Annotated in this window: 51 protein-coding genes, 1 rRNA gene, 1 other RNA gene and 1 pseudogene (1 of these 54 running past the window's edge); 35 read left to right on the forward strand and 19 right to left on the reverse strand. The window is 55.7% G+C overall.

Features of this window, described 5'->3' with window-relative positions; all coding sequences use genetic code 11:
• The 5 genes from parE to G482_RS20505 form a co-directional block, all read right to left on the reverse strand.
• Positions 1-460, reverse strand: the start of a protein-coding gene (gene parE, locus G482_RS0114495) for a DNA topoisomerase IV subunit B (protein ID WP_028450638.1). It extends 1,514 nt beyond the left edge of the window; only the first 460 of its 1,974 coding nucleotides appear in the window; the start codon lies at positions 458-460; its stop codon lies beyond the left edge, outside the window.
• Between the two features lie 90 nt (positions 461-550).
• Positions 551-1,891 (reverse strand): sensor histidine kinase, encoded by a 1,341-nt coding sequence (locus G482_RS0114500; RefSeq protein ID WP_028450639.1) that lies wholly within the window; start codon positions 1,889-1,891, stop codon positions 551-553.
• Positions 1,888-2,568 (reverse strand): response regulator transcription factor, encoded by a 681-nt coding sequence (locus G482_RS0114505; protein WP_028450640.1) that lies wholly within the window; start codon positions 2,566-2,568, stop codon positions 1,888-1,890. Before G482_RS0114505 ends, G482_RS0114500 begins: the two co-directional genes overlap by 4 nt.
• A 24-nt stretch (positions 2,569-2,592) precedes the next feature.
• Complete coding sequence (locus G482_RS0114510) at positions 2,593-2,967, reverse strand: hypothetical protein (protein ID WP_028450641.1); 375 nt, start codon at positions 2,965-2,967, stop codon at positions 2,593-2,595.
• A gap of 292 nt (positions 2,968-3,259) precedes the next feature.
• Complete coding sequence (locus G482_RS20505; protein WP_211227635.1) at positions 3,260-3,631, reverse strand: hypothetical protein; 372 nt, start codon at positions 3,629-3,631, stop codon at positions 3,260-3,262.
• A 227-nt stretch (positions 3,632-3,858) separates the two neighbouring features.
• Between G482_RS20505 and G482_RS0114520 the strand changes: the two genes are divergently transcribed.
• Positions 3,859-4,248 (forward strand): hypothetical protein, encoded by a 390-nt coding sequence (locus G482_RS0114520; RefSeq protein WP_156905413.1) that lies wholly within the window; start codon positions 3,859-3,861, stop codon positions 4,246-4,248.
• Here G482_RS0114520 and G482_RS0114525 read toward each other — a convergent pair.
• The 4 genes from G482_RS0114525 to G482_RS0114540 are packed head-to-tail and all read right to left on the reverse strand — an operon-like array spanning position 4,223 to position 6,320.
• Positions 4,223-4,708 (reverse strand): DUF3291 domain-containing protein, encoded by a 486-nt coding sequence (locus tag G482_RS0114525; protein WP_028450643.1) that lies wholly within the window; start codon positions 4,706-4,708, stop codon positions 4,223-4,225. The two genes, G482_RS0114520 and G482_RS0114525, sit on opposite strands and share 26 nt — an antisense overlap.
• A 1-nt stretch (position 4,709) precedes the next feature.
• Positions 4,710-5,351, reverse strand: coding sequence for a glutathione transferase (gene yfcF, locus G482_RS0114530; protein ID WP_028450644.1), 642 nt, complete (start codon positions 5,349-5,351; stop codon positions 4,710-4,712).
• Positions 5,352-5,377: 26 nt separating this feature from the next.
• A complete protein-coding gene (locus G482_RS0114535; protein ID WP_028450645.1) occupies positions 5,378-6,055 on the reverse strand; it encodes a glutathione S-transferase family protein in 678 nt (225 codons plus the stop codon).
• Positions 6,056-6,065: 10 nt separating this feature from the next.
• Positions 6,066-6,320: a DUF2917 domain-containing protein gene (locus G482_RS0114540; protein ID WP_028450646.1), complete on the reverse strand. Its 255-nt coding sequence runs from the start codon at positions 6,318-6,320 to the stop codon at positions 6,066-6,068.
• A gap of 95 nt (positions 6,321-6,415) precedes the next feature.
• Between G482_RS0114540 and G482_RS0114545 the strand changes: the two genes are divergently transcribed.
• The 4 genes from G482_RS0114545 to G482_RS0114560 all read left to right on the forward strand — a co-directional run bounded on the left by G482_RS0114545 (position 6,416) and on the right by G482_RS0114560 (position 9,894).
• A complete protein-coding gene (locus G482_RS0114545) occupies positions 6,416-7,330 on the forward strand; it encodes a LysR substrate-binding domain-containing protein (protein WP_028450647.1) in 915 nt (304 codons plus the stop codon).
• Positions 7,331-7,469: 139 nt separating this feature from the next.
• Positions 7,470-8,390: an HDOD domain-containing protein gene (locus G482_RS19820; RefSeq protein WP_051259063.1), complete on the forward strand. Its 921-nt coding sequence runs from the start codon at positions 7,470-7,472 to the stop codon at positions 8,388-8,390.
• A 76-nt stretch (positions 8,391-8,466) separates the two neighbouring features.
• Positions 8,467-8,883 (forward strand): NfeD family protein, encoded by a 417-nt coding sequence (locus G482_RS0114555; RefSeq protein ID WP_034619762.1) that lies wholly within the window; start codon positions 8,467-8,469, stop codon positions 8,881-8,883.
• Between the two features lie 72 nt (positions 8,884-8,955).
• A complete protein-coding gene (locus G482_RS0114560) occupies positions 8,956-9,894 on the forward strand; it encodes an SPFH domain-containing protein (protein ID WP_028450649.1) in 939 nt (312 codons plus the stop codon).
• 60 nt (positions 9,895-9,954) lie between these two features.
• On the opposite strand, the gene G482_RS20945 is transcribed toward G482_RS0114560, so the two are convergent.
• Together G482_RS20945 and G482_RS20950 are read right to left on the reverse strand one after the other, a co-directional pair.
• Complete coding sequence (locus G482_RS20945; RefSeq protein WP_373277575.1) at positions 9,955-10,377, reverse strand: CZB domain-containing protein; 423 nt, start codon at positions 10,375-10,377, stop codon at positions 9,955-9,957.
• Positions 10,369-10,644: pseudogene (locus G482_RS20950) on the reverse strand (methyl-accepting chemotaxis protein); the annotation flags it as partial. The pseudogene G482_RS20950 and the gene G482_RS20945, both read right to left, overlap by 9 nt.
• 478 nt (positions 10,645-11,122) lie before the next feature.
• Between G482_RS20950 and G482_RS20510 the strand changes: the two are divergent.
• The 10 genes from G482_RS20510 to pncB all read left to right on the forward strand — a co-directional run bounded on the left by G482_RS20510 (position 11,123) and on the right by pncB (position 21,434).
• Positions 11,123-11,431: a nucleoside 2-deoxyribosyltransferase gene (locus G482_RS20510; protein WP_211227637.1), complete on the forward strand. Its 309-nt coding sequence runs from the start codon at positions 11,123-11,125 to the stop codon at positions 11,429-11,431.
• A 27-nt stretch (positions 11,432-11,458) separates the two neighbouring features.
• Positions 11,459-11,626: a hypothetical protein gene (locus G482_RS20515; protein ID WP_211227638.1), complete on the forward strand. Its 168-nt coding sequence runs from the start codon at positions 11,459-11,461 to the stop codon at positions 11,624-11,626.
• Between the two features lie 58 nt (positions 11,627-11,684).
• Positions 11,685-12,536, forward strand: coding sequence for a transporter substrate-binding domain-containing protein (locus tag G482_RS0114575; protein WP_051259065.1), 852 nt, complete (start codon positions 11,685-11,687; stop codon positions 12,534-12,536).
• A gap of 121 nt (positions 12,537-12,657) precedes the next feature.
• Positions 12,658-15,033 (forward strand): DNA topoisomerase IV subunit A, encoded by a 2,376-nt coding sequence (parC, locus tag G482_RS0114580; RefSeq protein WP_084414726.1) that lies wholly within the window; start codon positions 12,658-12,660, stop codon positions 15,031-15,033.
• Between the two features lie 3 nt (positions 15,034-15,036).
• The gene (locus G482_RS0114585; RefSeq protein WP_028450652.1) at positions 15,037-15,546 is read left to right on the forward strand and encodes a UCP032817 domain-containing protein; all 510 of its coding nucleotides are present in this window, start codon (positions 15,037-15,039) and stop codon (positions 15,544-15,546) included.
• A 14-nt stretch (positions 15,547-15,560) separates the two neighbouring features.
• A complete protein-coding gene (locus G482_RS0114590) occupies positions 15,561-16,100 on the forward strand; it encodes a M15 family metallopeptidase (RefSeq protein ID WP_028450653.1) in 540 nt (179 codons plus the stop codon).
• Between the two features lie 74 nt (positions 16,101-16,174).
• Positions 16,175-16,345 carry a hypothetical protein gene (locus G482_RS20385; RefSeq protein WP_156905414.1) on the forward strand — a complete coding sequence of 57 codons (171 nt, stop codon included), beginning with the start codon at positions 16,175-16,177 and terminating at the stop codon, positions 16,343-16,345.
• 385 nt (positions 16,346-16,730) lie between these two features.
• Entirely contained in the window at positions 16,731-19,253 is a 2,523-nt protein-coding gene (locus G482_RS18920; protein ID WP_051259066.1) for a carbohydrate-binding protein, read from the forward strand.
• A 140-nt stretch (positions 19,254-19,393) separates the two neighbouring features.
• Positions 19,394-20,197, forward strand: a complete 804-nt coding sequence (locus tag G482_RS0114605) for a cysteine hydrolase family protein (RefSeq protein ID WP_028450654.1) — start codon at positions 19,394-19,396, stop codon at positions 20,195-20,197.
• Between the two features lie 37 nt (positions 20,198-20,234).
• Positions 20,235-21,434, forward strand: coding sequence for a nicotinate phosphoribosyltransferase (gene pncB, locus G482_RS0114610; protein WP_028450655.1), 1,200 nt, complete (start codon positions 20,235-20,237; stop codon positions 21,432-21,434).
• A gap of 6 nt (positions 21,435-21,440) precedes the next feature.
• Here pncB and G482_RS0114615 read toward each other — a convergent pair whose 3' ends face one another.
• From G482_RS0114615 to G482_RS0114625, 3 genes are read right to left on the reverse strand one after another with little or no spacing between them, the layout of a single operon-like run.
• A complete protein-coding gene (locus G482_RS0114615) occupies positions 21,441-22,583 on the reverse strand; it encodes an HD-GYP domain-containing protein (protein WP_028450656.1) in 1,143 nt (380 codons plus the stop codon).
• Positions 22,580-25,561, reverse strand: coding sequence for an ATP-binding protein (locus G482_RS0114620; RefSeq protein ID WP_028450657.1), 2,982 nt, complete (start codon positions 25,559-25,561; stop codon positions 22,580-22,582). The genes G482_RS0114615 and G482_RS0114620 overlap by 4 nt, the downstream gene beginning before the upstream one ends.
• Complete coding sequence (locus G482_RS0114625; protein ID WP_028450658.1) at positions 25,548-26,687, reverse strand: FIST signal transduction protein; 1,140 nt, start codon at positions 26,685-26,687, stop codon at positions 25,548-25,550. The genes G482_RS0114620 and G482_RS0114625 overlap by 14 nt, the downstream gene beginning before the upstream one ends.
• A 181-nt stretch (positions 26,688-26,868) precedes the next feature.
• Between G482_RS0114625 and G482_RS18925 the strand changes: the two genes are divergently transcribed.
• Complete coding sequence (locus G482_RS18925; RefSeq protein ID WP_051259068.1) at positions 26,869-27,438, forward strand: MliC family protein; 570 nt, start codon at positions 26,869-26,871, stop codon at positions 27,436-27,438.
• 117 nt (positions 27,439-27,555) lie between these two features.
• Here the strand turns inward: G482_RS18925 and G482_RS0114635 are convergent, their stop codons facing one another.
• The 3 genes from G482_RS0114635 to thiD all read right to left on the reverse strand — a co-directional run bounded on the left by G482_RS0114635 (position 27,556) and on the right by thiD (position 29,640).
• On the reverse strand, positions 27,556-28,053 hold the full coding sequence (locus G482_RS0114635) for a DUF1993 domain-containing protein (protein ID WP_034619840.1): 498 nt from the start codon (positions 28,051-28,053) through the stop codon (positions 27,556-27,558).
• A 63-nt stretch (positions 28,054-28,116) separates the two neighbouring features.
• Positions 28,117-28,695: a chloramphenicol phosphotransferase CPT family protein gene (locus G482_RS0114640; protein ID WP_028450660.1), complete on the reverse strand. Its 579-nt coding sequence runs from the start codon at positions 28,693-28,695 to the stop codon at positions 28,117-28,119.
• A 78-nt stretch (positions 28,696-28,773) separates the two neighbouring features.
• Complete coding sequence (thiD, locus tag G482_RS18930; protein WP_231550520.1) at positions 28,774-29,640, reverse strand: bifunctional hydroxymethylpyrimidine kinase/phosphomethylpyrimidine kinase; 867 nt, start codon at positions 29,638-29,640, stop codon at positions 28,774-28,776.
• A gap of 160 nt (positions 29,641-29,800) precedes the next feature.
• Here thiD and G482_RS0114650 point away from each other — a divergent pair, with 160 nt between their 5' ends.
• The 6 genes from G482_RS0114650 (at position 29,801) to hemL (ending at position 33,660) form a co-directional block, all read left to right on the forward strand.
• Positions 29,801-29,965, forward strand: coding sequence for a rubredoxin (locus tag G482_RS0114650; protein ID WP_028450661.1), 165 nt, complete (start codon positions 29,801-29,803; stop codon positions 29,963-29,965).
• Between the two features lie 8 nt (positions 29,966-29,973).
• The gene (locus G482_RS0114655; protein ID WP_028450662.1) at positions 29,974-30,840 is read left to right on the forward strand and encodes a M48 family metallopeptidase; all 867 of its coding nucleotides are present in this window, start codon (positions 29,974-29,976) and stop codon (positions 30,838-30,840) included.
• A 96-nt stretch (positions 30,841-30,936) separates the two neighbouring features.
• Complete coding sequence (hemJ, locus tag G482_RS0114660) at positions 30,937-31,359, forward strand: protoporphyrinogen oxidase HemJ (RefSeq protein ID WP_028450663.1); 423 nt, start codon at positions 30,937-30,939, stop codon at positions 31,357-31,359.
• Between the two features lie 40 nt (positions 31,360-31,399).
• Positions 31,400-31,786 carry a DVU_2496 family lipoprotein gene (locus G482_RS0114665; RefSeq protein ID WP_028450664.1) on the forward strand — a complete coding sequence of 129 codons (387 nt, stop codon included), beginning with the start codon at positions 31,400-31,402 and terminating at the stop codon, positions 31,784-31,786.
• Positions 31,786-32,247, forward strand: coding sequence for a CYTH domain-containing protein (locus tag G482_RS0114670; RefSeq protein ID WP_028450665.1), 462 nt, complete (start codon positions 31,786-31,788; stop codon positions 32,245-32,247). Before G482_RS0114665 ends, G482_RS0114670 begins: the two co-directional genes overlap by 1 nt.
• Before the next feature lie 126 nt (positions 32,248-32,373).
• Positions 32,374-33,660, forward strand: coding sequence for a glutamate-1-semialdehyde 2,1-aminomutase (gene hemL, locus G482_RS0114675; protein ID WP_028450666.1), 1,287 nt, complete (start codon positions 32,374-32,376; stop codon positions 33,658-33,660).
• A 190-nt stretch (positions 33,661-33,850) separates the two neighbouring features.
• Here hemL and G482_RS0114680 read toward each other — a convergent pair whose 3' ends face one another.
• Positions 33,851-34,336 (reverse strand): TlpA disulfide reductase family protein, encoded by a 486-nt coding sequence (locus G482_RS0114680; RefSeq protein WP_028450667.1) that lies wholly within the window; start codon positions 34,334-34,336, stop codon positions 33,851-33,853.
• Positions 34,337-34,704: 368 nt separating this feature from the next.
• Here G482_RS0114680 and ylqF point away from each other — a divergent pair, with 368 nt between their 5' ends.
• From ylqF to G482_RS0114710, 6 genes are all read left to right on the forward strand, one after another.
• The gene (ylqF, locus tag G482_RS18935) at positions 34,705-35,610 is read left to right on the forward strand and encodes a ribosome biogenesis GTPase YlqF (protein ID WP_084414730.1); all 906 of its coding nucleotides are present in this window, start codon (positions 34,705-34,707) and stop codon (positions 35,608-35,610) included.
• An 83-nt stretch (positions 35,611-35,693) separates the two neighbouring features.
• The gene (locus G482_RS0114695) at positions 35,694-35,894 is read left to right on the forward strand and encodes a coiled-coil domain-containing protein (protein ID WP_028450668.1); all 201 of its coding nucleotides are present in this window, start codon (positions 35,694-35,696) and stop codon (positions 35,892-35,894) included.
• Positions 35,891-36,202 carry a cell division protein ZapA gene (locus G482_RS0114700; RefSeq protein WP_028450669.1) on the forward strand — a complete coding sequence of 104 codons (312 nt, stop codon included), beginning with the start codon at positions 35,891-35,893 and terminating at the stop codon, positions 36,200-36,202. The genes G482_RS0114695 and G482_RS0114700 overlap by 4 nt, the downstream gene beginning before the upstream one ends.
• Positions 36,203-36,228: 26 nt before the next feature.
• A non-coding RNA gene (gene ssrS, locus G482_RS20165) (6S RNA) lies at positions 36,229-36,431 on the forward strand.
• An 8-nt stretch (positions 36,432-36,439) separates the two neighbouring features.
• Positions 36,440-37,039 carry a 5-formyltetrahydrofolate cyclo-ligase gene (locus G482_RS0114705; protein WP_028450670.1) on the forward strand — a complete coding sequence of 200 codons (600 nt, stop codon included), beginning with the start codon at positions 36,440-36,442 and terminating at the stop codon, positions 37,037-37,039.
• Positions 37,040-37,159: 120 nt separating this feature from the next.
• Positions 37,160-37,435, forward strand: a complete 276-nt coding sequence (locus tag G482_RS0114710) for an HPr family phosphocarrier protein (RefSeq protein WP_081986604.1) — start codon at positions 37,160-37,162, stop codon at positions 37,433-37,435.
• 7 nt (positions 37,436-37,442) lie between these two features.
• Here the strand turns inward: G482_RS0114710 and G482_RS0114715 are convergent, their stop codons facing one another.
• Positions 37,443-37,643 (reverse strand): hypothetical protein, encoded by a 201-nt coding sequence (locus tag G482_RS0114715; RefSeq protein ID WP_028450672.1) that lies wholly within the window; start codon positions 37,641-37,643, stop codon positions 37,443-37,445.
• An 85-nt stretch (positions 37,644-37,728) separates the two neighbouring features.
• Between G482_RS0114715 and ptsP the strand changes: the two genes are divergently transcribed.
• The 7 genes from ptsP to G482_RS0114750 all read left to right on the forward strand — a co-directional run.
• Complete coding sequence (gene ptsP, locus G482_RS0114720; RefSeq protein WP_028450673.1) at positions 37,729-40,263, forward strand: phosphoenolpyruvate--protein phosphotransferase; 2,535 nt, start codon at positions 37,729-37,731, stop codon at positions 40,261-40,263.
• 11 nt (positions 40,264-40,274) lie between these two features.
• Positions 40,275-40,634: a PTS transporter subunit EIIB gene (locus G482_RS0114725; RefSeq protein WP_211227639.1), complete on the forward strand. Its 360-nt coding sequence runs from the start codon at positions 40,275-40,277 to the stop codon at positions 40,632-40,634.
• 187 nt (positions 40,635-40,821) lie between these two features.
• Positions 40,822-42,549 (forward strand): PTS glucose transporter subunit IIBC, encoded by a 1,728-nt coding sequence (gene ptsG / locus G482_RS0114730; protein WP_028450675.1) that lies wholly within the window; start codon positions 40,822-40,824, stop codon positions 42,547-42,549.
• A 100-nt stretch (positions 42,550-42,649) separates the two neighbouring features.
• Entirely contained in the window at positions 42,650-43,666 is a 1,017-nt protein-coding gene (locus G482_RS18940; protein ID WP_308417130.1) for a YheT family hydrolase, read from the forward strand.
• Positions 43,667-45,034, forward strand: coding sequence for a phosphomannomutase/phosphoglucomutase (locus tag G482_RS0114740; RefSeq protein ID WP_028450676.1), 1,368 nt, complete (start codon positions 43,667-43,669; stop codon positions 45,032-45,034).
• Positions 45,031-45,876, forward strand: a complete 846-nt coding sequence (gene nadC / locus G482_RS0114745; RefSeq protein WP_028450677.1) for a carboxylating nicotinate-nucleotide diphosphorylase — start codon at positions 45,031-45,033, stop codon at positions 45,874-45,876. Before G482_RS0114740 ends, nadC begins: the two co-directional genes overlap by 4 nt.
• Before the next feature lie 430 nt (positions 45,877-46,306).
• Positions 46,307-46,381, forward strand: a 16S ribosomal RNA gene (locus G482_RS0114750); the annotation flags it as partial.

Below are 46,381 nucleotides of genomic sequence, written 5' to 3' on the forward strand. Positions count from 1 at the left end.
GCGGCTCGAGCAAATCACCGCCGGCAAAAGCCAGCTGATTGATCTGGCCATCACGCCGTACTTCCACTTCCAACCGAGTAGCGAGGGCATTGGTAACAGATACCCCCACACCATGCAGACCGCCAGAAAACGCGTAGGCGCCACCGTCTTTCTTATCGAATTTACCGCCGGCATGCAGCTGGGTAAACACCACCTGCACGGTAGGCACGCCTTCTTCGGGGTGCAGACCGACGGGAATCCCGCGGCCGTTATCCACCACCCGCAGCGATTGATTGCGATACAGCGTCACCTCAATCTGCGTGGCATGACCGCCCAGCGCCTCATCGGCGGCATTGTCGATCACCTCTTGGCAGATATGCAGCGGATTATCCGTGCGCGTGTACATGCCCGGCCGGTGGCGGACAGGATCAAGACCTTTTAAGACCTTGACCGACGATTCGTCATATTTGGGAGCTGCCATTGTTTCACGTGAAACCAAAAAATGAATTTGCGGCTAAGTCTAGCAGATGCCGCCGCAATAATGAAAAAGCCCGCACGCACGCGGCGGGTTTTAAGGAAAATGCAAAGTAATCGCCAAACCGGGCTCACCGCGTTGCAATTGCAAATGCCCGCCGTGTAATTCGGCAATCGCCTTCACCAGAGCCAAGCCCAAGCCATGGCCGCCTTGTTCGCTGGTATCTTGTCGGCTGGCTTCGGTTTTGTAGAACGGCTCGCACAGGCGAGCTAATTCAGCCTCGCTCACGCCGGGGCCAAAATCGCGCACGCAAATCCAGCGCTCGCCGACATGCAATTCGATATCGCTTTGCGCATAGCGCAACGCATTCTCGATCAGATTGCTCAACGCAGCAAACACCAGCTCACGATCTACCGCCACCTGCACCGGCTGTGGCAGCACCAAACTAATGGTTAAGCCAGCGTCTTCGAGCAAAGGTTGATAGAGTTCCACCACATCGCCTGCCAGCACGGCCAGATCGCTTAGCTCCGCATGGAGCGCTTGTGCGCCCGACTCAATCCGCCCTAAGCGCAAAATGGCCGAAAACAGCGCCTGAATCTGCTCGAGTTGCGCAAGCGCCGCGTCTTTGATCGCCAGATCCGCCGGTTGGGCCTCGCTTAACTCTAATAATTTGCCGCGCAACAAAGACAATGGCTGGCGTAAATCATGGGCAATTGCGGCCGAGGTTTGCCGCGAATAGGCGAGTAATTTTTCTTGCTGATCAAGCAGGGCGTTTAGTTCTTTAATCACCCCCTCCAGCTCATCATCGCTACCAGAGAGGGGAATCCGCGAGCCTTGCTGGCCAATGCGGATGGCTTGCGCGGTTTGCCGTATGGTCGCCAAGCGGCGGCGAATCAGGCGGGACAGCGTCAGCCCTGCAATGATGGAGGCGGCAAACATTAGCACCCCCAACCATAAATAATTCAAAATCAGATGATTGCCGACCTGCTCATAAATCGCCCGCCGCCCCACAAGGAGCCGGTAGTCGCCATACAGCAGAAACACCTCTGCCGCGATGGTTTCACCGCTAGCAGGGTCCTCAAACACCGCCGAGCTTTCATCCTTCACCAACACATGCCGTGGCCAGTGATGCAAATTGCCGGCCACGTATTGGCCTTGTGCCGTGGTGAGCAAATACACCCGTTGCGAGCCACGCTGACTGGCGCGCAAATTGATGGCAGTTTGCAGCGCTTTAAAGCCCTGCTCGCGGTAGATCAGCTCCAATACCGTGACTTCTTCCCGCAGCGCCGTGTGAAACTCACCCAATAGCGCCTGTTGTGTCTCGCGAAAAGCCAAGGCACCAAAGCCGGTAATGACCACACTCATTACCAGGGGCAGGGCAATTGCCCAGCGCGTAAATGGATTACGCAGCGCCCGCGGCCAGCGCGCAGGGCTCATTGCTCGGCCAAGCGGTAGCCCGCCCCACGCACGGTATGCAGTAAAGGCTTGAGAAACTCACCATCGATCTTACCGCGCAATTTACTAATATGCACATCGATCACATTGGTGTTCGGGTCAAAATGGTAATGCCAGACGGCTTCGAGCAGCATGGTGCGCGTCACGACCTGACCCGCATGGCGCATCAGATATTCCAGCAGCTGATATTCGCGCGGCTGCAGATCGATGCTGCGCCCAGCCCGAGTCACGGTGCGTGAGAGCCGATCCAGCTCTAAATCGGCCAGCACCAGTTTATTACTATCAGCCGTATTATTTTGCTGCACGCGGCGGGTAATCACTTCAAGCCGCGCCAGAAGCTCAGCACTGTGAAACGGTTTGGCCAGATAATCATCGGCCCCCGCCCGCAAACCATCTACTCGCTCATCGGGCTCACCCATCGCCGACAGCAACAACACCGGTGTTTGTATTTTGGAAGCGCGCAGCGTGCGTAAAATGGTCAAGCCATCCACATGCGGCAACATGCGATCAAGCACAATGGCGTCGTAGCTTTCGGTGGTGGCTTGGAACATCCCTTCACGCCCATCGGCCGCATGTGTGACGGTGTGGCCGCCTTCCTGCAAAGCTTTTTGGGTGTATTGCGCCTGCTGCAGCTGATCTTCGACCAAAAGAATACGCATGGCTTTCACCGACATTGTCATAGGTTAGCGCTTATTGTTACTGCGGCCGTGGCCAGATTCAAGCCCACGCGCAGGCAAGCTGGGTAATTGCCGGTTGGCATTGGCAGGAATCGGGCGGATATCGCGAATGATGCAACTATTCTTTAGCCCCACTAATAAGGGCTGATGGGCCTGAATATGCCCTTGCACCAGTTGCACTTGCAGCTCTTTATTCGGCCAGGCTGGGCAATCGTTCGACATGGTTAAACGCCACGCTTCTTCAGTGCCAAGCCATAAATCAATCTGCTGTGCACTGATCACCCGCCAATACATTTTTTCCGCGGGGCGTAGCTGCTCACGCGGGGGCGGTACTGGGCTACTGCTACCCAGCGCCAACCAGAAGAGGGTGCTAATCATCATGGGAAACCCCCAGATAAAAAAAGCCTTGCTGCGCTAGCAGCAAGGCAAGTTTCGGGGAGGAAGACACTCGGGCCGAATTACTTCACTGCAGAAGCTTTAGAAGCTACATGTGATGCTTTTTTAGCTTGCGCTTTTTGTGCAGCTGAAGCTTTAGAAGCGTGCGATGCTTTCTTAGCTTGAGCTTGTTGCGCTACTGAAGCTTTAGAGGCGTGGTGTGCTTTTTTAGCTTGGGCTTTTTGCGCAGCTGAAGCTTTAGAAGCATGTGATGCTTTCTTAGCTTGAGCTTGTTGCGCTACTGAAGCTTTAGAAGCGTGATGTGCTTTTTTAGCCTGGGCTTTCTGTGCTGCTGAAGCTTTAGAAGCATGTGATGCTTTTTTAGCTTGGGCTTTTTGCGCAGCTGAAGCTTAGACGCATGTGATGCTTTCTTAGCTTGAGCTTGTTGTGCTACTGAAGCTTTAGAAGCGTGATGTGCTTTTTTAGCTTGAGCTTTTTGTGCTGTTGAAGCTTTAGAAGCGTGTGATGCTTTCTTAGCTTGTGCTTGCTGCACTACTGATGCTTTAGAAGCATGATGCGCTTTGTGTTTTGCTGGGGCAGATGCAGCAAATGCAGCCGTGCCAAAGCCCGCCAGGGCCACAGCCAGAACCAAATGTTTCAGTGCTTTCATGATGAGCTCCAATTTAATTCAGTAAAGTGTGTTGCATGTCCAAGTTAGCTACCCGAGCGTTATCGAGTAGATGGCTGCATTATGCGCACCCTGAGATTGCAAGGAGCTGAAGCGGGGATTAAGGATAATTTAGCTAACGCAACAAATCAGCAAGAATGGATGAGCTAAATTTGCGGCTTTATTGGCGGAAAGAACTACATTAGATCACCACAAAAGGTTGTTACAACATGCATTTTCGTAAACGCATCACCTTAGCTGCCATGCTGCTTTTGGTCGGAGTAACCATACTACTCATGGGCTACTTCATCATGCCAACGATGGCTTATTCACACATTGGCAGTAGCACCTCGCCCAACGGCAAATTCACCGCTCACCTTTTCCGCTCTAATCAGGATGGTTTTGGTCATGCGCCATATGGGCAAGTTTTGGCCCTTTCTGAACATGCCCAGTTACGCAGCCCAGATGATGGCTATGTCATTTTTGCCGGCTACTGCAAAAATGCACTCTCATTCGAATGGGAGCACAACGAAACTATCAAGGTACGCTGCATTAATCCAAACATCCGCACCTTAGCCACAATCGCTTACGGCCTTAATGTGGTACATAGATGGGAATAAGTTTGTCACTTTCTCGTGGTGCAGCTTGTGGCTGGGCAAATGTAAACGCATGCGCTGTTGGGCCATTGAGCGCCAAGAGTGCGAGTGCCGCTTTGGCCTCAGTCAAGCTCGGCCGATGGCCCGCCGGCACCCACCATAACACCTGATTAGGGCCGGGCCGGTGGCTGAACCATTGTTTGCGCTGGCGCAGCATCTGCAAATGTTCGCCGGCATACACATAGGAGCGCAAATCTTCGACCGAACGCCAGACGGATAAATTGGCGATCAGCAAAGGATCATCATCAAACGGCACATCGGTGGCATTACCACTCTCACTTTGCAAGCGCCAGACAAAGCCCGGGCTTTGCTCGGCCAATTGGTTAATGTGATCCAGCATGCTGGTAAAGCCGTGCAGGGCAGGGCTATCGAGCGGGGCAACCACGCGGCCGATATTCAGTTGTGCTAATTCCCAGGCCATCATGTCACTCACCGAGAGGCTGTGGACGATCTAGATTCAGCCATGCTTGCACTGCCGGTCGTGACCATTGGCGCTCAATGTAATCGATCAAATGCGCCGGTAAAGGATCGCCATTTCGATGCAAACGATTCAACATCAAAGACAAATCGATATCCACGATCGACCAAGCGCTAAAAATGTGCGCTTGCCCGGGTTGCAACAGCTCACAGGCAATCGCAAGCAATTTATCAGCCGCCTGCTGTGCCGCCGCAGACAAAGGCGCCGGATTAGGCGCAAAGTAAATGACCTCGGTCGAACGCTCGATGCGCAGCGGCAACAAATCGCTACGTAACCACGCCTGGATCTGCCGCGCTTTAGCTTTCTGCTCCAGCGATTGCGGATATAAAGCCGGGCTGGGCCATTGTTCGTCGAGTAACTCGGTAATGGCGCTAGACTCCGACAAGCTAAAATCAGCCCAAGCCAATGTGGGTACTCGTCGAGTCAGCGAGCAGCGACTGAATTCAAATCCGCACTGCTCATTCGCCGCCAAATTTAATGTATGCAATTGAAATGGCAGCTGCTTTTCCATCAAAGCCACAAAGACCGACAACGCATAGGGGCTGGCATATTCACGATCAACATACAGAGTAGGGATACCGCTTAACATTCAAAGCTCCAAAAAGTGGCTAAGGCTCAGCGGGCCCCGCCAAACTGAGCGATTAACGCGTCATACGCCGGCAGTTGAATACTTTCGGCGGCAGCGGCCGCCGCCCATTCTTGCATGGCAGGGTGCTGCAGCATGGCGGTGAAGTAGGGCTGTAGATCATCGGGAATGGCGATATTGTAGCCATGCAGCCGCCAGATCACCGGGGCATACATCGCATCGGCAATCGAGAAAGCGCCAAACAAAAATTCACCGCCACAGCCATGCTCGGCCGCGAGCTGCCGGGCATCACGCCAGATCGCAAACACCCGCGCCAGATCTGCGCTCACTTCTGGGCTGGGTGGTACGCCCTGGGCGCGTAGCCGCACATTCATCGGTAATTGGCTCCGCAAAGCGCCAAAGCCGCTGTGCATTTCGGCGCTGATACTGCGTGCGCGGGCGCGCAGCTGGCGCTCTGCCGGCCACATCTGGGGGTTTAGCTCTGCAAGGTATTCACAGATTGCCATAGAGTCCCATACCCTGAAGTCACCGTCGTGCAAGCAAGGCACCAGGCCATTATCCGAATAGCCACGATGGCTGGCATTGGCGCCTTTGCCACTGACATGCACCACGGTTTGGGTAAAAGGCAACTGAAAATGCTTGAGCAAAACCCACGGCCGCAGCGACCAGGAAGAATAATTCTGATGTCCGATATACAGCTGATACATCACGTACTCCTTAGTTATTGGGGCCGGCCGGGCGGCAATAAGGCTGAACATGCAAAGGCGAGCCACTCAGGCGCAATTGCCCTGCGCCTTCCAGCAAGCATTGGCCAGCGGTCAGCTGCAAACGCTCGCCGGCCTGCACAATCCGATCTTGCCCGTTTTGGCTGAGCCAAAGTGAACCTGATTCACACAACAAATCGGCTTGAGCACCCAGGCGGGCCACCAGCAATTCGTTTGCTTGGACGGTAAGTCGCAGATAGGTCAGCATCTTTAGCCTCGCCTCATGTCATTTGCATTCACTATATCGAAAATCTACACTGCGATAACTGATGATTTCTAACCCGATTTGTGAGTTTTATTCACATGGATTCACTTCCCCCCCTGGCCGCGCTGCGCGCATTCGAGGCGGTCAGCCGCTTGGGTAGCGTGGTGAAAGCTGCCGATGCGCTGTCGGTGACGCACAGCGCGATTAGCCACCAACTGCGCACCCTGGAAGACTATCTGGGCCTGCCCCTCTTTGAGCGGCAAGGGCGCAAACTGAACTTAACCGAAGATGGCCGCCACTATGCGCTGCAGATTCGCGTGGCGCTCAATGACGTGGCCGAAGCCACCCGCGCCACCCGCGCACGCCCCAAGCCAAACGAGCTCACGATCGCGACTTTGCCGTCCTTCAGTTTGTCTTGGTTAATGCCGCGTTTGCCGGGTTTTCAACAAATCTATCCACAGTATCGGGTGAACCTGCGCGCCAGCCTGCAATTCGAAGATTTACAGACCGCGCCAGTGGATTTGGCGATCCGCATGGGCAGTGGCGAATGGGATGGCGTAAAAGCTCGCGCCCTGCTGAGCGACTATCTGGTTGTGGTGGCGGCTAGCGATGATCCGCAGCAGCCACGCGCGATTGCCGAGGTACCACAGGCCCGCATTATCGGCTCGATGGAGAAGTGGAGCAGCTGGTCGCTGGCCGCAGGGCTTGGTGACTGGACACCGTCTTTTTCCTTGTTTTGTAACGATAATAATATCGTACTCGATGCCATCCGCCGCCATCAGGGGGTTGGCCTGATGCGGCTAACGATGGTACTGGATGAACTGCGCAGCGGACGGCTGAATCTGGTGGGCAATGTGGTGGTTCCCCACCCCAGCCGCTTCTGGCTCGCGTGGATGCCACGGATGGATGGCAGCGCCAAATTGCACCATTTCAGTGAATGGATTTTGGCCGCAGCGGCACAGAGCGAACAAGCCATGAGCGAGTACTGCCAGCAGGTATTAGCCGCCCGCTAGCCGCTACTTATCCACAGCGAGGCATACCCCGTGCGGCGTGGTGTTTTAGCCCCATTTTGGGGCAAGGCCGCGCCCACAAACTTGCTGCTGACCGCACAAAGGGCTAGGGTGAAATCTCCGGCCCAACCCTACTCGCATCATGGATTTTTTGCTGCTTACCCCACTGTGGAATTCCGAGCAAAGCTGGCGCGGTGTCCTGGCGCTGGGCCCCACGCATCAGCTGCAAAGCCTAGCGGCGGCGCTCAGCCAACAGCCATTGCCAGCCCATTTGCCCTGCTTTCTGCCGCCACAGCAGCCGCTATTGGCAGCCGGGGGAATGCTTGCCGCGCCCAGCGCACTACAGGGCGGCCTAATCCGTGCCAGCCAGTTGCCAGCATTGCCACCGGGGACTTTGGCGCACGGCCCCTGGTATAGCCACGGGCAGGGCGCGAGCGGCCAGCCAGCTAAACCTGCGTTATTGGAGTTAATCGGCCTGATTAGCGCCGATGCAGATACCCCTAAGCTGGAAAAAGTATTTGCCCATGCGCCGGAGCTGACTTTCCGGCTACTACGCTTGGTCAATTCCGTAGGGCTGCGGGCGCGGGTCGAGATCCAGAGTATTCGCCACGCCATCACCGTATTGGGGCGCACACAGCTTGAGCGCTGGGTGCAAACCTTGCTCTACGCCGAGCACAGCGCCGATGGGCAAGGGATGTCGCCTTTGCTGATCGCCGCTTTGCTGCGCGCCAGGCGCTTGGCCAACTGGGCCGAACATCGCTGGCTCGATTGCCCTCCCGATAGCGCGTTTTTACTCGGTATGCTGTCGCTGCTGGATCAATTATTAGCGCAGCCGATGGCCGAATTACTCGAGCCACTGCCACTGAGCCCGAAATTGCGCGCCGCGCTGCTCGACGGGCAAGGCGAGCTCGGGCTCGCGCTGCAACAAGTGCGGGTGATGGAAAACGCCCAAGCCGAGCAGCTCTGGGCGATTCATCCACACGATCAGGCCGAACTGTGGGTGCGCGCCGAGCTGGATGCGCTGCGCGGCGTTGCCGATCTGGCCGCACAGTGGCAAGCCTAAGCAGCACCGCTGCCGCTAGCTTGCCGCGCTACCGGCTTTGCCATATCCTGAATTTTTCCTTGCAAGGGCTGTTGTAATGTCTGCCTTTACCTTATGGATCGTGGCCACGATCGCGCTGGCGATTGGCGAGCTATTCACCACTACCTTTTACTTGCTGGCGATCGCTGCCGGCACCGCCGTGGGCGCTTTATTGGCTCACTTCGGGCTGGCGCTGGAATGGCAATTTTTCGCCGCCGCCGGCAGCGCCTTGCTCAGCGTCTGGCTGCTACAAAGCTGGAAAAGCCGGCAACCCGTTATTCCCGCCAGCGAGCAGGATGATGATGTTGGCCAAACCGTCACCATCGCCGAGTGGCAGGGCGAGCAGCGCGCCCGCGTGCAATACCGCGGCACACAATGGGATGCCGAGCTCGCGCCGGGGCAAAGCCGCCACGACGATGCGCTGTGGATTATCGTGGCCAAACAAGGCAGCCGGCTGATCATCAGTCAAGTGTAATACCCCAGTAGGTATCTAGCTGTAGATGATCATTGATATTGCATTCGAACCTATACCCCAGGAGGGTTTACGATGGAATTTGCATTTGCTTTTCTGATCTTGGCGATTGTCTTTATCGCCAAAACATTCAAAATCGTACCGCAGCAACATGCGTGGATTATCGAGCGCCTAGGCAAATTTCACGCAGTGCTCAGCCCTGGGCTGAATTTTGTGATTCCCTTTATCGATCGTGTGGCCTACAAGCACAGCCTGAAGGAAATCCCGCTCGATGTCCCAAGCCAGGTGTGTATTACCCGCGATAACACCCAGCTGCAGGTGGATGGCATTTTGTATTTTCAGGTGCTTGATCCACGGCTGGCCTCGTATGGCACGTCAGATTATTTGCTGGCCATTAGCCAGCTGGCGCAAACCACACTGCGCTCGGTGATCGGTAAGCTGGAGCTGGATAAAACCTTTGAAGAGCGCGATGAAATCAACCGCGCCGTAGTCAATGCGCTGGACGAAGCCGCCACCAACTGGGGGGTAAAAGTGCTGCGCTATGAAATCAAAGACCTGACCCCACCGCAATCGATTCTGCATTCGATGCAGCAGCAAATCACTGCCGAGCGCGAAAAACGCGCGCTGATCGCCAAATCGGAAGGGGTGAAACAAGAGCAGATCAATCTCGCTACCGGTCAGCGCGAAGCCGATATTCAGCGCTCGCAAGGTGAAATGCAGGCGGCAATTAATGAATCAGAGGGTGAGCGCCAGGCACAGATCAATCGCGCCGAAGGTGAGGCAGAGGCCATCCGGCTGGTAGCCCGTGCCAATGCCGAAGCGATTGCCATTATTGCGCAAGCCATCGAGCGGCAGGGCGGCCCGGAGGCTGTGAACCTGAAAGTGGCCGAGCAATATATTGGCGCCTTTGCCAATCTCGCCAAAACCGGCAATACCATGCTGCTACCGGCCAATGCGGCCGATGTCGCTGGCATGGTGGCCACGGCGATGAATGTGGTGCAAAAAACCAAATAAGCCAAACCTTTGCCACAAAAAAACCCGCCAACGGCGGGTTTTTTATTGCGTGCAGCGCGCTTAGCCACGTACGCGATCCAGTACCGAAAACAATTTACTGCTGCTGTTTTCCATGCGCTTGAGGGCTTCGAGCACCTGATTTTTCTGCCCGGCTTGCCAGGCTTGCCACGCCGCATTGCCAGCCTGATGCACTTCATTGTGTGGGGTTTCAATTTCGCGATAGGCCGCATTTTTGCCGGCTTGTTTTTGCCCTTCACCATCGTAGTACCAACGGCCAAAGCGGCAATCGCGCGCATCGCTATGAATGCCGTGATGGCCAGTTTGCTCACCCGTCACCGACATATACACATTGAATTTAAACACCAGATGATCCAGCTTGCTGCTTTCGATCTGGCTAAACAGCATATTGCCGCCCACCAGCTCTTCCATTTCGCCCGACACCGTCATCAGTAATTCCATATCGCCCACCGCATCACGGCCCATTTCGCTAAAGCGGGCAGTTTGCTCGGCCATGGTGCTCATGGTGTTTTTGACTTGTTTGGTTTCTTCGCGAATCTCGCCCACCAGCTGGGTGATTTCCTTGGTGGCCGAGGCGGTCCGTTCGGCCAGCTTGCGCACTTCATCGGCCACCACGGCAAAACCACGACCTTGCTCGCCGGCGCGGGCCGCTTCAATCGCCGCATTCAGGGCCAAGAGGTTAGTTTGGTCGGCAATCTCTTTAATCAGCTGCACAATGCCGCTAATTTGGTCAGATTGATGATCCAGCTTGTCGACTTCCGACACCGACTGCGCCGCCGTATTCGATAGCGTGGTCAGATTGTCGGAAATACTGGTAATGGCCTGACAGTTATCCGAAGACACCCGGGAGAGGGCACTGGCGCAGCGTAGCTCTTCTTTCATGCGCTCGCTCATTGCTACCAGGCTCTCGGCCGAATTATTCAGGCTATCGCCGAAAGGCTGCAGTGCTTGCAGCAGCGAAGTGAGATAACCCCCGTCGCCACTATCCTGTTTTTGCAGCACCCCGATAAAATCGTAATCGCGGTGCAGCTTTTCGTTTTCTTTTTTTAAGCTCTGGTTTTCTTGTTCCAGCTGGTGGATGCGGTCATTCAGACTGGCAATCACCTGTTTTTGGCCAAAAAACATCGGAGCCTCCTGCGCTTTCTTTTGATTGGGAAAGTATAGTTGACTCAGAACAGCCCCGCCTTGACGGAAAGACAATAGGTGCAAAATGCAGACGATTTACTTAGCCGGGCCCGGTGTATTTCGCCCCGATGCCACCGCGTGGGGACAAGCCTTGCAGGCAGCCTGCGCAGAGCAGGGCTTGTGTGGGCTGTATCCGCTGGATCAGGCTTGCCCAGCCGATTTACATGGCCCAGCCGCGGCGGCGTGGATTTTTCAGCAAAACTGCGCGCTGATTCAGCAGGCAGATGCGGTGCTCGCTGATGTGCGGGCGTTTCGCAGCCAGAGCGAGCCCGACAGCGGCACCGCATTTGAGATTGGCTATGCCCATGCGCTGGGCAAGCCGATTTATCTGTAGCTACCTGATTTACCGGCCGGGATAGATATGCAAACCCGCCTCGCGAGCACCACCGATACGCAGGGCTGGCACATCGAAAATTTTGCTGCACCGCTGAATCTGATGCTCTGGCAAGCCGCCACGGCTGTGATTTACGCCACAGACCCACAATCAGCGGTCGAAATCCTCGCTGAACGGTGCGCGTATCAGAGATAACCCCAATATGGGTACTTACAAATTCACGTAGCATCTTTTTTATTTGTAAGTACGCATCATGAAGAAATTGTTTGGCGCCTTGGTGCTCCTGGCCGCAGGCTCAGCGGGCACTTGGTTTTATCTCGCGGGCAAAAACCCGGCCGCAGTGAGTGCCGCCTCAACACCTGCAGCCAGTGCGGTGGCGCAAGCCCAATCTGGCCCACTGGTGCGCATTGCCCTCGAAGGCAAATACCCACCATTTGAATATCTGGATCAAAGCAATCAGCTCACCGGCTTTAACGTTGATCTGGCCAATGCCCTGTGTAAAGAGATGCAAGTGCGTTGCGAAATCTCGCGCTTTGATTTCGACCAACTGATCCCGGCGCTAAACGACAATAAAGCCGATGCGATTGTGGCCTCGTTGTCGATCACAGAAGAGCGCGAAAAGCTGGTGAACTTCAGTGAAGTTTATTCCCGCGTACCCGGCATCTACGTCGCTACCAAAAAAGCCAAGCTGATTTGGCCAGTGATTACCGCCGAACGCATCAAGGGCAGTACCGTCGGCGTAGTGGCGAAAACCACTTTTGATGATTATCTGACCCATGAACTGGATAGCAGCAAAGTCACCATCAAACGCTTCGGCAGTGCCGATGAAATGATGGCCGCGCTGGCGAATAACCAGATTCAACTGGTGTTTGATGACAGCGCGGTACTGGGTTATTTCCTGAAAGACCCAAAAAATGCCGAGCAGTTTGAGATGGTGGGCAACCGCATCGACTCAGCACAATGGCTGGGCCGTGGCGAAGCCATCGCCCTGCGTAAAGGCGACGATGCGCTGCGTGAAAAATTCAACGTAGCCTTGCGCAAGCTGATTGATAGCGGTGAACACCAGCAGCTGGGCTATAAGTACTTCACGCTGCGTATTCTGTAATCTTCCGGCGTTTTCCCCTCAGGCCTGTTTCACGTGAAACAGGCCTTTTGTTTTGTATTTGCCGGCAACAAGGGTTTACCCGCTAAAATAGCCGCAATCCTGAATCTAGAAGCGCAACAACATGTCGGATACGATTGATCTCGTCGAAGCAGAAACACCACCGCCTACCCCGGAAACCTCCAGTGGCGGCCAAGGTGGCCGCTATATTGCCGCCCAAGTCTCTACCCAGCTGGATGATGCCGAAGCCGTTCAGCTGGGCCTGTATGCGGAAAAAAGCTATCTCGAATACGCGATGAGCGTGGTGAAAAGCCGGGCACTGCCGCAGGTAGAAGATGGCCAAAAGCCGGTGCAGCGCCGCATTTTGTACGCCATGCATGAGCTAGGCCTCACGGCCACCGCCAAGCCGATGAAATCGGCGCGGATTGTCGGCGATGTGCTGGGTAAGTATCACCCTCACGGCGATCAATCTGCTTATGACGCCTTGGTGCGGATTGCGCAAGATTTTTCGGTGCGCTACCCATTGATCGACGGGCATGGCAATTTTGGCTCACGGGATGGCGATGGTGCGGCGGCTTATCGTTATACCGAGGCGCGCCTCACGCCCGTGGCCGAGCTGCTGCTGGGTGAGCTTGATCAGGGCACGACCGATTTTATCCCCAACTACGATGGCGCGTTCAAAGAGCCTGTACTGCTGCCAGCACGGCTGCCAATGTTGCTATTGAATGGCGCCTCAGGCATTGCAGTGGGTATGGCCACCGAAATGCCATCGCATAATCTGGGCGAAGTGGCCGATGCCAGTGTGGCCTTGATCCGCAACCCAAAACTCAGCGCAGCCGAGCTGATGGCCTATATTCAGGGCCCAGATTTGCCCGGTGGCGGCCAGATTATTTCTTCCAGCCGCGATATCGCCACCGCCTATGAAAATGGCCGTGGCAGCCTGAAAGTTCGCGCGCGCTGGGAAAAAGAAGAGCTTGCCCGTGGCCAGTGGCAATTGGTGATCACCGAGCTGCCGCATGGCGCTTCGAGCCAGAAAGTATTGGAAGAAATTGAAGATCTCACCAACCCGAAAGTGAAAAAGGGCAAAAAAGCCCTGACGCAAGAGCAAATCCAGACCAAACAGCTGATTCTTAGCATGCTGGATCGAGTGCGCGATGAGTCGGGTCGCGATTGCGATGTTCGTTTGGTATTCGAGCCCAAATCCTCGCGGCAAAATCCCGATGAGCTGATGAATGTGCTAATGGCCCACACCAGCCTGGAAACCAGCTTATCGATCAATATGGTAACCATCGGCCGTGATGGCCGCCCTGCGCAGAAAAACCTGCGCGACATCATCGCCGAGTGGATCGATTTCCGCTTTGTGACCGTCACACGCCGCTGCGAACACCGCCTAGGCCAAGTGAACGATCGCATCCATATTCTGGAAGGCCGCCTGCTGGTCTTGCTGAATATTGATGAAGTCATCCGCATTATCCGCAATGCCGAAGAGCCCAAAACCGAGCTGATGGCGGCGTTTAATCTGAGCGAACGGCAAGCGGAAGACATCCTGGAAATCCGCCTGCGCCAATTGGCACGGCTGGAAGGCATCAAGATCGAGCAAGAGCTGGCCAATCTGCGCAATGAAAAGGCCGAGCTGGAAAACCTGCTGTCCAACCCGCAGGCCATGCAGCGCCAAATCATCAAAGAAATCGAGCAGGATAAGAAAAAATACGCCGATCCACGCCGCACGCTAATCGAAGAAGCCGAACGCGCTTCGCTGGAAGTGGCCGTGGTGGATGAGCCATGCACGATTATCCTGTCGGAAAAAGGCTGGCTGCGCGCCCGCCAAGGCCATGGGCTGGATATCCAAAATCTCAGCTTTAAAGACGGTGATAGCCTGCTGGCCGCGATCGAATGCCGGACAGTTGATCAGCTGGCACTGTTTGGCAGTGATGGCCGCGTGTATACCGTGCAAGCCTCCGTCATTCCGGGCGGCCGCGGTGATGGGGTGCCGGTAACGACCCTGGTCGAGCTAGTGGCCAAAACCAAAATTACCCAATTGATTGTTGCCCGGCCAGGTGAATGGCTGGTGATTGCCAATTCGGCCGGTTATGGTTTTGCTTGCCAAGGCGAAAATCTGCTCAGCCGCCAAAAAGCCGGCAAGAGCTTTATCACGCTCGAAGGCGGCGAAACCTTGCTGCGCGTGATGCCATTTACCCCAAGTGCGAACGCCATCGTGGCGTGTTTGTCCAAAGCCGGCAAACTGCATTTGTTTGCCTACAGCGAATTCAAACAGCTGGCGGGTGGCGGCCGCGGGGTAATTACCATGGCACTGGATGATAAAGACGAGCTGGCCGCGATTACGGTTTGTGATGGTGAAACATTGAAACTATCCGGCACCGGACGGGGTGGGGCGCTGAAAGAAATCGTACTCGATGCCAATGAAATGGCACCGTACATCGGCAAGCGTGCCCGCAAAGGTAAACCGATCAATTCAGGTCTGAAATTTCCGGGCTTTTAAACCATGCTGCTGCGCGTCCTACTACTGATTGCGATTGTCTTGGCTATTTACCGCTACTGGCAATCTGTGGGGCGCCGCCGCCAGCAATATTTTTTGTATGACTATCGCTTTCCGGAAGCCGTCGCACGTAGCCTCAGCGCCCGTTATCCACAGCTGAGCGGCGAAGATTGGGCGCTGGTAGCGCAAGGCTTGCGGCAATACTTCCGGATGCAACAGCGCAGGGCTGGGCAGGCATTACTGCTGCCTTCGCGCGTGGTGGCCGATTACTGGCAAGCCTTGGCCGAGCATCCGCAGGCTTATCACGAATATTGCCAACACACGCTTGGGGCCTACCGCCCGCCACAAGCAGCAGAGCTAGCCCAGCCGACCAATGCTTATCTGGCCACCTGGCAAGCGGCGTGTGCCGACGAAGGCCTGCGCGCAGCGCAGCAGCTGCCCTTGCTGTTTACGCTGGATCAGCGCTTGGGCCTGCCGGGTGCGCGCGTCTTTCAGCCGCAAGATTTTCTGGCCTAATTCGAGGTGTCTCGATGTCATCCAGCCTCACTCCCGCTTTAGCGCAACTGTGGCAACAACTGGGCATCGCCCCAGCGGTATTGCAAGAAAAATCCCTCTGCATTTTTGCGGAAGCCAGCGAGCTGGTGGACGTGGAAACCGCCACCGATGGGCGCGTGTGGCAACTAACCCCAGCCGCCGCAGCAGCCTGGCTGGCCATGCAGGCGGCAGCGGCGAATGCTGGTATTGAGTTGCGGATAGCCTCGGCCTATCGCGCAAGCAGCCGGCAGGTAGAGCTGATCGAGCGCAAATTAGCGCTTGGGCAAAGTATTGAAGACATCCTGCAAGTCTTGGCGCCCCCCGGCTGCAGCGAACACCACACCGGGCGGGCCATCGATATCTACAGCCCCGGCGGGCCGGTAGTGGAAGAAGCCTTTGAAGACACGGCCGCATTTGCCTGGCTGCAAGCGCATGCTGGCGAATTTGGCTTTACGCTCTCATTCCCGCGCGCCAATCCCTACGGCTATGTGTATGAGCCTTGGCACTGGTGCTATCAGTCAGCCGCCGCAGGCTAGGGGATAAACGGTACTTCAGTTCGGCTCGCACACCACGATATTGCAGGTATACACCACGCTTTAGGGTGAATATCATGCGCTACGCCATCCATCCCATCTGGACCACCACCCAGCGGCCACAAACCTTGCGCTATGGCTTATACCAACTAAGCCCGCAGGGTGAAATCGAAATTGCCCGCGCGATTCGGCTAGAAAGTATCGAAACCTTACGACAGCAGCTGATCAGCCATTGTAAAAATAAGTGATTTTTTGTAATTCAAACCTCACCACCTACACCAGCAGACCGTTGCACCAATAGGATGACCATCACCATCCCACTGATTATTCAGTGTTATTTCGGCCACAGCGCGGACGAGTCTTTTTCTCACCCTGCAGTATGGCTGCACAGCTCATCTTGGCCTTGGCATGAATCACAGTCAGCACGTTCGCGGCCAGATCAGGGTTTTTACTTATAAAACAGCCCATTTCAAGCTTATTTTTACAGAAAATACACATTAATTTAACTTAAGCTTTCTAAATAAATTTACAGTAGTAAGTTAAATTTGAGTACACCCGCCTTCCATTAGAAAATGCTGAGACAAAAAATGACAAAAAAAGTCAGCTCTAGTCAATCTAATCAGGAAGGTATGTATGAACGCTCTCACAGTCCGGGCGCTGCTTGTGCTTGGTGGCTCGCTGTTTTCCAGCTGGGCCGCCGCGGCACCTTGCGCCGCCGCGTGGCAAGCCAGCAGCACTTATCTGGCCGGCCAGAATGTTAGTTATCAGGGTAAAAACTATCAGGCTAAATGGTGGACGCTGGGCGAGATCCCCGCTAGCAACAGCAACACCGGCCAAGTCTGGCAAGCCTTAGGGAGCTGCGACAGCACCATACCTACCCCAAGTACTACGCCACAAAGCACACCAAACAATACCCCTAGCCCAATACCTGCAACACCAACGCCAGTAGCTACGGCAACGCCGACTCCGAAACCGGCCACCCCAACCCCCTCGGCCAGCCCAAAGCCGAGCGTGACACCAAGCCCAAGCCCAAGCACCACGCCAACGCCAACGCCAACGCCAACGCCAACGCCAACGCCAACGCCAACGCCAACGCCAACGCCAAGCAGCGTACCGCCGGCCAGCAATGACTGCCAGCCGGCCTGGAATAGCAGCAGCGCCTATTTTGCTGGCAGTAAAGTCAGCGAGCAGGGCGTGAATTACCAGGCTAAATGGTGGTCGCAGGGCAATAAGCCGAGCAGCAATAATGGCGATGGCCAGCCTTGGACTAAACTGGGCACCTGCGGCAATAGCAGCCCAAGCCCCGCGCCGACCGCGAGCGTGACGCCAACTGCGACACCAACGCCGGCTCCAACGGTAACCCCAACAGTCACCCCGACGACCACGCCATCAAGCAGCCCGACCCCGAGCAACACGCCAGTGGTAACCGCGAGCCCAAGCCCAACACCGAATAGCGGCACCCCGAATGATCTGCTGATCAGCGAAGTGGCAAGCGATCCGTACAGCAGCGGTAGCTGGCTGGAAATCTACAACCCAACCAACCGCGACATCACCCTGAACGACATCAGCCTGCGCACGATGAGCAAACCGGGTGGCTGGGTGAAAACCTGGCCGCTCAGTGGCGTCTTGGCAGCGAAATCGCATATGGTGATCGTGGGCAACAACGATAACTTCACGCCCAAGAAAACCAGCCAGTCGCAATACATCGGCACTTATCAGGATTTCCCGGTATGGAGTAATAGCGATGGCGCGCTGGAATTAGTGCGCAATAACCAAACCGTCGATTTTGTGCGCTTTGGCAGCAATACGCTGGCGCCACTCACCGCCGGCCAGTGGCAGGGTGCCAATGCCCCAGTCATCAATAGTATAGGGGGGTATACGCTGGTACGCTATTACACACAAACCACTGACAGCAATACCTCTGCAGACTGGCGCCTGGTGCCGTTTGGTACCCCGGGTGGCCGTAATGATGTCGATAGCAATGCCAGCGACGATGATCATGATGGCATCCCTAGCAGCGCCAAACGCCCGGGCGGCACTTATGCCGGGCTGGATTTGTATGCCATGGGCGCGCGCGCTGGCCGACCGACGATTCTGCTGCATATCGACTGGATGACCCCGGGCACCGATGAAGGCATCAAACCGCGCAAAGAAGCCCTGCAAATGGTGCAGGCAGCCTTTGCCCGCCGCGGGATAGATCTGCTGATGGATGTGGGCCAGCTGTATAGCGTGGGCTTTAATCCGGCCGATTTTAATCTGGGCAATGGTAAGGAAGTACCATTTGCCCGCTGCGTCACGCTGTATCGCAATAATGATTGCGCTGATGTAATGGCCTATAAAAACGACAGCATGGATGTACGCCGCCGGCTGATTTTCCATTACCTGCTGATGGGCAGCACCCAAAACACCAATGGTTACGGTGGCTCATCGGGCTTGGCCGAAATCGGCGGCAATGATTTGCTCGTGACCTTAGGTTATTGGGGTCTCACCAGCAGCAGCGCGCAAAATCTGTACCGGCTGATCAATTATCAGGCTGGCACCATCATGCACGAGCTGGGCCACAATCTGGGCCTGACCCACGGTGGTAATGAAGACCTGAACAACAAGCCCAACTACCTCAGCGTGATGAATTACGCCTTCCAGCTGGATGGGGTGCCGAGTGATCCAAGCGGCAACAGCACCAGCGAGCGCGTGTATTTCCGCCTGAATAATCAGGGCAAAGCCACGCCGGGCAAAGCGCCCTATAGCTACAATGTGTGCGATCTGGTCGATGGCCCTTGCGGTAACCGCTTTGTGATCGATTATTCCGACGGCAGCAGCAAGCCGCTGAATGAAACCGCGCTGGACGAAGGCCAGATGATCGGCCGGGGCAGTACCGGGGGCGCGTATGCCGACTGGAATGCCAACTTCAGCCGCGACACCGCCACGGTTAGTTTTGATAGCAATGGCGATGGCACTCTGCAAACTACTTTGAATGACTATGACGACTGGGGCCATATCCAGCTGGCGTTTGGCAATGTTGGTTATGGTTTATTCCGCAGTGCCAATAGTGCCAGCACCAGCACACCAGCGCCGGTGGCCGAGCGTCAGCTGATCGACCAGCAGCTGCCTGTGGCACAAGAAAGCCCACCACCAGCCTACCTGCTGCCGCGTTAAGCGGGCAGCAACACGCTGCAGTCATCCCACAACCGCATGGCTTAGCCCATGCGGTTTTTCTTTGCCGGTGGGAAAGACCGCAGTTGTTGCGGCTGGCGAAGCTGCGCATAATCAGTGCACCTTGTGGCGCAGGAGCGCATATGGCAGCCCCCCGAATTCACCTGCTGATCATCGACCCCCAGCACGACTTTTGCGATCTGCCGGGCGCCAGCCTGCCTGTCGCCGGCGCCAGTGCCGATCTGGAGCGCCTCAGTAGCCTGATCAGCCAGCGCGGCGCCGATCTGGCCGGGATCCATGTCACGCTGGATAGCCATCAGGTCATCGACATCGCCCATCCCGGCTGGTGGCAAGATGCGGCCGGCCAAGCGCCCGCCCCATTTACTGTGATTAGCAGTGCCGAGGTGGCCGAGGGCCGCTGGCGGGCGCGTGATCCCGCCCAACAAGCGCACAGCAGCGCCTATGTGCAAGCGCTGGAACAGCGTCAGCGCTATCAGCTGGTGATCTGGCCCGAGCATTGCCTGCTGGGCAGCTGGGGGCATAGTGTGTATCAACCCTTGCAAACTACGCTACAAGACTGGGCCCGCCAATTTCAGCAGCCCGTACATTACCAACTCAAAGGCCTGAACCCCGGCACCGAGCATTATTCGGCGCTACAGGCCGAAGTGCCCGATCCGCGCGACCCGCATACTCAGGCGCCCAGCGCCTGGCTGGCCCAGCTCAGCTGCGCCGATGAAATCTGGATCGCCGGTGAGGCGCTCTCGCATTGCGTGGCCAGCACCGTGCGCGATCTGGTGGCCCTATGCGGCCCGGCCATCGCCACCAAACTGGTACTGCTACGCGATTGCACCAGCCCCGTTGCCAGCTTTGCCGCGCTGGGTGATGAATTTATCACCACGCTCACCCAACAGGGTATGCGTCTAAAATCAAGCACTGATCTGATCTAAACTAGCATACCCAGCTAGGTATATTTGAAGGAATGGCATGCCGCCTGTGATTGAATCGCTACTCGATACCGATCTGTATAAATTCACCATGATGCAGGAGATCTTGCATCATCAGCCGCAAGCGCAGGCCGAATACGCCTTTAAATGCCGCAATCAGCCCACCTTGCCCCTGGCGGCGTGTCAGGCCGAGATCGAGGCGCAGCTGGATCACCTATGCACACTGCGCTTTCAGGAAGACGAGCTGGCCTATCTGAGCGGGCTGCGTTTTATCAAATCGGATTTTGTCGATTTTCTGCGGCTTTTTCAGTTACAGCGGCGCTTTATCACGGTGAGCGCCACGGCCAGCGGCGAGCTGGAGATCCGTGTAGCGGGCCCCATGCTGCACTGTATGTTGTTCGAGATTTATGTGCTGGCGATTGTGAATGAGGTGTATTTCCGCCAGTTTCCTGCCGCACCAGCGCTAGCGCTTGGCCGGGAAAAACTCGCCGCCAAAATCAGCGCCCTGCAGACCTTTAGCGCCGCACCGGCCTTGCAGCATCCGTTTGTGTTTTTCGATTTTGGCACTCGGCGGCGCTTTTCGCGCCAATGGCATCGCGAAGTGGTGCAAACCCTGGCCAGCCAAGCCGGCAGCGCCTTTCGCGGGACCAGCAATGTACTGCTCGCCAAAGAATTCGGCCTGACCCCAATCGGCACCATGGCGCACGAATACCTGCAGGCCTTCCAGAGCTTTGGCTCGCGGCTGCGCGATTTCCAGAAAAATGCGCTAGAGCATTGGGTGCGCGAATACCGCGGTGATCTGGGCATTGCGCTCACCGATGTGGTAGGCACTGATGCGTTTTTGCGCGATTTTGATCTGTATTTCTGCAAGCTCTTTGATGGCGTGCGCCATGATTCGGGCGATCCATTTGTCTGGGGCGAGAAAATCCTCGCCCACTACCAGCAGATGAAGATCAACCCGCATACCAAACAGCTGGTGTTTAGCGATGGCCTGAATCTGGCCAAAGCCTTTGCGCTGTATGCGCATTTTGCTGGCCGTGCCAAAGTGGGCTTTGGCATCGGCACCGATTTATCCAATGATTGCGGCCATGAGCCACTGCAGATTGTGATGAAGCTGGTGTTTTGTAATGGCCAGCCCGTCGCCAAAGTGAGCGACACCCCCGGCAAGGGCATGTGTGAGGATGTGAATTTCCTGAACTATCTGCGCGATGTGTTTGCGATCGACCCACAGGCCCGCTAAACCCCGCTAGCGCACACCCGCCAGCGCAATATCGGCAAGCGGTGGGTCTTCCGGATCGCAATATTGCTCGGCAATGGCCTGAAACTCGGTCGCCACCCGCAAAAAGCCATCAACCAGATCCGGGTCGAAATGGGTGCCACGGCCGTCGTGGATGATCTTCACCGCCATCTCGTGGCTAAACGGCGGCTTATACACACGGCGGCTGATCAGGGCATCATACACATCGGCCAGCGCCATCAGCCGGGCCGAGAGCGGAATCGCCTCGCCCGCTAGCCCCTGTGGATAACCGGTGCCATCCCATTTTTCCTGATGCCCGTAGGCAATTTCACGCGCAAAGCGCAGAAAATCGCTTTCTTCGCCAACAATGCGTTCTACTTCCAGAATAATGTCGCGCCCCAGGGTCGGGTGGCGCTGCATCACGGCGAATTCTTCCACGGTCAGGCGGGCGGGTTTATGCAAGATAGCGTCCGGAATCCCCACCTTGCCGATATCGTGCAGCGGTGCCGATTTGGCCATCCATTCTATCTGCCGCGGCCCCAGCTCGGCAGCAAAGCGCGGATGGCCTGCCACCTGCTGCGCCAGCAAGCGCACATACTCTTGCGTGCGCTTAAGGTGCATACCGGTTTCTTCATCGCGTAGCTCGGCCATCACCCCCATCGCCATAATGGTGGCATCCTGCATTTTCACGAGCTCTTGAGTGCGCTGCTGTACCCGCTCTTCCAGCAGCTGATTATGCATTTTCAGCGCCCGCCGCATGGCCTGTAGCTCAAGCTGGCTACGCACCCGAGCTTCCACGATCGCCGGACTTAAAGGCTTGTGAATATAATCCACCGCCCCGGCCGCCAGGCCGTTAATCTCATCGGCTTCCTGTGTTTTACCGGTTAGAAAAATCACCGGTATCTCGGCCGTTAGCGCCATTTGTTTCAGCTGGCGACATACGCTGAGGCCATCGATTTCCGGCATCATCACATCGAGCAAAATCAGGTCGGGCAGTGGCTGCTGTTGCGCCAGCTGCAAGGCTAACTGGCCACCATTGGCAATGCGCAGCCGGTAATCATGCTTGAGCATGCCATGCAGCAAGGCCAGATTAGCCGGGGTATCATCGACCAGCAATAACAGTGGGCGGCTCTCTGGTGCCGGGGTACTCATACATTTTCTCCGGCAAATTGGGCATTCAGTAGCGCCAGCTGCTGGCTAGCGGCGGGCAGATCAAAATCACCAAATGCGCGCTCCAGCCGCTGGCAACTGGCGGGATCAAGCCAGCGCGGCAGCACCGCCTGCAGCTGGCGAAATTGATCAATCGCTTCGCCATCGCAGGCTTCGGTTAAGAGCTGCAACTGCGCAAACTGAGCGGCAAAATCCACCGGCAAATCGGTCACCGGCCCGGGCGCTGGGGCCGCAGCCGGATACGCCGCCCGCACCGCTTGCAAGATGGTGGCAAGCTCGGTGGCCAAAGGCTCTGACCATTCGCCCGGGTTGCCCGGTTGCGCTCGTAGCTGTTTTTCCATTTTGGCCGCTACATCGGCCAGCGCCGTCATTCCCAAGGTGCCGGCCACCCCTTTCAGCGAATGACTTAAACGCTCGGCCGCCACCGGATCGCTGCGCAGCAGGGCGCAAAACTGGCTGTAGGCATCCTGATAATCATCGAGAAATTGCCGAAACAGGCTGTCGAATAAATCCGGGTCGCCCATCACCCGAGTCAGCACCCCCTGGGTATCAACCCCGGCGATATGCGGCACAATGCTGCTATCGTAATACTGGGCATGGGTATCTAGGTCTTCAACCGCGTTGATCTTGTCGCCCGCCCAGCGGGCAATGGTGCTAAACAGCACATCAGGCTGAATTGGCTTGGTCAGGTAATCGTTCATGCCGGCATCCAGACAGCGCTGGCGTTCATCCGACATCGCATGTGCCGTCATGGCAATGACCGGGATTTGCTGCAAGCGGGGCTCGGTGCGCAAGAGGCGGGTGGTGTCATGACCATCTAGCACCGGCATTTGCAGATCCATCAAGATCAGATCACAAGGCAGCGGCATAATCGACAACCAGCCCAGCGCTTCGCCGCCATGCTGGGCCACAATCACACTGGCGCCTACCCCGCGTAATAGCTCGGAAGCCACCTGCTGATTGAGTGGATTGTCTTCCACCAACAGCACCCGCACCCCAGACAGATATTGCCCCCGCGTGGCCACGGTTTGCGGCGTGGGTAGGGCGCTGGTGCTGCTTTTTTCCAGCATGAGGGTGAAATGGAACAAGCTGCCGCGTTGCTCGGGGCTGCTTTCGACCCAGATATCGCCGCCCATCAGCTCGACCAGCCGTTTACAGATCGACAACCCTAGCCCGGTACCACCGTATTGCCGAGTGGTGGAGCTATCGGCCTGCACAAAGGGCTTAAACAGCCGGGCAATCTGCTCGGGCCGCAAGCCAATCCCACTGTCTTGCACCTGCACATGCAGCCGCACCTGGCTGCCGATTTCGGCCACCCGCTCGATCCGTACGGTCACACCGCCGTGGCGGGTAAATTTGATCGCATTGCTAACCAAATTACCCAGAATCTGCCCGATGCGCAGCGCATCGCCTTCCAGCACTGCCGGGCAATCGGGGGCCAACACCACTTGCAGCTGCAAACCTTTTTCTTCGGCCCGCACCTGATACAGCGAAATCACTTGCTCGGCCAGTGCGCTAAGCCGGAAAGGGCTGCTTTCGATATGCAGCTTATTAGCTTCGATTTTGGAAAAATCGAGAATGTCATTGAGAATATGCAGCAGCGATTCGGCAGCCACGCTGGTTTTTTGCAGATAATCGCGCTGCTGAGCATTGAGCTCGGTTTTCAGCGTGAGGTGGGTCATGCCCAGAATGGCATTCATCGGCGTGCGGATTTCATGGCTCATATTGGCCAGAAAATCGCTTTTGAGCCGATTGGCCTGATCGGCCGCTTCTTTGGCCGCCAGCAGCTGGGCTTCGGCGTTTTTGCGCAGATCAATGTCTTCGAACACCACCACAAAATGCTGACCACCTTGCAACTGATCGCTAATCGGCGAAATCGACACCGACATCCACACGGTATGGCCATCTTGATGCTGATACAGCAAATCATGGTGCCATTGCGCCTGTGGGCCGCCGTTATCCCATAGCGCGGTAAAGCTCAACCGATCGGTGGGCAGTGCCACGAATTGCGCCAGCGGCTGGCCGGCAATCTCGGCCAGCGGATAGCCCAAGAGCGATTCAAATTTGGGGTTCACATAATCCAGACAGCCTTTGGCATCGGTCAGCGCCATCGGGCTGGGGCTGGCTTCGATGGCGGCAGAGAGCTGCGAAAGGCGTTCGCTGGCTTTTTTCTGCGCGGTTACATCAAAAATAATGCCATCCAGATATTGCACCACGCCCTGCGCATCGCGCACCACCTGGCCTTGCTCAAACACCCAGCGACGCTGGCCATCACCATTGCGCAAGCGATATTCGATGCTATAGCGGCCATCCCCGGCCTGCGCCTCGGCAATCGCAGCTTCGACCAGCAGTAAATCGGTGGGCTCAATCAGCGAGCCATAGCTAATCACCGGCTCATCACCCAGAAACACCTCGGGCGTATAGCCGGTGAGGTCTTGTACTTGCTGGTTGATAAACAGCATACCCCAGGGGTAATTTAATTCGCAGCGAAACACCACTCCGGGTACATTGGCCACCAGCGTACTGAATTGTGCTTCCTGATGGCGCATCCGCGCCTCGGCCTGCAGCTTATCCTGCACCAGCTCATGCATCAGATCACTGAGCAACTCGAGATTAGTCTGGCTGCGCTCCAGCAAGGGCCGCTGCAGCCCTTCGAGCAAAACATTGGCGGTATCCCACAGCGAATCAATCACCCGCTGGCGGGCGGCAGCTTCCAGGCGTAATTCATTATTAGCCTGAGTGAGCTCGGCCGAGCTTAATTCCAGACTGCGCGCGCGCAGCGCTAGATCGCGCTCATCTTGCGCATAAGCTTCGCTGATGTGCTGTAGCAAAGTGGGTAATTTGGCCAGCAGTGGGTCGTAGCTCTGTGCCAACTCAGCCAGCGCCGCATCCACCGCAGCCGCATCGCTCCAGCCCAGCTGGCGCTTGAGCTGGCGTAGCAGTAATTTATGCCAGGTCATCGGCCAGCACCGATAAGGTCATGGTTTGATTATGCAACTTACAGGTCAGCACTTCACCCAGCGGGCTGATCTCGCCATAAGAATAAAACCCGCTTAGCACTGCTTGCGAGCCCAGCACTTCGCCCACGGCTTCGACTTCTTCATCCACCCGGCCACCCAGCACTAGCTTGCGCCCCACGCAGCTGACCAAAATGGCCAGTACCGGCTCGTCCCCCAAGCGCTGCAAAGCTACACCAGCCGCCTGCTCGGCGCCTTCGATCAAGGCATCATGGCTGGCATGCATCAGCCGCAAATAACCATCCGGCACCAGATCACCAGCCAGTATCAGCGAGCCAGCAGCTTCATCCACCCCCAAAATCGTGCGCACCAAGCCGCTTTGGCTGTGATCCGGCCCGAGTTTTTCCAGCGGAAACAGCAAACCCGAGGCCGGTAATTGCTCGGCGTATTCACCCAGATAGCGCTTGTACATACTCAGTGCGGGTTCGCCATCAAGCTCATACAAAATATTGCCCGCGCAGCGGGTGACTTTGCGCGCCGGGCCAAAAGGCTGCCAGCCGCCAAATGAGCCATGCCCAAGCCGGATTCCAGCCGGAATCGCCATCGCCACCACTTGTTGAGCGCTACAGCCATGCTGGCTGAGCACGCTGGTGCTGGCAAACGCGCCATTATCGCCCGCCAGCCCACCAATAATCGGCACCGGCTGCGGCAGCGCTTCGGCCACGCCTTGCACCAAGGCGCTGCCATTCACTTGCACCCCGGGGCTCAGCACCAGCACACCGGCCAATGCTACGCCGGCTAATTGCTGCCCCAGCCGCAGGCCGGCGGCATGACTATCTTCCATATCGGCTAACTGCGTGGTGGCCAATTTGGGCCGGCCCGCCGCCCACTGCACCGCGGTAATCACGAGGCTATGCTCATGCACCCCAGCCTGATTGATTTCACCCGCGGTCGAACACCCCACCAATGTAGCCTCAGCACAGCCCGCCTGCAGGGCAGCCAGACAATATGGATCGGCAATCAGCTCGGGGCTGCCCAAAATCAGTACCCAATCGGGCGAAAAGGTGATCGTTTGCAGCGCAGCGGGGAGTTGGGCGAGGTCGGTGACGGTCAGTTGTTTAATCTGCATGGGGTGCATCCTGCCTAGAAGCCTGTTTGCAGTGTAGACAAGGCTGGCGCTTTCTACCGTGCAGATCGCAGCTGATCTCGCACACGATACGCCACCGGGCTGGTAGTAATCACGCCGCGTAGGCCTGCGGCGGGGCGGCAAAATCTGCTAGATTGCCCACCAGTCAACACAGGAGTTCGCGATGTCACGCGTGGTGGTTTTCCTTGCCGGCTGTTTGGCCAGCACCAGCTTATGGGCGGCCCAGCCCAGTTTTTCTTGCAGCCAGACGCAACATGCGATGGAAAAACTGATCTGCCAAGATGCCGAATTAGCCCAGCTCGATACTGAATTGGCGCAGGCCTATCTGATCGCCCGCCAGAAACTCAGCCCGCAAGCGGCCAAAGCCTTGCCCGCGGCTCAGCGCCGTTGGCTGCAAAAGCGCAATCGTTGTGCGCAGGCAAGCGAACCGAAAGCCTGTGCCACTCGCCTGTATCAGCGCCGTATTACCGAGCTAAAACTGCACAGCCAGCAGCTGCCCGAGCCGGCAACCGTGACCTATGATTGCGGCCAGGCGCCAACTATTTACGCGCGTTTTTACAATGATCTGGATAGCGCGGTGGCGCTAGAGCGAGAGCAGGAAAAAGTACTGCTGTGGAGCCAGCCCGCCGCCAGCGGGGCGCGCTATGGCAATGCCTCGATCGAATTTTGGGAGCATCATGGCGAGGCGCTGGTGAATTGGCATCGGCAAAGCTTTACCTGCAAACCGCGCTAGGGGTATCGGGTTGTAGCCAATATTTCGCATAGCCTACATAGCTATACCAAGGCAGGTATATCGACTGCAGACGCAAAAAAGCCGCTCGATCACGAGCGGCTTTTGCTTGTTTGGCACTTAAACCGGGCCGAGGAAATCGGCCTTGCCCACATTCACGCCATTACTGCGCAACAAAGCGTAGGCCGTGGTGAGGTGGAAATACAGATTCGGCGCCACAAATTGCTGCACATACACCGGGGCACTCATCGGGTTGGGCAAAAAGGAAAGCTGAATGGTTTTTTCCGCCGCTGCCGCGAACGCGCTTTCTGGCACGCTGGCGATAAATTCTCGCGTGGCGGCAATGCGCTGCTTGAGCTCGGCAAAGGTTTTTTCCTGATCTTCATGCTTGGGCGCAGTGGTACCCGAGAGGCGTGCTACCGCAAATTTGGTGGTGTCACACACGATCTGGATTTGCTTCACAAAGGGCAGCATATCGGGTGCCAGACGCAAACCCAGCATGGTTTCGTCACTCACTTGCTTAAGTGCGGCATATTCCACCGCTTTATCCAGCAAATGATCCAGCTGCTGCAACGCACGTTCATACACGGGTACGGTGATCTGATAGTAACTAAACATCCAAGCCTCCCAGCCAATCAAGCCACCCGCACCATGCGGGCGTACTGCCAACAGCATTGTGGCTTAAGCGCCCAGATTCAAGTTTTCTAGCGTATTGATGGCGCCATGCCACATACCCCCAGCTTGTATTGCCTGTAGGATTATTTCAGCTGCTGCCTGCGGGCTAATACCCGTGGTATCAATCGTGAGGTCATAATGCATCTGCTGATGCACGCGCGGATATTCCCACGCGGCCTGGCCTGCCGCCCGATCGCCGCGCGCGGTTTCGCGCCGCACCAGCTCATCCAGCGCACAATCCACGCCCACCAACAGCACCGGATAACCGGCCAGCTCAGTCAAGAGCTCGGCTTTTTCATCGCTGTCGCACCAGGCATTGTCCAGCAGCAAACGGCAGCCCGCTTGCAAGAGGCCCGGTAGCGCATAGTGATAAGCGCGCACCAGCTGGGCAAAATCATAGCCGCTGCGCGTAATCACCCGGCCGCTTTGCAAGGCGGCCAGATCGCTCTTCGGCAAGCCATCGAGCAGGCTATCAATGCTGAAATTCAGGTATTGCACCGGCAATAGCTCTTGCAGCGCGCGGGCCAGCGCCGTTTTACCGCTGCTGCTACAGCCATTTAAAACAATCACTTGTGGGTAATTCATTGTCGCTACTCAAGCAAAACCCGCCAGCGGCGGGTTAGGGGAAGACAAAGGCGATGGAAATCGTGCTGAGGAACCCGATTACTGCAGGCTTTTGGGCGCCTGCTCATCAAATTCAATCACCGTGGTGGGGTTTTCCTCAGCTGGCGGGCGCGCCCAGAACAGGCGATCCGGAATCAAAAAGCCCATCCCGGGGCGGAAGGCCTGGCTCAGAGCCTGGAAGGTGTATTCCTGCGCTTCCTGCACCGCCACCAGCATTTCAGCGCCATTGGCCATCGCACCGGCAATGGCCGACGCCAGCGTCGCACCCGCACCATGAAAACTGCCCGGCAAACGCTCGCGGCTATCCGAATGCACCCGCCCCAGTCGGCTAAACAGGGTATTGATCACTTTGGCGGTTTTTTCGTGCGAACCGGTGATCAGCACATATTCGCCACCGTATTGCAGCATGCGCTGGGCCGCGGCATCCAGCGGCAGATCTTCTTGCTCTTCCGGGTCTTCCGAGCCGAGCTTGCGCGCATCATCGCTATTGCACACGACCAAATAAGTGTGCGGCAGCATCAGCTCGCGCATCGCGCTGGCCAGGTCTTCCGGCGCCAGCTCTTCGCCGCGACCCATACTGAATACCGGCTCTAAAATCAGCGGAATATCCGGGTAATCTGAGGCAATTTCGGCGATCACCGCCAAATTCTCGATACTGCCCACCATGCCCACTTTGATGGCATCAATTTTGATGTCTTCGAGGATAAAGCGGGCTTGTTCATCCACCAGCTCGCTATCCACGGCCTGAAACGATTGCACGCCGGCGGTATCTTGGACAGTCATGGCGGTAATGACCGGCAAACTGTGGCAGCCCAGCGAAGCCAGCGCGAGCAAATCGGCCATCAGGCCAGCGCCTCCGGAAGGATCATTGGCAGCAAAGACCAGCACGGTCGGTGGGGTAGGCATCATAAGCGCTCAAAAAGCCAGCAAAAAGAGTTTAAAATCGAACGACACTGCGCCAGATTGGCCAGCAATAAAGTGGCCTGTTGCCCCGGTTAGAAGGCTTGAAAAAGCAGCCGGCAGCAGGAATCTGGAATTCTAAACTACTTAAGCCCGGTTGACGCTGATGAAAAAATATATGTGCCTGATTTGTGCCTTTATCTACGACGAGGCCGCTGGCCGTCCGGAAGACAATATTGCTCCGGGCACCAAATGGGAAGACGTGCCGATGAACTGGACCTGTCCGGATTGCGGCGCACGCAAAGATGATTTCGAGATGGTGGAAATTTGAGGTTCCCCATGCGTAAAACTGTCGTCGCCCTGCTCACCGCGGCCTTGTTGGCCGGCTGCCAGCAGGTCAACACCACCCAAGGTGGCGCTGTGGGCGCCACACGTACGCAAAAAATGAGCAAATTGCTCTCCAGCGAGCAGGTTGATCAAATGGCGGCCGCGGCATATAGCGAAACCCTGGGCAAAGCGCGGCAAAAAGGCGTGTTGCTGCCCGCCAGTGACCCCACTGTGCAGCGGGTGAAAGCCATTGCCAACCGGCTGATTCCACAAACCGCGGTATTTCGCCCCGACGCGCCGCAATGGCGCTGGGAAGTGAATGTCGAGCGCAATCCGCAGCTCAATGCCTATTGCATGGCCGGTGGCAAAATCATGTTTTTCACCGGCATTATCGAGCGTTTGCAGCTCAGCGACGATGAAATCGCCCAGATCATGGGCCATGAAATCAGTCACGCACTGCGCGAGCACAGCCGCGAGCGGATGAGCGAGGAATACAACAAACAGCTCGGCCTGCGCGGAATTTCGATTGCGGCCTCTTTGCTCGGTGGCGGTAAATACGATGACGTAACCAATGCGGCTTTAGGCATTGGCAGTCAGGCTTATGATGTGGCACTGGCTTTGCCCAATAGCCGCACGCATGAATCCGAAGCCGATATGATGGGGCTAGAACTCGCCGCCCGCGCCGGCTACAACCCGCAAGCTGCGGTCACCCTCTGGCAAAAGATGGCAGCGGCTAGCCGAGGCGCTCCGCCCGAGTTCCTGTCTACCCACCCATCGAGCCAAACGCGGATCGCCGAGCTACAAGCCAAAATCCCCGCAGTGCAGGGCCTTTACGAAGCGGCGCGGCGTAATGCCCCCGCCAAAAAAAGCAAAGGCTGATCTAGCCCAAGGCAGAACCTCAACACGGTCAATACAGTCCCAGCACTGATTGACCGTTTTTTCTTTGTTTGCTGTGCCTAATTCAGGAGTCTTCCCATGTTGTGGGTTAAAGCCTTTCACCTTATTTTTGTGATTAGCTGGTTTGCCGGGCTGTTTTATCTGCCGCGCATTTTTGTGAATCACGCCATGGCCACCGAGCCGGCCGAAATCGAGCGGCTGAAGCTCATGGAGCGCAAGCTGTATCGGTTTATGACCCCGATTGCCGTGCTGGCACTGGGTTTAGGCATCTGGACTTGGGGCTACTACGGCTTTTACGCGGGTCCGGGTTGGTATTGGATGCACGCCAAACTCACGCTGGTGGCAGGGCTGATTGGCTACCACCTGTGGTGTGGCAAGATTTACCGCGATTTTGCCGCCGATAAAAACACCCGCAGCCATGTCTGGTATCGTGTGTTCAATGAAGTGCCGGTTCTGGTGTTGATTGCGGTGGTGATTCTGGTCATCGTGAAACCATTCTGAGCCACGCACGCCCACTCTTGGTGACAACGGTAAAGTTCGAATGAAAACCTTATTGCTGGCGGCGAGTTTAGCCGCTGTACTGACCGGCTGTGGCGAGCCGGCCGCCCAATGCGGGGTGTATGCCATTGGCCCGAGCCAGATCAAACAGCTCTTGCAGGAAAACAAAGCCGATCCGGCGCCAGGCCGGCTGGAAAAATCGCAACTGCCGGCCGATTTTCCCGGTCATTTGCTGGATAAAGACGGCTATTACCGCGGCATGCAGGTATATTGCAAAATCGATGAAGCCAAAGCGGCGCTCAGCGCACAAAGCAAAACCGACTGGCTGGTGTATGAGCTGAGTACCGATTGGCAAAATGGCGTTTACAAAGCCGACGATGACGCTTTCCACCTGAAGGCTACCACCCCGATCAAACAGGCGGTGCAGTAATGGCTGTTGAAATCGAACGCAAATTTTTGCTGGCCAACGCCGATTGGCGCGAGCAAGTACAGCAAAGTACCCGCATTGCGCAGGGCTACCTGAATGACGCGCCTGCCCGCACGGTCCGGGTCCGGGTAAAAGGCGAGGCCGCATTTTTAACCATCAAAGGCCAGACCGAGGGCATTAGCCGGCTGGAATTTGAATACCCAATTCCGCTGGCCGATGCGCTGGAATTACTCAAGCTCTGCCCGAATGTGCTGGATAAAACCCGGCATCTGGTGAATCTTGACGGGCACACGTTCGAAATTGATGAATTTCATGGCCAGAATGCCGGCCTGATTGTGGCTGAGCTGGAATTGCCCAGTGCCGATGCCCGCTATCCGCAGCCGGCGTGGCTGGGGGTAGAAGTCTCGGGTGATCCGCGTTATTTCAATAGCGCGTTGTCCACTCATCCTTACTGTAACTGGTAAGTCAGTGAGCTGGTAAAATTGCTTTACCCTTCGGGTCGGCCACGCCGGCCCTTTATTTTATCCAGGGTATTTAGCTGAAAACCAATCAGACCAATGCTTTTGGATAGATACCATACAGAGGTATTTATGAGTCGCAATGAAGCTTTATTTGCTGCTGCCCAGCAGCACATCCCCGGCGGGGTTAATTCACCAGTGCGGGCCTTTGGTTCGGTCGGCGGTACGCCGCGCTTTTTCACCAGAGGCGAAGGCGCCTATGTGTGGGATGCCGATGGCAAAAAATACATCGATTATGTGGGCTCCTGGGGCCCGCTGATTCTGGGGCATGCGCATCCAGCAGTGATCGAAGCGGTGACGCGCACGGCGCAAAACGGCATGAGCTTTGGCGCGCCGACCGAGGGTGAAGTAGAAATCGCCGATTTACTCTGCGACATGCTACCGTCATTAGGGCAGGTGCGGCTGGTTTCCAGCGGCACCGAAGCCACCATGAGCGCCATCCGTCTCGCTCGTGGCTATACCGGCCGCGACAAACTGATCAAATTTGAAGGTTGTTACCACGGCCACGCCGATAGCTTGCTGGTGAAAGCGGGTTCTGGGCTGCTGACCTTTGGGAATCCGTCTTCAGCTGGCGTACCCGCCGCAGTTGCGGCTGACACCATTGTGCTGCCGTATAACGATGTGGCCGCCTTGGAAGCGGTATTTGCCGAGCAGGGCAGCCAGATTGCGGCGCTGATCGTCGAGCCGATCGCCGGCAATATGAATCTGGTTCAGCCAAGTAAAGAGTTCGTCGCGGCAATGCGCAAACTGACGCAGGAGCATGGTGCGGTATTGATTTACGACGAAGTGATGACCGGTTTTCGCGTCGGTTTGCAGTGCGCGCAAGGCCTGCATGGCATTACGCCGGATCTGACGTGCTTGGGGAAAGTGGTGGGCGGTGGTCTGCCATTGGCAGCCTTCGGTGGCAAACGCGAAATCATGAGCAAATTGGCGCCACTGGGGCCGGTTTATCAGGCGGGTACGCTATCAGGTAACCCATTGGCTGTCGCAGCGGGGCTAGCCACACTGCAGGCGCTGCGTGAACCGGGCTTTTTTGCCGCTTTAAGCGCCCGTACGCAGGCTTTGGCCACTGGCCTGACCCAGATTGGTCAGCAATGGCCTACCGAGCTACAAATCAGCGCCCAGAGCGTTGGAGGGATGTTTGGTGTGTATTGCAGCCCAACAGTGCCACATAGCTATCAGGAAGTGATGAACAGCAACCGTAGCCGTTTTAACGCCTTCTTCCACGCGATGTTGAACGAAGGGGTTTATCTCGCACCATCGGCATTTGAAGCTGGCTTTGTAAGCGCCGCCCACGACGACGATGATATTCAATACACGCTGTTTGCAGCGAACCGGGTCTTGCAACAAATGGCTTAAGCCGTTGCAGATCTGGCAAAAGCAAAAAGCCTCGCAATCGCGGGGTTTTTTTTATGCGCTGTAGTCTTATAAGCCGTAACAACGGGTAGGCGCTACAGCAACGCTCAATCAGAATGTAGTCGGCAAACAACCACTACCACCTTGTAGACCGGTTTTTAGCTAAACTAAAAATCCTAAAACTATCAATAGTTTAGCTTTCGATAGCACGTTGAATTTCAGCGTAATCAGGTTCGCCAATATATTTCTTAATCAGCTTGCCATCACGACCAATTAAGAAATTGGTAGGCGTGAGCTGAATACTACCAAATTGTTTAGCAATCTCGCCGTTGGCGTCGTAGACCACATTGAATGGCAATTGCGTGCGCTGATAGTAATTTTCTATGTACTGCAGATTGTCGTAACTCATGGCGACGGCAATGGTTTGTAGTCGGTCATGACCATACTTGAGCTGGATTTTTTTAAGCTCTGGCATTTCTTTCATACAGCCAGTACAGCTGGTGGCCCAGAAGTTAACCAGGACAACCTTTCCTTTGTAGTCATCTAATTTAAAACTTTTACCTTCCAATGTTTGCATTGCATGTTGGTTGGGTAAGGTTTGCTGGTTACCCAAGACAAAATAGCTGCCTAAAGCAATACAACTGGCAGTAATTGCAGCGAGTAAGAGCGGTTTTTTCATGACTTTCATCCTTCAAGCTGGCGCTATTCTAGGGCAAGTTGCTCTGTCGTGGGAGACTTTTCGTGGGTCTGCAGCTGTAGAGGTTTTCTTTTACATATATATTGAAAAGAAAGAAGTAATGATAAAAATAAGGGCAGTCGCCCCCTGTGGATAAGCTTTTTTCCACAATCAAATCAGTACTTTACGTTATCCACAAGGGGGTGGGTGCTTTCCGTATTCCCTGTGGATGGTTTGGTGGCGGAATTATCCCCAACCGCAAACCACGGATTATCCACATGTGGATGATTTGTTCTCCACATGCCAAGTGGCTGATTTGTTAAGTACTTTGTGAATAAGCGTATAATCGCGGTTTTTCTTGGGGAAGCACGATGGCGATACAATGGTTTCCGGGGCATATGCATGCCGCGCGCAAGAAAGTAGCCGAAACCATGGCCAAGGTGGATGTGGTGATCGAGATTGTCGATGCGCGCATGCCACTCTCTAGCAGCAACCCGATGATCGAGAAATTACGGCTGTTTCGGCAGCGACCAGCGCTGCGGGTGCTCAATAAGGCCGATCTTGCCGATCCGGCGCTGAATAAAGTCTGGATGAATTGGTTTAAATCTCAGCCGGGTACCGAGGCCTTGTTGCTGGGCGAAGATAATAAGCAGATTGCGCTCAAGCAGATTCCTGCTTTGTGTCTGAAGCTGGCGCCCTATCGTACCGGTGTGGAAAAACCACTGCGTGCCCTGATCATGGGGATTCCGAATGTAGGTAAATCCACCTTGCTCAACACACTGGCGCAACGCAAAATCGCCAAAGTGGCGGATACGCCAGGGGTGACCAAATCACAGCAGCGCATCGAAACCCTGAACGGCGTTATTTTGTATGACACGCCGGGCTTGATGTGGCCGAAAATCGAGCACGAGCCTTCGGGTTTTCGTCTGGCGCTGGGCGGCTCGATTGGTCGAAATGCCTATGATGAAGTCGAAGTGTGCTGGTTTGCGCTTGAAGAAATGCGTCGTCGCTATCCGCAGGCCTTGATGGATCGCTACAAATTGCCAGATCTGGATGGGGATGTCGAAACCTTGTTTGCGCGTATTGGTCGCAAACGCGGCGCGGTGATGAGCGGTGGCGTGATCGACGAGCAAAAAACTGCCGAATTAATCATCACCGATTACCGCACCAAGGCCTTGGGCCGGATGACGCTGGAAACACCGGATGATTTTATCGGGGTTGATCTGGGCGATGGCGAAGACGTTGCCGAGCCTGAAGCGGAGCCAGATGCCATTTAATGGGGTTGGCATTGTTTTGGTTTACCCTGCAAGTGCAGTTTGCTGTGGGCAGACTGCTGATTTCTGACTTTTGGAAGCACATTATGGAAGCTGAATTGCTCAATCTGGAAGACAAAGTGCAGCAATTGGCCGCGCTCTGCCGGCAGCTGCGCAATGAAAACCGCCAACTGCGACAAGATTTGCTGCAAACCCAGCAAGAAAATCAGCAATTGAATGGCAAACTGGCTGGCGCCAAAGACCGCTTGGCCAGCCTGCTAGCGAAATTGCCGGAGGAATTGGCATGAGCGATGACATCAAACAACTCGATATCTCCATCATGGGCCGCGAATTTCGGGTGGCCTGCCCGGTTAGCGAAGAAGAGACGCTGTTGCAGGCCGTGCAACTGCTGGATAGCCGCATGCACGACATCCGTACCAATGGCAAAGTCATCGGTTTGGAAAAAATCGCCATCATGGCCGCGCTGAATATTACGCACGAGTTTTTGCAAACCAAGGCGCCGGGCGGAATTGACATTGGGGCCCATCAGCGTAGAATCGATCGCATGAATTCCACCATTGATGCGGTGTTGCAGGAACAGACCGAATTATTCTGACCTGCCCATCACAACAATGACCGCTTGCTTTCCTGCGGTGCTCGTAACGGTTCAGATTCTTTGAACCGATAAGCTGTATAGCAAGTTTGCCTGGTCTATTGAGGCCTGTTGTGCGCGTTCACCCTGCCTTGTGCAGCGCGTTTGAATGCACCTGATGGTTTCGACTGGGCGACAACCTTGAACCTCTGGGTTCAAGATGCGAACCGTTATCGGCATTCGCGGGAAGCCCCTTCTGTTATGTCCCAGTCTTCTACTCTGGATAAAGCCGCCGTCCGGCGGCACTTACGGCAAGCCCGTAAGGGTATCTCTCTTCAAGACCGACAAGCCGCTGCCTGGAAGGTAATACATACCCCGGGTATTAAGCGTATTTTGCGCCCCGGCCGCAAAATTGCGCTGTATATCCCCATGGGAAGTGAATTTCCGACCTGGCCATTGCTTTTGCTGGCACTACAGCGCCGCTGTCAGGTGTATTTGCCACATACGCCCGCGCGGGGGCGACAGCTGGGTTTTGTGCGCTTGAATGAAGACAGTCAGTGGACTTTCGGTCCTTACCAGATTCCTGTGCCGGTACATCCTGAATGGTGTTCACCCAAACAGCTCGATGCTGTGTTTGTGCCCTTGGTGGGGTTTGATCGTCGCTTGGCGCGGATGGGGCAGGGTGGTGGTTTTTATGACTACACCTTTGCCTTTCGGCGTACTCGCCGCCACTGGCGTAAACCTTTGCTGATAGGTTTAGCCTTTGCGTGTCAGGAATATCCGCAGTTACCGTTCGAACCGTGGGATTTGCAGCTGGATTGCCTCATTAGTGAACGTGAATATTTGCGCCGCGCCAACTGAAAAAGTACAGTGCCATAATGGTTAATCCGCAGGTACAGTAAGTTGAAACTTAGCTATGATGTGTGCATCGCTGCGCACATGTAAGCGCACTAATGATTACTTTTCACTTTGAGGTTGATTATGGCTGCAATCGTCTCTAATCCCATCAGTATCGTGAATTCAACTGGCCTGCATGCTCGGCCAGCCGCGAATGTGGTGAATGTTGCCAAGCAGTATCAGTCGGACATCAAACTGGTGTTCAAATCGATTGAAGCCAATGCCAAATCCGTGGTTTCGGTGATGGGCCTGGATGTCAGCCTCGGCGATAAAATCCAGATCAAAGCCGACGGGCCCGATGCTCAGGCGGCTATCTCTGCACTCACCCAGGTCATTTCCTCGGGTTGTGGGGAAAAATAAAACCGCATCAAAGGGTAGCTTGCTGCCCTTTTTTGTTTCTGGGCCGCGTAATCCAAGCTGAGGAATTGTAATTTTTCGTAAATTCCCAGCCTTTGGGCGCTAAAAAACTGATTACACGCAATTTTTTCTGCTGCGCAATGGTTAAAATCCGGCCCATCTTATTCGTGTTGAATTCACGCGCGTCATTGAGCAGGGATTGCTGAGTCATCGATTCGCAGTCCGCCAGTGGAATAAAAAGTCACGCGTAGAACACCGCCACGAATTGTCGTACAAGCGCTACTAAGAGGTATGTTATGTCGAGCAACCTGATTGAACTCAAGGCCCCGCTCTCCGGAGTGATGGTGCCGCTGGACAAGGTGCCAGATCCGGTATTTGCCCAGAAAATGGTAGGGGATGGGATTTCGATTGATCCAACCAGCTCTGTTTTGCTGGCCCCTGTTACCGGTAAAGTGACACAACTACACTCATCCAAACACGCGGTGACCCTGACCACGGCGAACGGGATCGAGGTGCTGATGCATATCGGTCTGGATACCGTGATGCTGAAAGGCAATGGTTTCACGGCCAAAGTGAAAGAAGGCGACATCGTGGATGTTGGCCAGCCGCTGATCGAATTCGATATGGATCTGGTGGCCCGCAAAGCGGTGTCTTTGCTGACCCAGATCGTGATTACCAATAGCGATCAGGTAAGCCAATTTGTACCCGCCACCGGCTTGGTGAAAGCCGGCCAGAATGTAGCATTGACGCTGCATCTGGCGGCAGGCGCCGGCGCGGCTACCCAGCAAACGGGTGCGACTGCCGAAGCGTATTCTGATCCGCTGAAAGTGCCAAACCCAACCGGTCTGCATGCACGTCCTTCGGCGGTCTTGGCCAATGCGGCTAAAACTTATCAGTCCGATATCAAATTGGTCCGCGCAGGCGAAGAAGCCAATGCCAAATCCGTGGTCGCCATCATGGGGCTGGAAGTGCAGCATGGCGATGAAATTCGCGTGCGGGCAGCCGGCGCGGACGCGGCTGCGGCAGTAGCGGCGATTGCCGAATTGATCAAAACTGGCTGTGGCGAAGATGTAGGTGGCCCGGTCGCCAAAACCAAACCGGCGCCGCTGAATGTTAAAACCGCTAAACCTAAACCGAAATCAAGCGATCCAAACATCCTGACCGGTGTCTCAGCATCGCCAGGTCTGGCAGTTGGGAATGTGTTTCATGTGAAACAGGAAGAGATTTCGGTGGCTGAGCAGGGCGAAGGCCAGCAAGTCGAAAAACGCCGGCTGGATAAAGCGCTGAAAGACGCGCACCAGCAGCTGGAAAACCTGAAAGCCGAAATCACCGATGCCAGCAAAGCCGAGATTTTTGCGGCACACCAAGAATTGCTGGAAGACCCAGATTTGCTGGCCATTGCCATTGCCGGTATTAGCGCGGGCAAGAGCGCAGGCTTTGCGTGGAAACAAGCGTTCACCACCTACGCCGATAAATTGGCAGGCTTGAAAAACGAAGTGCTGGCCGGCCGCGCGAATGACATCCGTGATGTGGGCCGTCGCGTACTGCGCCTGATTACTGGGGTGGAAGAAGCAGCCATGGTGGTGCCAAACAACGCCATCCTGATTGCCGAAGAGCTAACACCATCTGATACCGCCAGCATGGATCGCACCAAAGTTCTGGGTTTCTGCACCACCGGTGGTGGCGCAACCAGTCACGTAGCGATTCTGGCGCGCTCGCTGAATATCCCTGCGATTTGCGGCATTGATGAAGACGTGATGCAACTGGCGAACGGCACCCCCGTAATTCTGGATGGTACTCGCGGCACGCTGCGCAAAAACCCATCGGAAGCCGAAATCACCGATATTCGTGAAAAACAAGCCAAGCAAGCCGCGAAGCGTGAAGCTGAATTGGCCGCCGCTTTCCAGCCGGCCGTGACTAAAGATGGTGTCCACGTTGAAGTGGTAGCCAATATTGGTGGTCTGGATGATGCCGAGCAAGGCGTGAAGCTGGGTAGTGAAGGCGTAGGTCTGCTGCGCAGTGAGTTCCTCTATCTGGAGCGCACCGATGCACCGACTGAAGACGAACAAAGCCAGATCTACATCGACATCGCCAAAGCTTTGGGTACGGACAAAACCTTCGTGGTACGCACGCTGGATGTCGGTGGCGATAAACCATTGCCATACCTGCCAATGCCCGCCGAAGAAAATCCATTCCTTGGCGTGCGCGGGGTGCGTTTGTGTCTGGCCGAGCCAGAGCTCTTGCATACCCAAGTACGCGCGGTACTGCGTTCAGCGCCATTCTCGAAACTGGCGATCATGTTCCCAATGATTACCAGCCTGGAAGAAGTGCGCGAAGTGAAACGCATCGTGGCCGAAGAAAAAGCGGCGCTGAGTATTACGCAGGAAGTCCAAGTCGGCATCATGGTCGAAGTTCCTGCCACAGCGGTGATGGCCGAGCAGTTTGCCCGTGAAGTGGATTTCTTCTCGATTGGTACCAACGATCTGACCCAGTACACACTGGCAATGGATCGCGGTCATCCGAAGCTGGCCAAGCAAGCCGATGCGATGCACCCCGGCGTATTGAATCTGATCAATATGACCGTGCAAGGCGCGCACAAACACGGCAAGTGGGTGGGCGTATGTGGCGGTATCGCCTCTGATCCGATGGCGATTCCCTTGTTGCTGGGGATCGGGGTGGATGAATTGTCGGCCAGCGTGCCAAGCATTCCCGCCATTAAAGCGCTGGTGCGCTCATTAAACAAAGCCGAGTGCGAAAAACTGGCGGCAGAAGTCTTGCAGCTAGGTACCGCAGCCGAAGTGCGCGCGCGTTTGTCGCAATTGGTTGAATAAGGAATCGAACCATGACGTTATTGCTTGTTTTTATTGTGGGCCTGGTGATCGGCGTGGGTGTGGGTATGTCCCTGCGCAAAACGCCTGCCGCAGCCCCTGCACCGGTGGCGACGCCGGCGGCTAAAACGGTGACACCCGCTGCGCCAGCGCCAGCAAGTAAAGCAGCCCTCAATAGCAAATGGCTGCCGGGCTTGGGCGGTGCGGACAATGTCCAGCAGGCCGAAGTGATTGCCGCTACCCGTGTGCGGGTGGCCTTGAAAGATGGCCACCGGCTCGATGAGCGAGCGCTGGTGGCGGCTGGTGTGCAAGCCGTGGCCGCGATTGATGAAAAGGTGTTTCACCTGATTGTCGGTCAGCAAGCCGCTGCTTAAGTCCCTACGAAAACCCACCGCAAGGTGGGTTTTTTGATTTAAATCAACAAATACATCCCGGCAGTATTCACAGATAAACCTTTTACCGTATTGCTTGCAAAGCTATACCCGTTAAAAATCGATTCATACCAAAACTAAAAAAAGACATGTGGCATTAGCAAGTCCGCAAGCTTTTAGGAGAAAGTCGATGTTTAAAAACGCGTTTGCCGTACTGCAAAAAATCGGGAAAGCCTTAATGCTGCCCGTGGCCGTTTTACCGGTTGCGGGTTTGTTATTGGGGATTGGTGCTTCACATTTTTCCTTCCTACCTACCGTTGTCTCACAGCTAATGGAAGCCGGTGGCGGGGCTATTTTTGGTCATCTGCCGCTGATCTTCGCCATTGGGGTGGCGCTGGGTCTGACTGAAAATGATGGCGTGGCGGCGATTGCCGCTTCGGTGGGTTTCGTGGTGCTGCTCGCCACCATGGGGGTGATGGCCCCGGTGATGGGCGTGGAGCCTGCCACCGTCATGGGCATGAAATCGATGGAAACCGGCGTGTTCGGCGGGATCATCATCGGTGGTGTGGCCGCTACTTTATTCAACAAGTACTACCGCATCGAGCTGCCACCGTATCTGGGCTTCTTTGCCGGTAAACGCTTTGTGCCGATCGTGACCGGGATTGCCGCGATTTTCGTGGGTGTGATCATGTCGGTGATCTGGCCTTCGATCCAAGGTGCGATCAACAGCTTTTCGCAATGGGCGGCGCATTCTGATCCGCGGATGGCGGCCACCGTGTATGGCTTCATCGAGCGTCTCTTGATTCCATTCGGTCTGCACCATATCTGGAACGTCCCATTCTTCTTTGAAATTGGTAGCTTTACCGATGCAGCTGGCAAAGTGGTGCACGGTGATATCGCGCGCTTCTTCGCTGGTGACCCAACTGCTGGGATTTTGGCTGGTGCCTTCTTCTTCAAAATGTTTGGTTTGCCAGCTGCAGCGTTTGCGATTTGGCATACCGCCAAACCTGAAAAGAAAGTGATGGTGGGCGGGATCATGATCTCCGCTGCGCTGACGTCTTTCCTCACCGGGATTACCGAGCCGATTGAATTTGCCTTTATGTTCGTCGCGCCGGTGCTGTATGTGATCCACGCCTTCCTGGCGGCCAGCGGTCAGTTCATCGCCAATACACTGAACATGCACATGGGCTTTACTTTCTCGCAAGGCGGGATCGACTTCCTGATGTTCAATGCCTTGGGTAAATACGCGCAAAACTGGTGGTATGTGCTGATCATCGGCCCAATCTATGCGGCGATTTACTACAGCGTATTCCGCTTCGTGATTGTGAAATGGAATCTGAAAACCCCAGGCCGCGAAGATGAAGTGACTGAAACCGTGGTGAGCCAAAGCGCTGGCGGTATGGCTGCAGATCTGGTGGCCGCGTTTGGTGGGGCTGGCAATATCCAATCGCTGGATGCATGTATCACCCGTCTGCGGATTTCGGTGCAGGATGTGGCCAAAGTAGATCAAGCTCGCCTGAAAGCCCTTGGTGCCGCTGGCGTGATGCAAGTGGGCAACAATATGCAGGCCATTTTTGGTACTCGCTCCGAAAATCTGAAAACCGATATGGAGATGTATATCAAGCAAGGCGGCTCTAAGCTTGCTACTGCGAGCAATACCCCTGCTGCGGCACCTGTTGCTGCAAGCCCGAAAGCGGCGGCTAATGCGGCGTTACAGGCGGCATTGGGTGGCGCTAGCAATATCCGCAGTGCCGTGCCAATGGCCGTAACCCGCGTGCGGGTCGAGCTGGCGGATGTGGCGCTGCTGAATGCCGATGCGCTGAAAGCACAAGGTATCGTGGATGTGGCCGTGCTCGAAAACGGCATTGTGCATCTGATTGTGGGTGAGCAAGCGAGCCAGCTGGCTGCGACCTTATAAGCCAGCCAAGTCCGCAAGTACCATCGATCACCCCGCTGCGGCGGGGTGATTTTTTATCAGCCGCTGGCCTGTGCATAAAACACTGGCATCCGTAGGCGCATTGCGCCACACTTTCGCCATGGCGCGTGAAAAAGAACTGATTTTGCCCTCCTACCAGCCCGCGCGCTGGTTACCCGGTGGGCATGCCCAAACGATTTATCCAGCGGTGCTGCTGTGGCAACGTGCGCTGAGCTACCGCCGTGAACATTGGATTACCCCAGACCTCGATGCCATCGGTGTGGATTGGACCGCAGGCCGGGCGGGTACGCCGCTGATTGTGTTATTTCATGGCTTAGAGGGCGGTTCGCGCTCGCACTATGCAGTTTCGCTGTTTCAACAGGCATATCAGCAAGGCTGGCGCGGCGTGGTGCCACATTTTCGTACCTGCGGTAATGTGCCCAACCGTTTACCACGCAGCTATCACGCGGGGGATTCCGCCGAGATTGATTGGGTATTGCGCCGGCTAAAAAAAGAACACCCCGGTACGCCGATTTTTGCCGTGGGGTATTCATTGGGTGGCAATGCCTTGCTGAAATGGCTGGGCGAACAAGGATCGCGCGCGGGTGAATTTATCCACGCGGCGGCGGCCGTATCGGCGCCGATGGATTTAACCGCCGCCGGGGTGGCGCTGGACGACGGGCTAAACCGGCATATCTATACCCGCAATTTTTTGCGCACCATGCGCAAAAAAGCCCAATACAAACTCAAGCTCACCGAAAACCCGTTTATTGATTGGCGGCAGGTTAAAGGGGTGAAAACCCTGCGCGAATTTGATGATCTGGTCACCGCACCACTGCATGGTTTTTTCGGGGTAGATGAATACTGGGCGCAAGCCAGCAGTAAACCGCTATTGCCCAATATCGCCATCCCCACTTTGATTATTAATGCGCTGAATGATCCGTTTATTCCGGCGCAGAGTTTGCCAACTGCCCAGCAAGTGAGCGAACACGTACAATTGCTGCAGCCGCGCGATGGCGGCCATGTGGGCTTTTTATCCGGCCCGCCGCCTGGCCGTTTGCAGTGGTTACCTAGCACATTACTCAAATTTTTTACTTTTCATTTACCTCTGGTGCGTTAAATGTCCCGCCTGCCTGCTGCGATCTTCAAAGCCTATGATGTGCGAGGTCCGGTGAGTTTGTTGACTCCCGAAGTGGCCTACTGGGTAGGGCGGGCCATTGGCGCTCAGGCGCTGCGACGCCAGATCCAGCGCATTGCGCTGGCCGGCGATGGGCGTTTATCCACCCCCGATTTGCTGGCCGCGATGCAGCAAGGGCTGCAGGAAGCCGGGATCGCGGTGCAATGTCTGGGCATGGCCTGCACTCCATTATTGTATTTCGCCGCTCGCACGGTGGCCGATGCCTCGGGCATTATGATTACCGGCAGCCACAATCCGCCCGAATACAATGGCATCAAAATCATGCTGGGCAACGACACCGTGGATGGTCCGGCCTTGCAGGCGTTGCGTGAACAAGTTGAAGCCGATGATTTGCCCATCGCCAGTGGGGGCAGCAGCCATGCCGTGGATGTTTTGCCCGCCTATTTGCAGGCACTGCAAGCGCAGATCCAATTAGCCAAACCATTAAAGCTGGTGATTGATTGCGGCAATGGCGCGCCCGGTGCGGTGGCGGCGGATGTATTTCGCAGTTTGGGTTGCGAGGTGAGCGAGCTGTATTGCGAGGTGGATGGGCATTTCCCTCATCATCACCCCGATCCGCAAGTGGTCGCCAATCTACGCGATTTACGCACCCAAGTGCAGCAGCAAGGTGCCGATGTGGGCTTGGCCTTCGATGGCGACGGCGATCGGCTAGGGGTAGTGACTGCCAGTGGGCAGGTGATTCCGGGTGATCGTTTATTAATGCTATTTGCTGGTCAGGCGCTGGCGCAGCGAGCCGGGCATGTGTTATTCGATGTGAAATCCAGTCGGGCAGTGGCCAAATGGGTAGCGCAGCTAGGCGGTACGGCCGAAGCGATCCCGACGGGCCATTCGCATATGAAGCGCAAATTGAAACAAAGCAAAGCGCTGGTGGCAGGCGAATTATCCGGGCATTTTGCCTTTGCGGGCTGGGATGTGGATGATGCGCTCTTCGCGGGGGCCAAACTCTTGCAACTGGTGGCCTCTGGGCTGGATCTGGATGCCGAGTTAGCCCGCCTGCCGCAGTGTTTAGCCACGCATGAGCTGCAAATCCCGTTGAGTGGGGCCGGGCATTTGCTGGTGCAAGATATTGCCCAGCGTGCCGCTTTCCCCAGCGCAAGTCATATCAGCCAGGTGGATGGTTTGCGAGTGGAATACGCAGATGGCTTTGGCCTTATCCGCGCCTCGAACACCACACCGGTACTTACGCTGCGCATCGAAGCGGATGATGCCGCCGCGCTGAAGCGTATTGAACACGAACTGGCGGCCGCCATCGCGCCGCTTCCTTTCCCTTCTTATAGTCTTGAATCATGATTGTGACTCCCTCCCAGCATCTGATTGCCGCCAATGTTGCCGCCGCTTTAGCCGAAGACCTTGGCGAACGCGATTGGACCGCCGAACTCATTCCCGCCCAAGCGCAAGCCAGCGCCACGATCGTGCTGCGCGAGCCGGCCGTTTTGTGCGGTTTGCCGTGGGCTAACGAGGTCATCCGGCAGGTTGATGCCAGCATCCAGGTCAGCTGGTTATTTACCGAGGGGGAGTATATTGCTGCAGATAGCGTGATTGCTCGCTTGCAGGGTAATGCCCGTAGCTTGCTCACGGCCGAGCGCAGTATGCTTAATTTTATCCAGACGCTGTCTGCGGTGGCGACCGAAACTCACCGCTATGCCGAGCTGGTGAAAGGCACGCGCGCGGTGATTCACGACACCCGCAAAACCTTGCCCGGTTTGCGCCGTGCCCAGAAATACGCGGTGACCGTCGGTGGCGGCGCTAATCAGCGGATTGGTTTATTTGATGGCATTTTGATTAAAGAAAATCACATCATGGCCGCCGGCAGTATTACTGCAGCGCTGCGCCAAGCCCAGGCGCTGGCACCGAAGTATGTCACCATTCAGGTGGAAGTGGAAAACCTCACCGAGCTCAGCGAGGCATTACAGGCAGGCGCCACCTCAGTGCTGCTAGATAATATGAGCTTGGCTGATATGCGCTCCGCCGTTGAGATGGCGCAGGGCCAAGCCGTACTGGAAGCTTCCGGTGGTGTGGATTTCAGCACGGTGCAAGCGATTGCCGCCACCGGCGTCGAGCGTATTTCGATTGGCAAGCTCACGAAAGATGTTCGCGCCATCGATCTCTCCATGCGCTTTACGGCGGCCTAAACCAAGTAAACTGGCATTGATCATACAAAATATAAAACCAAGGCCCGCGTTAGCGGGCCTTGGTTTTATTGGGCTTGCAGCGCTTACCGCCAATCCGTTGCCGGTAGCCAAAAATAAATTTCAAACTAAATTAATAGGTTATCGCTTTTGTTGCACTTTTCTTGCAGGAAGTGGTTGACCGAGTCTGGGGGCGTCGGTATAGTTCGGCCTCTCTGCTGATGACGCAGCGAAACAAAACGAGTTTCTCTAGTCGCCAGCCCGATCTTTAACAAAATACAGCCGATGAGTGTGAGTGCTTGATTCGTAAGTCGAAACAAGTGCTTGCACTCAGATGATAGGAAAAAAACAAGTCAGCAGGCTTTGCCTGTTAACTCGTGATTTTCTTTGAGTATTGAAGTACAAGCCAAGTAGTAAAAATAGCTTAGAGATTAAACGAAAGAGTTTGATCCTGGCTCAGATTGAACGCTGGCGGCATGCTTTACACATGCAAGTCGAACGGCAGCAC

This window comes from Chitinibacter tainanensis DSM 15459 (assembly GCF_000429785.1).
Lineage (GTDB): Bacteria > Pseudomonadota > Gammaproteobacteria > Burkholderiales > Chitinibacteraceae > Chitinibacter > Chitinibacter tainanensis.

Excerpts from the sequence above, each read along its gene's own strand:
- parC (WP_084414726.1), top strand. The coding sequence starts at position 12,658 with ATGTCGGATACGATTGATCTCGTCGAAGCAGAAACACCACCGCCTACC.
- hemJ (WP_028450663.1), top strand. The coding sequence starts at position 30,937 with ATGTTGTGGGTTAAAGCCTTTCACCTTATTTTTGTGATTAGCTGGTTT.
- G482_RS20945 (WP_373277575.1), bottom strand. The coding sequence starts at position 10,377 with ATGGGCCGTGATGCGGTGGGCGATATGGAATTACTGATGACGGTGTCG.
- G482_RS0114700 (WP_028450669.1), top strand. The coding sequence starts at position 35,891 with ATGAGCGATGACATCAAACAACTCGATATCTCCATCATGGGCCGCGAA.
- G482_RS0114620 (WP_028450657.1), bottom strand. The coding sequence starts at position 25,561 with ATGACCTGGCATAAATTACTGCTACGCCAGCTCAAGCGCCAGCTGGGC.
- G482_RS0114535 (WP_028450645.1), bottom strand. The coding sequence starts at position 6,055 with ATGTATCAGCTGTATATCGGACATCAGAATTATTCTTCCTGGTCGCTG.
- G482_RS18920 (WP_051259066.1), top strand. The coding sequence starts at position 16,731 with ATGAACGCTCTCACAGTCCGGGCGCTGCTTGTGCTTGGTGGCTCGCTG.
- G482_RS0114505 (WP_028450640.1), bottom strand. The coding sequence starts at position 2,568 with ATGCGTATTCTTTTGGTCGAAGATCAGCTGCAGCAGGCGCAATACACC.
- G482_RS0114575 (WP_051259065.1), top strand. The coding sequence starts at position 11,685 with ATGAAGAAATTGTTTGGCGCCTTGGTGCTCCTGGCCGCAGGCTCAGCG.
- G482_RS0114590 (WP_028450653.1), top strand. The coding sequence starts at position 15,561 with ATGTCATCCAGCCTCACTCCCGCTTTAGCGCAACTGTGGCAACAACTG.
- ylqF (WP_084414730.1), top strand. The coding sequence starts at position 34,705 with ATGGCGATACAATGGTTTCCGGGGCATATGCATGCCGCGCGCAAGAAA.
- G482_RS20505 (WP_211227635.1), bottom strand. The coding sequence starts at position 3,631 with ATGAAAGCACTGAAACATTTGGTTCTGGCTGTGGCCCTGGCGGGCTTT.
- G482_RS0114555 (WP_034619762.1), top strand. The coding sequence starts at position 8,467 with ATGTCTGCCTTTACCTTATGGATCGTGGCCACGATCGCGCTGGCGATT.
- G482_RS0114715 (WP_028450672.1), bottom strand. The coding sequence starts at position 37,643 with ATGACTCAGCAATCCCTGCTCAATGACGCGCGTGAATTCAACACGAAT.
- yfcF (WP_028450644.1), bottom strand. The coding sequence starts at position 5,351 with ATGTTAAGCGGTATCCCTACTCTGTATGTTGATCGTGAATATGCCAGC.
- G482_RS20515 (WP_211227638.1), top strand. The coding sequence starts at position 11,459 with ATGCAAACCCGCCTCGCGAGCACCACCGATACGCAGGGCTGGCACATC.
- G482_RS0114520 (WP_156905413.1), top strand. The coding sequence starts at position 3,859 with ATGCATTTTCGTAAACGCATCACCTTAGCTGCCATGCTGCTTTTGGTC.
- G482_RS18925 (WP_051259068.1), top strand. The coding sequence starts at position 26,869 with ATGTCACGCGTGGTGGTTTTCCTTGCCGGCTGTTTGGCCAGCACCAGC.
- G482_RS0114605 (WP_028450654.1), top strand. The coding sequence starts at position 19,394 with ATGGCAGCCCCCCGAATTCACCTGCTGATCATCGACCCCCAGCACGAC.
- G482_RS0114650 (WP_028450661.1), top strand. The coding sequence starts at position 29,801 with ATGAAAAAATATATGTGCCTGATTTGTGCCTTTATCTACGACGAGGCC.
- G482_RS0114540 (WP_028450646.1), bottom strand. The coding sequence starts at position 6,320 with ATGCTGACCTATCTGCGACTTACCGTCCAAGCAAACGAATTGCTGGTG.
- G482_RS20385 (WP_156905414.1), top strand. The coding sequence starts at position 16,175 with ATGCGCTACGCCATCCATCCCATCTGGACCACCACCCAGCGGCCACAA.
- G482_RS19820 (WP_051259063.1), top strand. The coding sequence starts at position 7,470 with ATGGATTTTTTGCTGCTTACCCCACTGTGGAATTCCGAGCAAAGCTGG.
- G482_RS0114655 (WP_028450662.1), top strand. The coding sequence starts at position 29,974 with ATGCGTAAAACTGTCGTCGCCCTGCTCACCGCGGCCTTGTTGGCCGGC.
- G482_RS0114670 (WP_028450665.1), top strand. The coding sequence starts at position 31,786 with ATGGCTGTTGAAATCGAACGCAAATTTTTGCTGGCCAACGCCGATTGG.
- G482_RS20510 (WP_211227637.1), top strand. The coding sequence starts at position 11,123 with ATGCAGACGATTTACTTAGCCGGGCCCGGTGTATTTCGCCCCGATGCC.
- ptsG (WP_028450675.1), top strand. The coding sequence starts at position 40,822 with ATGTTTAAAAACGCGTTTGCCGTACTGCAAAAAATCGGGAAAGCCTTA.
- G482_RS0114625 (WP_028450658.1), bottom strand. The coding sequence starts at position 26,687 with ATGCAGATTAAACAACTGACCGTCACCGACCTCGCCCAACTCCCCGCT.
- G482_RS0114740 (WP_028450676.1), top strand. The coding sequence starts at position 43,667 with ATGTCCCGCCTGCCTGCTGCGATCTTCAAAGCCTATGATGTGCGAGGT.
- G482_RS0114680 (WP_028450667.1), bottom strand. The coding sequence starts at position 34,336 with ATGAAAAAACCGCTCTTACTCGCTGCAATTACTGCCAGTTGTATTGCT.
- G482_RS0114500 (WP_028450639.1), bottom strand. The coding sequence starts at position 1,891 with ATGAGCCCTGCGCGCTGGCCGCGGGCGCTGCGTAATCCATTTACGCGC.
- G482_RS0114665 (WP_028450664.1), top strand. The coding sequence starts at position 31,400 with ATGAAAACCTTATTGCTGGCGGCGAGTTTAGCCGCTGTACTGACCGGC.
- G482_RS0114560 (WP_028450649.1), top strand. The coding sequence starts at position 8,956 with ATGGAATTTGCATTTGCTTTTCTGATCTTGGCGATTGTCTTTATCGCC.
- G482_RS0114710 (WP_081986604.1), top strand. The coding sequence starts at position 37,160 with ATGGCTGCAATCGTCTCTAATCCCATCAGTATCGTGAATTCAACTGGC.
- G482_RS0114510 (WP_028450641.1), bottom strand. The coding sequence starts at position 2,967 with ATGATGATTAGCACCCTCTTCTGGTTGGCGCTGGGTAGCAGTAGCCCA.
- G482_RS0114640 (WP_028450660.1), bottom strand. The coding sequence starts at position 28,695 with ATGAATTACCCACAAGTGATTGTTTTAAATGGCTGTAGCAGCAGCGGT.
- pncB (WP_028450655.1), top strand. The coding sequence starts at position 20,235 with ATGCCGCCTGTGATTGAATCGCTACTCGATACCGATCTGTATAAATTC.
- thiD (WP_231550520.1), bottom strand. The coding sequence starts at position 29,640 with ATGCCTACCCCACCGACCGTGCTGGTCTTTGCTGCCAATGATCCTTCC.
- G482_RS0114695 (WP_028450668.1), top strand. The coding sequence starts at position 35,694 with ATGGAAGCTGAATTGCTCAATCTGGAAGACAAAGTGCAGCAATTGGCC.
- G482_RS0114725 (WP_211227639.1), top strand. The coding sequence starts at position 40,275 with ATGACGTTATTGCTTGTTTTTATTGTGGGCCTGGTGATCGGCGTGGGT.
- G482_RS0114635 (WP_034619840.1), bottom strand. The coding sequence starts at position 28,053 with ATGTTTAGTTACTATCAGATCACCGTACCCGTGTATGAACGTGCGTTG.
- G482_RS0114545 (WP_028450647.1), top strand. The coding sequence starts at position 6,416 with ATGGATTCACTTCCCCCCCTGGCCGCGCTGCGCGCATTCGAGGCGGTC.
- G482_RS0114525 (WP_028450643.1), bottom strand. The coding sequence starts at position 4,708 with ATGATGGCCTGGGAATTAGCACAACTGAATATCGGCCGCGTGGTTGCC.
- G482_RS0114615 (WP_028450656.1), bottom strand. The coding sequence starts at position 22,583 with ATGAGTACCCCGGCACCAGAGAGCCGCCCACTGTTATTGCTGGTCGAT.
- ptsP (WP_028450673.1), top strand. The coding sequence starts at position 37,729 with ATGTCGAGCAACCTGATTGAACTCAAGGCCCCGCTCTCCGGAGTGATG.
- nadC (WP_028450677.1), top strand. The coding sequence starts at position 45,031 with ATGATTGTGACTCCCTCCCAGCATCTGATTGCCGCCAATGTTGCCGCC.
- hemL (WP_028450666.1), top strand. The coding sequence starts at position 32,374 with ATGAGTCGCAATGAAGCTTTATTTGCTGCTGCCCAGCAGCACATCCCC.
- G482_RS0114585 (WP_028450652.1), top strand. The coding sequence starts at position 15,037 with ATGCTGCTGCGCGTCCTACTACTGATTGCGATTGTCTTGGCTATTTAC.
- G482_RS0114705 (WP_028450670.1), top strand. The coding sequence starts at position 36,440 with ATGTCCCAGTCTTCTACTCTGGATAAAGCCGCCGTCCGGCGGCACTTA.